General features: G+C 61.0%; 54 protein-coding genes (2 of these 54 running past the window's edge). 26 read left to right on the top strand and 28 right to left on the bottom strand.

All coding sequences use genetic code 11. The annotated features are described in order from the left end of the window. The 5 genes from IHQ71_RS15145 to IHQ71_RS15125 form a co-directional block, all read left to right on the top strand. Positions 1–132: the 3' portion of a mandelate racemase/muconate lactonizing enzyme family protein gene (locus IHQ71_RS15145; RefSeq protein WP_258157293.1), read on the top strand. Its footprint begins 1,005 nt before the window's first position; 132 of the gene's 1,137 nt are visible here — the last part of the coding sequence; the start codon falls outside the window, past its left edge; it ends in the stop codon at positions 130–132. A gap of 1 nt (position 133) precedes the next feature. After that, entirely contained in the window at positions 134–1,015 is an 882-nt protein-coding gene (locus IHQ71_RS15140; protein ID WP_308737842.1) for an amidohydrolase family protein, read from the top strand. A 51-nt stretch (positions 1,016–1,066) separates the two neighbouring features. Continuing rightward, on the top strand, positions 1,067–2,041 hold the full coding sequence (locus IHQ71_RS15135) for a TRAP transporter substrate-binding protein (protein ID WP_258157292.1): 975 nt from the start codon (positions 1,067–1,069) through the stop codon (positions 2,039–2,041). 87 nt (positions 2,042–2,128) lie between these two features. After that, positions 2,129–2,650 (top strand): TRAP transporter small permease, encoded by a 522-nt coding sequence (locus IHQ71_RS15130; protein ID WP_258157291.1) that lies wholly within the window; start codon positions 2,129–2,131, stop codon positions 2,648–2,650. Beyond that, positions 2,651–3,931, top strand: a complete 1,281-nt coding sequence (locus IHQ71_RS15125; RefSeq protein WP_258157290.1) for a TRAP transporter large permease — start codon at positions 2,651–2,653, stop codon at positions 3,929–3,931. A 41-nt stretch (positions 3,932–3,972) separates the two neighbouring features. Here IHQ71_RS15125 and IHQ71_RS15120 read toward each other — a convergent pair whose 3' ends face one another. Beyond that, positions 3,973–4,677 (bottom strand): SDR family oxidoreductase, encoded by a 705-nt coding sequence (locus IHQ71_RS15120; RefSeq protein WP_258157289.1) that lies wholly within the window; start codon positions 4,675–4,677, stop codon positions 3,973–3,975. 94 nt (positions 4,678–4,771) lie between these two features. Between IHQ71_RS15120 and IHQ71_RS15115 the strand changes: the two genes are divergently transcribed. Continuing rightward, positions 4,772–5,560 (top strand): pyrroline-5-carboxylate reductase, encoded by a 789-nt coding sequence (locus IHQ71_RS15115; RefSeq protein WP_258157288.1) that lies wholly within the window; start codon positions 4,772–4,774, stop codon positions 5,558–5,560. Positions 5,561–5,616: 56 nt separating this feature from the next. Further along, positions 5,617–6,063 carry a thiol-disulfide oxidoreductase DCC family protein gene (locus IHQ71_RS15110; RefSeq protein WP_258157287.1) on the top strand — a complete coding sequence of 149 codons (447 nt, stop codon included), beginning with the start codon at positions 5,617–5,619 and terminating at the stop codon, positions 6,061–6,063. A gap of 56 nt (positions 6,064–6,119) precedes the next feature. On the opposite strand, the gene hppD is transcribed toward IHQ71_RS15110, so the two are convergent. Continuing rightward, entirely contained in the window at positions 6,120–7,235 is a 1,116-nt protein-coding gene (hppD, locus tag IHQ71_RS15105) for a 4-hydroxyphenylpyruvate dioxygenase (protein WP_258157286.1), read from the bottom strand. A 126-nt stretch (positions 7,236–7,361) separates the two neighbouring features. Between hppD and IHQ71_RS15100 the strand changes: the two genes are divergently transcribed. Then, on the top strand, positions 7,362–7,835 hold the full coding sequence (locus IHQ71_RS15100; protein WP_258157285.1) for an Lrp/AsnC family transcriptional regulator: 474 nt from the start codon (positions 7,362–7,364) through the stop codon (positions 7,833–7,835). Here the strand turns inward: IHQ71_RS15100 and IHQ71_RS15095 are convergent. Next, the gene (locus IHQ71_RS15095) at positions 7,832–8,284 is read right to left on the bottom strand and encodes a MarR family winged helix-turn-helix transcriptional regulator (RefSeq protein WP_258157284.1); all 453 of its coding nucleotides are present in this window, start codon (positions 8,282–8,284) and stop codon (positions 7,832–7,834) included. The genes IHQ71_RS15100 and IHQ71_RS15095 overlap by 4 nt on opposite strands. A 76-nt stretch (positions 8,285–8,360) precedes the next feature. On the opposite strand from IHQ71_RS15095, the gene hmgA reads away from it, so the two are divergent. The 5 genes from hmgA to IHQ71_RS15070 all read left to right on the top strand — a co-directional run bounded on the left by hmgA (position 8,361) and on the right by IHQ71_RS15070 (position 13,545). Then, positions 8,361–9,722 (top strand): homogentisate 1,2-dioxygenase, encoded by a 1,362-nt coding sequence (gene hmgA, locus IHQ71_RS15090; protein ID WP_258157283.1) that lies wholly within the window; start codon positions 8,361–8,363, stop codon positions 9,720–9,722. Between the two features lie 43 nt (positions 9,723–9,765). Then, positions 9,766–10,791, top strand: coding sequence for a fumarylacetoacetate hydrolase family protein (locus IHQ71_RS15085; protein WP_258157282.1), 1,026 nt, complete (start codon positions 9,766–9,768; stop codon positions 10,789–10,791). Continuing rightward, entirely contained in the window at positions 10,788–11,429 is a 642-nt protein-coding gene (gene maiA, locus IHQ71_RS15080) for a maleylacetoacetate isomerase (protein WP_258157281.1), read from the top strand. The genes IHQ71_RS15085 and maiA overlap by 4 nt, the downstream gene beginning before the upstream one ends. 69 nt (positions 11,430–11,498) lie before the next feature. Beyond that, positions 11,499–13,277 (top strand): malto-oligosyltrehalose trehalohydrolase, encoded by a 1,779-nt coding sequence (treZ, locus tag IHQ71_RS15075; protein ID WP_258157280.1) that lies wholly within the window; start codon positions 11,499–11,501, stop codon positions 13,275–13,277. 70 nt (positions 13,278–13,347) lie between these two features. Beyond that, positions 13,348–13,545, top strand: coding sequence for a hypothetical protein (locus IHQ71_RS15070; RefSeq protein WP_258162846.1), 198 nt, complete (start codon positions 13,348–13,350; stop codon positions 13,543–13,545). A 1-nt stretch (position 13,546) separates the two neighbouring features. Here the strand turns inward: IHQ71_RS15070 and IHQ71_RS15065 are convergent, their stop codons facing one another. The 4 genes from IHQ71_RS15065 to IHQ71_RS15050 form a co-directional block, all read right to left on the bottom strand. Further along, the gene (locus tag IHQ71_RS15065) at positions 13,547–14,107 is read right to left on the bottom strand and encodes a cysteine hydrolase family protein (protein WP_374990028.1); all 561 of its coding nucleotides are present in this window, start codon (positions 14,105–14,107) and stop codon (positions 13,547–13,549) included. Between the two features lie 57 nt (positions 14,108–14,164). Next, the gene (locus IHQ71_RS15060; RefSeq protein ID WP_258157278.1) at positions 14,165–15,775 is read right to left on the bottom strand and encodes an ABC-F family ATP-binding cassette domain-containing protein; all 1,611 of its coding nucleotides are present in this window, start codon (positions 15,773–15,775) and stop codon (positions 14,165–14,167) included. 144 nt (positions 15,776–15,919) lie between these two features. Next, on the bottom strand, positions 15,920–18,568 hold the full coding sequence (gene treY / locus IHQ71_RS15055; protein ID WP_258157277.1) for a malto-oligosyltrehalose synthase: 2,649 nt from the start codon (positions 18,566–18,568) through the stop codon (positions 15,920–15,922). Further along, the gene (locus IHQ71_RS15050; protein WP_258157276.1) at positions 18,561–19,373 is read right to left on the bottom strand and encodes an endonuclease/exonuclease/phosphatase family protein; all 813 of its coding nucleotides are present in this window, start codon (positions 19,371–19,373) and stop codon (positions 18,561–18,563) included. The genes treY and IHQ71_RS15050 overlap by 8 nt, the downstream gene beginning before the upstream one ends. A 64-nt stretch (positions 19,374–19,437) precedes the next feature. Here IHQ71_RS15050 and IHQ71_RS15045 point away from each other — a divergent pair, with 64 nt between their 5' ends. Further along, a complete protein-coding gene (locus IHQ71_RS15045; protein WP_258157275.1) occupies positions 19,438–20,370 on the top strand; it encodes a lysylphosphatidylglycerol synthase domain-containing protein in 933 nt (310 codons plus the stop codon). On the opposite strand, the gene IHQ71_RS15040 is transcribed toward IHQ71_RS15045, so the two are convergent. From IHQ71_RS15040 to IHQ71_RS15030, 3 genes are all read right to left on the bottom strand, one after another. Further along, positions 20,350–21,813 (bottom strand): phospholipase D-like domain-containing protein, encoded by a 1,464-nt coding sequence (locus IHQ71_RS15040; RefSeq protein ID WP_258157274.1) that lies wholly within the window; start codon positions 21,811–21,813, stop codon positions 20,350–20,352. The genes IHQ71_RS15045 and IHQ71_RS15040 overlap by 21 nt on opposite strands. 136 nt (positions 21,814–21,949) lie before the next feature. Next, complete coding sequence (gene glgX, locus IHQ71_RS15035; RefSeq protein WP_258157273.1) at positions 21,950–24,022, bottom strand: glycogen debranching protein GlgX; 2,073 nt, start codon at positions 24,020–24,022, stop codon at positions 21,950–21,952. Positions 24,023–24,118: 96 nt separating this feature from the next. Continuing rightward, positions 24,119–25,024, bottom strand: coding sequence for a LysR family transcriptional regulator (locus tag IHQ71_RS15030; RefSeq protein ID WP_258157272.1), 906 nt, complete (start codon positions 25,022–25,024; stop codon positions 24,119–24,121). A gap of 98 nt (positions 25,025–25,122) precedes the next feature. Here IHQ71_RS15030 and IHQ71_RS15025 point away from each other — a divergent pair, with 98 nt between their 5' ends. Together IHQ71_RS15025 and IHQ71_RS15020 are read left to right on the top strand one after the other, a co-directional pair. Continuing rightward, positions 25,123–26,307 (top strand): acyl-CoA dehydrogenase, encoded by a 1,185-nt coding sequence (locus IHQ71_RS15025; RefSeq protein ID WP_258157271.1) that lies wholly within the window; start codon positions 25,123–25,125, stop codon positions 26,305–26,307. Beyond that, a complete protein-coding gene (locus tag IHQ71_RS15020; RefSeq protein WP_374989859.1) occupies positions 26,307–27,452 on the top strand; it encodes a CaiB/BaiF CoA transferase family protein in 1,146 nt (381 codons plus the stop codon). Before IHQ71_RS15025 ends, IHQ71_RS15020 begins: the two co-directional genes overlap by 1 nt. Before the next feature lie 417 nt (positions 27,453–27,869). On the opposite strand, the gene IHQ71_RS15015 is transcribed toward IHQ71_RS15020, so the two are convergent. Continuing rightward, positions 27,870–28,445: a hypothetical protein gene (locus tag IHQ71_RS15015; RefSeq protein WP_258157270.1), complete on the bottom strand. Its 576-nt coding sequence runs from the start codon at positions 28,443–28,445 to the stop codon at positions 27,870–27,872. Positions 28,446–28,590: 145 nt separating this feature from the next. Next, entirely contained in the window at positions 28,591–28,989 is a 399-nt protein-coding gene (locus IHQ71_RS15010; protein WP_258157269.1) for a RidA family protein, read from the bottom strand. Positions 28,990–29,136: 147 nt separating this feature from the next. On the opposite strand from IHQ71_RS15010, the gene IHQ71_RS15005 reads away from it, so the two are divergent. Then, positions 29,137–29,745: a TetR/AcrR family transcriptional regulator gene (locus tag IHQ71_RS15005; RefSeq protein ID WP_374990027.1), complete on the top strand. Its 609-nt coding sequence runs from the start codon at positions 29,137–29,139 to the stop codon at positions 29,743–29,745. A gap of 2 nt (positions 29,746–29,747) precedes the next feature. Here IHQ71_RS15005 and IHQ71_RS15000 read toward each other — a convergent pair whose 3' ends face one another. The 6 genes from IHQ71_RS15000 to IHQ71_RS14975 form a co-directional block, all read right to left on the bottom strand. Further along, positions 29,748–30,533: a carnitinyl-CoA dehydratase gene (locus IHQ71_RS15000; protein WP_258157268.1), complete on the bottom strand. Its 786-nt coding sequence runs from the start codon at positions 30,531–30,533 to the stop codon at positions 29,748–29,750. A gap of 11 nt (positions 30,534–30,544) precedes the next feature. After that, positions 30,545–30,850 (bottom strand): hypothetical protein, encoded by a 306-nt coding sequence (locus tag IHQ71_RS14995; RefSeq protein WP_258157267.1) that lies wholly within the window; start codon positions 30,848–30,850, stop codon positions 30,545–30,547. A gap of 16 nt (positions 30,851–30,866) precedes the next feature. After that, positions 30,867–32,936, bottom strand: a complete 2,070-nt coding sequence (locus tag IHQ71_RS14990; RefSeq protein ID WP_258157266.1) for an acetate--CoA ligase family protein — start codon at positions 32,934–32,936, stop codon at positions 30,867–30,869. A gap of 4 nt (positions 32,937–32,940) precedes the next feature. Beyond that, entirely contained in the window at positions 32,941–34,101 is a 1,161-nt protein-coding gene (locus tag IHQ71_RS14985) for an acyl-CoA dehydrogenase family protein (protein ID WP_258157265.1), read from the bottom strand. 207 nt (positions 34,102–34,308) lie between these two features. Then, complete coding sequence (locus IHQ71_RS14980) at positions 34,309–35,799, bottom strand: carnitine 3-dehydrogenase (RefSeq protein WP_258157264.1); 1,491 nt, start codon at positions 35,797–35,799, stop codon at positions 34,309–34,311. A gap of 14 nt (positions 35,800–35,813) precedes the next feature. Then, the gene (locus IHQ71_RS14975) at positions 35,814–36,716 is read right to left on the bottom strand and encodes a 3-keto-5-aminohexanoate cleavage protein (protein WP_258157263.1); all 903 of its coding nucleotides are present in this window, start codon (positions 36,714–36,716) and stop codon (positions 35,814–35,816) included. 111 nt (positions 36,717–36,827) lie between these two features. On the opposite strand from IHQ71_RS14975, the gene IHQ71_RS14970 reads away from it, so the two are divergent. Further along, positions 36,828–37,781, top strand: a complete 954-nt coding sequence (locus IHQ71_RS14970) for a GlxA family transcriptional regulator (protein WP_258157262.1) — start codon at positions 36,828–36,830, stop codon at positions 37,779–37,781. A gap of 72 nt (positions 37,782–37,853) precedes the next feature. Here IHQ71_RS14970 and IHQ71_RS14965 read toward each other — a convergent pair whose 3' ends face one another. Together IHQ71_RS14965 and IHQ71_RS14960 are read right to left on the bottom strand one after the other, a co-directional pair. After that, positions 37,854–39,044, bottom strand: coding sequence for a LysR substrate-binding domain-containing protein (locus IHQ71_RS14965; protein ID WP_258157261.1), 1,191 nt, complete (start codon positions 39,042–39,044; stop codon positions 37,854–37,856). Between the two features lie 25 nt (positions 39,045–39,069). After that, positions 39,070–39,990 (bottom strand): methylenetetrahydrofolate reductase, encoded by a 921-nt coding sequence (locus IHQ71_RS14960; protein WP_258157260.1) that lies wholly within the window; start codon positions 39,988–39,990, stop codon positions 39,070–39,072. A 349-nt stretch (positions 39,991–40,339) separates the two neighbouring features. Between IHQ71_RS14960 and IHQ71_RS14955 the strand changes: the two genes are divergently transcribed. The 7 genes from IHQ71_RS14955 to IHQ71_RS14925 all read left to right on the top strand — a co-directional run bounded on the left by IHQ71_RS14955 (position 40,340) and on the right by IHQ71_RS14925 (position 47,112). Then, positions 40,340–41,299 carry a VOC family protein gene (locus IHQ71_RS14955; protein WP_258157259.1) on the top strand — a complete coding sequence of 320 codons (960 nt, stop codon included), beginning with the start codon at positions 40,340–40,342 and terminating at the stop codon, positions 41,297–41,299. A 4-nt stretch (positions 41,300–41,303) separates the two neighbouring features. Beyond that, on the top strand, positions 41,304–42,032 hold the full coding sequence (locus IHQ71_RS14950) for a PIG-L deacetylase family protein (RefSeq protein WP_258157258.1): 729 nt from the start codon (positions 41,304–41,306) through the stop codon (positions 42,030–42,032). Then, positions 42,032–42,703, top strand: a complete 672-nt coding sequence (locus tag IHQ71_RS14945; RefSeq protein WP_258157257.1) for a 4-carboxy-4-hydroxy-2-oxoadipate aldolase/oxaloacetate decarboxylase — start codon at positions 42,032–42,034, stop codon at positions 42,701–42,703. Before IHQ71_RS14950 ends, IHQ71_RS14945 begins: the two co-directional genes overlap by 1 nt. Continuing rightward, positions 42,696–43,763 carry a 4-oxalomesaconate tautomerase gene (locus tag IHQ71_RS14940; protein WP_258157256.1) on the top strand — a complete coding sequence of 356 codons (1,068 nt, stop codon included), beginning with the start codon at positions 42,696–42,698 and terminating at the stop codon, positions 43,761–43,763. Before IHQ71_RS14945 ends, IHQ71_RS14940 begins: the two co-directional genes overlap by 8 nt. 8 nt (positions 43,764–43,771) lie before the next feature. Further along, positions 43,772–44,629, top strand: a complete 858-nt coding sequence (locus IHQ71_RS14935) for an NAD(P)-dependent oxidoreductase (protein ID WP_258157255.1) — start codon at positions 43,772–43,774, stop codon at positions 44,627–44,629. Positions 44,630–44,809: 180 nt separating this feature from the next. After that, complete coding sequence (locus tag IHQ71_RS14930) at positions 44,810–45,544, top strand: GntR family transcriptional regulator (RefSeq protein WP_258157254.1); 735 nt, start codon at positions 44,810–44,812, stop codon at positions 45,542–45,544. A gap of 152 nt (positions 45,545–45,696) precedes the next feature. Next, positions 45,697–47,112: an aminomethyltransferase family protein gene (locus IHQ71_RS14925; RefSeq protein WP_258157253.1), complete on the top strand. Its 1,416-nt coding sequence runs from the start codon at positions 45,697–45,699 to the stop codon at positions 47,110–47,112. 76 nt (positions 47,113–47,188) lie between these two features. Here IHQ71_RS14925 and IHQ71_RS14920 read toward each other — a convergent pair whose 3' ends face one another. The 8 genes from IHQ71_RS14920 to IHQ71_RS14885 form a co-directional block, all read right to left on the bottom strand. Next, positions 47,189–47,827, bottom strand: a complete 639-nt coding sequence (locus tag IHQ71_RS14920; RefSeq protein ID WP_258157252.1) for a DUF1062 domain-containing protein — start codon at positions 47,825–47,827, stop codon at positions 47,189–47,191. 342 nt (positions 47,828–48,169) lie between these two features. After that, the gene (locus IHQ71_RS14915; RefSeq protein ID WP_258157251.1) at positions 48,170–48,868 is read right to left on the bottom strand and encodes an ABC transporter ATP-binding protein; all 699 of its coding nucleotides are present in this window, start codon (positions 48,866–48,868) and stop codon (positions 48,170–48,172) included. Continuing rightward, entirely contained in the window at positions 48,868–49,614 is a 747-nt protein-coding gene (locus IHQ71_RS14910; RefSeq protein ID WP_258157250.1) for an ABC transporter ATP-binding protein, read from the bottom strand. Before IHQ71_RS14910 ends, IHQ71_RS14915 begins: the two co-directional genes overlap by 1 nt. Next, positions 49,611–50,645 (bottom strand): branched-chain amino acid ABC transporter permease, encoded by a 1,035-nt coding sequence (locus IHQ71_RS14905; RefSeq protein WP_258157249.1) that lies wholly within the window; start codon positions 50,643–50,645, stop codon positions 49,611–49,613. Before IHQ71_RS14905 ends, IHQ71_RS14910 begins: the two co-directional genes overlap by 4 nt. Next, positions 50,642–51,502: a branched-chain amino acid ABC transporter permease gene (locus IHQ71_RS14900; protein ID WP_258157248.1), complete on the bottom strand. Its 861-nt coding sequence runs from the start codon at positions 51,500–51,502 to the stop codon at positions 50,642–50,644. The genes IHQ71_RS14905 and IHQ71_RS14900 overlap by 4 nt, the downstream gene beginning before the upstream one ends. A 65-nt stretch (positions 51,503–51,567) precedes the next feature. Beyond that, positions 51,568–52,731, bottom strand: coding sequence for an ABC transporter substrate-binding protein (locus tag IHQ71_RS14895; protein WP_258157247.1), 1,164 nt, complete (start codon positions 52,729–52,731; stop codon positions 51,568–51,570). Positions 52,732–53,205: 474 nt separating this feature from the next. Then, on the bottom strand, positions 53,206–54,639 hold the full coding sequence (locus IHQ71_RS14890; RefSeq protein ID WP_258157246.1) for an MFS transporter: 1,434 nt from the start codon (positions 54,637–54,639) through the stop codon (positions 53,206–53,208). Positions 54,640–54,730: 91 nt separating this feature from the next. Next, positions 54,731–55,204 carry an Lrp/AsnC family transcriptional regulator gene (locus tag IHQ71_RS14885; RefSeq protein WP_258157245.1) on the bottom strand — a complete coding sequence of 158 codons (474 nt, stop codon included), beginning with the start codon at positions 55,202–55,204 and terminating at the stop codon, positions 54,731–54,733. 213 nt (positions 55,205–55,417) lie between these two features. Between IHQ71_RS14885 and putA the strand changes: the two genes are divergently transcribed. Next, positions 55,418–57,006: the beginning of a trifunctional transcriptional regulator/proline dehydrogenase/L-glutamate gamma-semialdehyde dehydrogenase gene (putA, locus tag IHQ71_RS14880; RefSeq protein ID WP_258157244.1), read on the top strand. The gene runs 2,095 nt beyond the window's last position; only the first 1,589 of its 3,684 coding nucleotides appear in the window; the start codon lies at positions 55,418–55,420; its stop codon lies off the right edge, out of view.

Genomic DNA, 57,006 nt, shown 5'->3' with positions numbered 1-57,006 from the left:
CCCTTCCGGCAGGCGGTGGTCAAATCGCCGATCGAGCATACGAACGGGGTGGTCCAAATTCCCAATGGGCCGGGGCTTGGCATTGAGATCAACCGCGATGCGCTCGCCGAATTCCGCATGAAGGACGATTGAGATGATCGTCCGAACCGTCACCGGCCATCCTCCCAAGACAAAGCTGCCGCGCGGTGCGGTCGATGCGCAGATGCATATGTATCTGCCCGGTTTTCCTGCCCAACCCGGTGGCCCGGACCTGCCGGCCGGCGCCTTACCGGATGCCGGGCAATATCGGAGCGTCATGTGCTGGCTGGGTATAGATCGGGTCATCGTCACCCAGGGCAACGCGCATCAGCGCGACAATTCCAATCTTGTGGCCTGCCTTGGCGAAATGGGCGATGTCGGGCGCGGCGTGGGCGTCATCGACAGCACGACAAGCGATGCGGAGCTGGACCGGCTCTCCCATCGCGGTGTGGTCGGTGCGCGTATCATGGATCTGCCCGGAGGTGCAGTTGGCCTGAGCGAACTTGAGGCGATCGATGCCAAGGCTGCGGCGCGTGGCTGGATGATTGCCGTGCAGTTCGACGGCACGAAAATACTAGAGCATGAAGCGCGGCTGCGAGGGATCAAGTCCCGCTGGGTGTTCGACCATCACGGCAAGTTCTTTGGGGGTGTGGCGCCGGACGGTCCCGAAGTCGCGGCGGTCAAGCGGTTGATCGACACCGGCAACTGCTGGTTCAAGTTCGCCGGCGCTTACGAATCCTCGAAATCGGGCGGTCTGACCTACGAGGATGTCGGCGCCGTCTCGCGAGCAATCGCCTCGCACGCACGCGAGCGGATCGTCTGGGGCACCAACTGGCCCCACAATCTGGCGCGCATAACGGCGGACTATCCCGACGATGCCGCGCTGACGGACACGATACTCGATTGGCTGCTGGATGATCGCGCGCGCCATCTGGCGCTGGTCGAAAATCCCGAGAAGCTGTTTGGACTACCCCCGTTCGGGGGCGTGGAAGACTGAGTGCATGCTCCGGGGCGGGAGACCCCGGCAAATTTCAACAAGGAGGAGACTATGAGAATTCTACCCGCATTTTCCCTGGCATTCGGTTTAACGCTCGCCGCCGGCGCCGTCTCGGCCCAGGAGATCACCCTTCGCTCGGCCGATATCCATCCGGATGGCTATCCGACGGTCGAAGCGGTCAAATTCATGGGCCAGCTCGTTTCCGAGCGCACCAATGGCCGCATCAAGATCGAAGTCATGAACAATGCCGTTCTCGGCAATGAGAAGGACACGATCGAGCAGACGCGCTTCGGCGTCATCGACATGAACCGCGTCAACGCCGCGCCGTTCAACAACCTCGTGGCGGAAACCACGGTTCTCGGCCTGCCGTTCCTGTTCCGCTCGACCGAGCATATGCATCATACGGTCGATGGGCCGATCGGCGGTGAAGTGCTGGCAGCCTTCGAACCGCATGGCCTTATCGGCCTCACCTTCTATGACTCCGGCGCGCGGTCCTTCTACACGACCAAGAAGCCGGTCGAGAAACTGGCCGACCTCAAGGGCATGAAGATCCGCGTCCAGCAGTCCGACCTCTGGATCGCCATGATGGAAGCCTTCGGCGCCAACCCGACGCCGATGCCGATGGGCGAAGTCTATTCGTCGCTGGAGACCGGCGTGGTCGATGGCGCGGAGAACAACTGGCCATCCTATGAATCGGCCCGCCACTACGAGATCGCGAAGAACTACACTCTGACCCAGCATTCGCTGAACCCGGAAATCCTGGTTATCTCCAAGATCTCCTGGGACAAGCTCTCGCCCGACGACCAGAAGATCCTGAGGCAGGCCGCCAAGGAATCGACGATCAAGATGCGCGAGCTCTGGGTCGCCCGTGAAAAGGCATCCGAGGAAAAGGTCCGCGCTGCCGGTAACAAGATCATCGAGGTCGACAAGAAGGAATTCTCCGACGCGATGAAGCCGGTCTATGACAAGTTCGTCACCGATCCCAAGCAGAAGGACCTGCTGGCACGCGTGCAGGCGGTACAATAAAAATCTGACATGAGAGCCGGTCCACTGGGACCGGCTCTTTTCGCTCCCGCGCAACTCGCGGGCAGGACGTCTGGAGGAATTTTCGACATGCGGCAATTCATGCTGGCCATACGGCCCGGGCTGACATGGCTCAGCCTAGTCTCGCTCTATATCGCCGGGATCGGCATGGTGTTGATGACCGTGGTCATCGGCTGGCAGGTTTTCGCCCGCTATGTGCTCAACAACACGCCAAGCTGGTCCGAGCCGCTGTCGCTCTTCCTCATGCTCTGGTTCATCCTGCTCGGCGCGGCCGTCGGGGTGCGCGAAAGCGTCCATCTCGGGCTCGATATCGTCCGCTACGCCATGCCGCCTTCGATCCAGAAGCTGATGGACCTGGTGAGCCTCGGGCTGATCGTGCTCTTCGGCATGGCCATGGCCTTTTACTCGACGCTGCTCGCGGCCGGAACCTGGTCGGCGACCATTCCCGTGCTCGGCTGGCCGGGCGGGGTGGATTTCATTCCGATGATCGCAGGTGGTGTGATGATCACGATTTTTGCGTTCGAGCGCTTCGTCGATGTGGCGCTCGATGAACAGATTGCAGCTGACGTGATCGTGCAGGAAGTGGCGTAAATGGCTTATCTTATTCTCTTCGGTGCCTTCACCCTTCTGATGCTGATCGGCATGCCGATCGCGTTTTGCCTCGGCATCGCCTCGGTCGCCACGGTGCTCTATATGGGCCTGCCGCCGATCGTCGTCTTCCAGCAGATGAATTCCGGCATGAATGTCTTCGCCATGATGGCGATCCCGTTCTTCATCTTCGCGGGCGACCTGATGGTGCGCGGCGGCATTGCCGAGCGGCTGATACGCTTTGCGGCCGGCCTTGTCGGCCACATGCGCGGCGGCCTTGGCCAGGTCAATGTCGTGGCATCGACGCTGTTCGGCGGCATTTCCGGCTCTGCCGTCGCCGATGCCTCGGCCGTCGGCGGCTTGATGATCCCCCAGATGGCGGCGCGCGGATATGACCGCAGCTATGCGGTCAACGTCACGGTCAATGCGGCGATCATCGCGCTGATGATCCCGCCATCGCACAACATGATCCTTTATTCGATCGCGGCGGGCGGCACGGTGTCGGTGGCGGATCTGTTCACGGCCGGTATCGTTCCCGGCCTGCTGCTGGCGGCGGCCTTGATGGTAACCGCCTATATCGTCGCGCGCCGGCGCGGTTATCCGTCGGAGCCGTTTCCGGGCTTCAGCAAGCTCGGCTATTATCTTCTGGTTTCCGTGCCCGGGTTGCTGCTGATCGCGATCATCTTCGGCGGCGTCCGCTCCGGAGTCTTCACCGCGACCGAAAGCTCATGTATCGCGGTGCTCTACGCGCTGGTGGTGGCGCTCTTCGTCTATCGCGAACTGAACTGGAGCGGCTTTGTCGAGGCGGTGCTACAGGCAGTGCGCACGACGGCGATGGTGCTGCTCGTCATCGGCACGGCGGCCTCCTTCGGCTGGCTTATGGCCTTCCTGCAAGTGCAGCAATATATTGTCGCCGCCATCGGCTCGGTCTCGGAAAATCCGATCATCGTGCTGCTGATGATCAACGTGATCCTGCTGCTGCTCGGCACTTTCATGGATATGGCGCCGATGGTGATCATCGCGACCCCGGTCCTGCTCCCGGTGGTCAAGGCGTTCGGCATCGATCCCGTCCATTTCGGCGTGATCATGATCCTGAATGCCGGTATCGGTCTCAACACGCCGCCGGTCGGCACCGTGCTCTTCGTCGGCTGCGCGGTCGGCAAGATCACGATTCGCGAGGCGATGAAGACGATCTGGCCATTCTTCGGCGCCAGCGTCGCGGTGCTGCTGCTGGTGACCTACATCCCGGCGCTGTCGCTCTGGCTGCCGGCTGCGTTCAAGTAAGAGAAAATTGCGGGGCGCCGGTGGCGCCCCGATTGCTTTCGTCACACGTGGCGAGTGAGGCCGCCATCGACCTTGATGTTCTGACCGGTGATGTAGCCCGCGCCATCTGAGGCGAGGAAGGCGATCGTCGCTGCGATCTCCTCGCTGGTGCCGTAGCGTCCCATCGGCACGCTATCGCGCCTTGCATCGGTCGCTGGCAGGCTATCGATCCAGCCGGGCAGCACGTTGTTGATCCGCACATTGTGCTTGGCATAGGTGTCGGCGAAAATCTTGGTGTAGGAGGCGAGGCCGGCGCGGAATACGGCCGAGGTCGGGAACATCTCCGAGGGTTCGAACACCCAGGCCGTCGAGATATTGATGATCGAACCGGATTTCTGCGCCTGCATGATGGGTGCCACCAACCGTACCGGCCGGATCACATTCATCAGGTAGACTTCCATTCCCTTGTGCCAGTCCTCGTCTGATATCTCAATGATCTGGGCGCGCGGACCATGGCCGGCGCTGTTGACGAGGACGTCGATGCGACCCCATTTTTCCATCGTGGCATCGACCAGACGCTTCAGGTCATCATTCGACTGGTTGGAGCCGGTCACGCCGAGGCCGCCGAGTTCCTTGGCGAGCGCCTCGCCCTTGCCGGATGACGACAGGATGGCGACCTGATAGCCGTCGGCTGCGAGCCTCTTGGCCGCTGCTGCCCCCATGCCGCTGCCTCCAGCGGTGACGATTGCGACTTTGCCTGACGACATGAGCATTTCCTTTCATTGCATGATTGATTCATCCGGCCGATATTGGCATGCCGGAGCCATCAGGCGGAAGCTGGTAAAGCATAAAGGACATGACATGGTGGATTTGACAGGCAAGCGTCTCGGCTTCGTGGGCACAGGCGATATTGTCGAGGCTGTGATAACTGGCATCTGCAAGACCGACCTCGGCAATATGCCGATCGTCGTTTCGCCGCGCAATGCGACGATTGCCGGGCGTCTGGCCGAAAAGCATGGCAATGTCAGCATCGGCGCCGATAATCAGGATGTGCTGGATCGATCCGATATCGTCGTGCTCGCGGTGTTGCCGCAGATCATCGAGGAAGTGACGAAGGCGCTGAAGTTTCGGCCGGATCATCACGTCATCAGCTTCGCCGCCGCGACGTCGCTTGAGAACCTGAAAGAATGGATCGGCCAGCCGGTGTCGCTCAGCCAGGCGATCCCGCTGCCTTTCGTGGCAGGGCTGAATGGCGCTACGGCCGTCCATCCGCGGGATGAGATCTCGGCTGCGATCTTCTCGCGGCTGGGCAAGGCGGTCGAGGTGGACAACAAGCACGAGTATGATGCGCTTGCCGCTGCCGGTGCCGTCATGGGCACCTATTTCGGCATGCTTGATACGCTGACCGTTTGGCTGGAACGTCAAGGACTGCCCTATGAGAAGGGCGGCGCCTATCTCGGCCAGCTTTTCGCAGGTCTCGGGCAGGCTGCGGGCGACACGGGCGGCAAGCGGTTCGGCGAATTGCGAGACGGATATTCCACCAAGGGCGGGTTGAATGAACAGGTGCATCGCGATTTCGCCCGCGAAGGCGGCAATGTCGCACTGGAGAAGGCGCTCGATGCGGTGTTCAAGCGCATAGCCGGTGGGTGAGGGCGCTGGCACCACGACGGCCGGACACCTATATGTTAGGCATGCGAGGCAGTTCGATGGAAGACTATAGCTACCGCCGAGATCCTGAAGTGCCGTCGTTTCAGGACGACAGACCGATTATCATCTTCGACGGGCAATGCGTATTCTGTTCGGGCTGGGTGAAGTTCGCGCTGAAGCGGGACAAGCGCAAGGCTTATCGTTTCATGACCGCGCAATCCGCTATGGGTGCCGCACTCTATCGCCACTACGGGCTTGATGATCGTGACTATGAAACGAATATGCTGCTCATGAACGGGCGGCCCTATTTCCGTTCGGAAGGCTCGATCCTCATGGTGGCAGGGCTCGGTTTTCCCTGGTCGTTGCTGAAAATTTTCGGCCTCGTGCCGCGCGGTTTGCTGGACCGCTTCTATGAGTTCATCGCCCGAAACCGTTTCCGCCTGGCTGGCCGGATGGAGACTTGCTACGTGCCGACGCCGGAAGATCGCGCCCGCTTCATCGCCTGAATTATCCGGAGCGGGCCTGGCTGGCAGGCGCCGCTCCGGTTTCCCCGCTGGTTATCCTATTCCGCCGCTTCGGCCGGCTTGATCACGCCGCGCCGGATCTGATCTTCCTCGATAGACTCGAAGAGCGCGCGGAAATTGCCCTCGCCAAAGCCTTCGTCGCCCTTGCGCTGGATGAACTCGAAGAAGATCGGGCCGATCACGGTCTTGGAGAAAATCTGCAGCAGGATCTTGGTCGTGCCGCCATTCACCACGCCCTCGCCATCGATGAGGATGCCGTGCTGCTTCATGCGATCGATCGGCTCGTCATGGCCGTTCACCCGGCCGCGCGACCGTTCGTAATAGGTATCCGGCGGGCCGGGCATGAATTTCAGGCCATTGGCGGCAAGGCGATCGGTGGCGTCGTAGATGCCATCGCTGCCGACGGCGATGTGCTGGATGCCTTCGCCCTTGTACTTCTTGAGGAATTCCTCGATCTGGCTGGTCTCATCCTTCGACTCGTTGAGCGGGATGCGGATCTTGCCGCAGGGCGAGGTGATCGCCCGGCTCGTCAGGCCGGTGATGCGGCCGTCGATGTCGAAGAAATGGATCTGCTTGAAGCCGAACAGGTCACGGTAAAAATCCCACCATTTGTCCATGTTGCCCCGGAATACGTTGTGGGTAAGGTGGTCGAGGTAGTAGAAGCCGACGCCGGCCGGCCGGGGATCGGCTTCGCCGACCCAATTGAATTCGGTCTCATAAGCCGAGCCCTTCGCGCCATAGCGCTCGACGAAATAGAGCAACGAGCCGCCGATGCCTGATATGGCGGGAACGTCCAAAGCCTTGTCATCGCCGGTGTAAGGCGTGGCGCCCTTCGAGACGGCGTGCTCGAACGCGTATTTTGCATCGACCACGCGCCAGGCCATCGACGGCGCACATGGACCATGGGCATCGACAAAGCGCATGGCATGGCTGCCGGGCTCGGCATTCAGCACATAATTGATGTCGCCCTGGCGCCAGACGGTGATGTTCTTGGTCTTGTGCCTGGCGACGGCGGAATAGCCCATACGGGTGAAAAGCTCGCTCAGCTTTTCCGGCTCGGGATGAGCAAATTCGACGAATTCGAAGCCGTCGGTACCGGCCGGGTTGTCGGCTGAAATCTCTGCCGGCGGTGCGTCGTGCGGAAAGGGGCCCATCGTTTTCTCCTCGTCTCAAATGGTAATGCGCATGATGCCACGTCAGCGGCGCAATGTGCTTGCATTCGGACGTCATTGGCGCCAATCTATGCGTGAAACGTGCATGGATTGGAGGATTTTTGCGTGATGACGCAACTCGATGGATTCGATCTCAAGATTCTTCACGCACTGCAGGCTGACGGCAGGCTCACGAATATCGAACTCTCGGAGCGGATTGCGCTGTCTGCATCGCAGTGCTCGCGCCGGCGGGCGCGGCTGGAAGCGGAAGGTGTGATCAGCGGCTACCGGGCGAGCCTCGATCCGGCGAAGATCGGGCTCGGCCTGCTGGTGGTGATCTCGGTGACGCTCGCCACCCACAACAGGGATAATGCGCGGCGGTTCGCCCAGTTGGTGAATTCATTGCCCGAAGTGCTCGAGGCCTTCGCGCTCACTGGCGAGATGGACTACCACCTCAAGATCGCGGCGCGGGACCTGAATGGCCTCTCGGAATTCGTCAACGACGTACTACTGCCCCACGAATCGGTTCAGCATGTGAAGACTTCGATCGTGCTCAATACGCTGAAGCGTGACGGCGCGCTGCCGCTGCCCGAAATCCGTTAACCCGGCAGCTTGCCCTGGCGGATGGCCGACTCTACGGAATCCAATCCGTCTTCGAATGATTTCAATCCCTTGCGGCCAAGTATTGCAGTAAGTTGAGACTGATAGGCACGGGCGTGTTCGGCGAGATCCTCATAGGCCTTGCGACCGTGTGGAGTGAGTTCGATATGCTCGACGCGGCGGTCGTTCTCAGCTTCCGTCCGCTTGATCCAGCGGCGCTCCTCGAGCGCACTGATCGCGCGGCTGACCTTGGTCTTGTGCATGCTGGAATGCGCGCCGATCGCCGTTGCCGTCATGCGGCCAACGGCGCCGAGGGCCGCGAGCGTCCGCCATTCCGGGCGCGTCATGTCGTAGCGCGATTTATAGATGCGTGAAAAACTCAGGCTGACGGCCTCGGCTGCACGGTTTAGCCGATAGGGCAGGAAGTGTTCAAGTTCGAATTGATCGGCCATAGCGCCTTGATAGTTACATTTTCAACAGTTACCGATGTAACCAATATCACGCAATCCTGCAATGGGAGGAACCGTCATGGACGTCGGCACCGAGGGATATTCCGCCATAACCGCACAGACCAGCAACCAGCCCGCCTATATGCCGGGCTTCGGCAACGACTTCGAGACCGAGTCGCTGCAGGGTGCGCTGCCGCAGGGCCAGAACAGTCCGCAGAAATGCAATTACGGCCTCTATGCCGAGCAGCTTTCGGGCTCGCCGTTCACCGCGCCGCGTGGGACCAACGAGCGCTCGTGGCTCTATCGCATCCGGCCGAGCGTTCGGCATACACGGCGCTTTTCGAATGCCAGCTATCCCCAGTGGAAATCCGCGCCATGTCTGGATGATCACTCACTTCCGCTCGGTCAATTGCGCTGGGGCCCAACCCCCATGCCGTCAGAGCCGACGAACTTTCTCCAGGGCATGCGCACGATGACGGCCGCCGGCGACGTCATGACCCAGGTCGGCATGGCCGCACACGTCTATGTCCTCAACGACGACATGGTGGACGACTATTTCTTCGATGCCGATGGTGAGCTGTTGATCGTGCCGCAGGTCGGGGCGATCCGGGTTTTCACCGAGATGGGCATCATGGATGTCGAGCCGCTGGAAATCTGCCTCGTGCCGCGCGGCATGATGTTCAAGGTCAGCCGGCTCGGCGAAGGCGACGGCTGGCGCGGCTATATCTGCGAGAATTATGGCGCCAAGTTCACCATGCCGGATCGCGGTCCGATCGGCGCCAATTGTCTTGCCAATCCGCGCGACTTCAAGACGCCGGTCGCCGCCTACGAGGACAAGGAAACGCCGTGCCGCGTGCATGTGAAATGGTGCGGCAAGTTCTATGTCACCGAGATCGGCCACTCGCCGCTCGATGTCGTCGCCTGGCACGGCAACTACACGCCGTTCAAATACGATCTCAGGACATTTTCGCCCGTCGGCGCGATCCTGTTCGACCATCCGGATCCCTCGATTTTCACGGTCCTGACCGCGCCGACCGAAGAGGCGGGGACGGCGAATGTCGATTTCGTCATCTTCCCGCCGCGATGGCTGGTGGCGGAACATACGTTCCGACCGCCCTGGTACCATCGCAACATCATGAGCGAATTCATGGGCCTGATCCATGGCCAGTACGACGCCAAGGAAGAAGGGTTCGTGCCGGGCGGTGTCAGCCTGCACAACATGATGCTGCCGCATGGACCGGACGCGTCAGGATTCGAGAAGGCATCGAATTCCGAACTCAAGCCGGTCAAGCTCGATCATACGATGGCTTTCATGTTCGAGACCCGCTACCCTCAGCAATTGACCCGGTATGCGGCCGAACTGGAGACGCTGCAGGACGACTATCTCGAGTGCTGGGATGGGCTCGAAAGGAAATTCGACGGGACGCCCGGCATCAAGTAGGCTTGTATCCGGGAGAAGAATCAAAACGGGAGGCAGACGGCTCATGAAATTGGCGACACTGAAGGATTCCACGCGCGACGGCCGGCTGGTGGTCGTGTCCAAGGATCTGACGCTCTGCTCGGAAGTCGGGCATATCGCGCGCACGCTGCAGGCGGCACTCGACGACTGGGCCCATGTCGGTCCACGTCTGGAGCGAGTCGCCGAGGGGCTGGAGATTGGTTCGCAGCCATCGATGCGCTTTCATGAGCATGATGCATCGTCGCCTTTGCCGCGCGCCTATCAATGGGCGGATGGTTCGGCCTATGTCAATCACGTCGAGCTGGTTCGAAAGGCGCGCGATGGCGAGATGCCGGAGAGCTTCTGGACCGATCCGCTGATGTACCAGGGAGGCTCCGACAGCTTCATCGGCCCGCGCGACCCCATCGTCGCGGCCGACGAGGGCTACGGCATCGACATGGAAGGCGAGGTGGCGGTGATCGTCGATGACGTGCCGATGGGTGCCACGCCGGAACAGGCGCGCGACGCGATCCGGCTGGTCATGCTGGTCAATGATGTGTCGCTTAGGCATTTGGTGCCGAATGAACTCGCCAAGGGTTTTGGTTTTTTCCAATCGAAGCCCGCCTCCGCCTTCTCGCCTGCGGCGGTCACGCCCGACGAACTGGGTGACGCCTGGAAAGACGGCAAGCTGCATCTGCCGCTGCTGGTCAGCTGCAACGGCAAGGCATTCGGCAAGGCCAATGCCGGCGTGGACATGATCTTCGATTTCGGCCAGCTCATTGCGCATGCCGCGAAGACCCGCAGCCTTTCGGCCGGATCGATCATCGGCTCGGGCACAGTGTCCAACAAGCGCGACGGCGGCCACGGCAAATCGATCGCCGATGGCGGCGACGGATATTCCTGCATCGCTGAAATCCGCACCATCGAGAAGATCGAAACCGGGGCGGCAAAGACGCCGTTCCTGAAATTCGGCGACACCGTCCGCATCGAGATGAAGGACCGCACGGGCCACTCGATATTCGGTGCGATCGAGCAGACGGTCACCGAAGCGGGCGGGTCCGCTGCCGCATGAGCGAGGTCGTCCTCCACGACTACTGGCGGTCGTCCGCCAGTTATCGGGTGCGCATCGCTCTCAATGCGGTCGGGCTGAAACATGAGTCCGTGCCGGTCGATATCCTGAAGGGCGAGCATAGGCAGGGCGCCTATCTCGATCTCAACCCGCAGGGTCTTCTCCCGACGCTGGAGCTTGATGGGCAGAAAATGACCCAATCGCTGGCGATCATCGAGTATCTCGCCGAGATGCATCCAGAGGCGCATATCCTGCCTGCCGATCCGCTCGGCCGGCATCGTGTCCGCGCGCTGTCCTATGCTATCGCGATGGACATCCATCCGATCTGCAACAGCCACGTGGCCGCGCATGTCGTCGAGCTGACCGGCCGGGACGAGGCGCGGCCGGAATGGATGCGGCGGTTCATCGGGCAGGGGCTAAAGGCTTTCGAGGCGATGCTCGATGATCCCGCGACAGGTGCGTTCTGCCATGCAGATTCACCTGGAATGGCCGATTTCTGCCTCGTGCCGCAGGTCTACAACGCCGAACGCTGGGGGGCGGATGTGTCGGGCTGCAAACGGTTGCTTGAAATCGCCGAGCGCTGCCGGGCGCTTCCCGCCTTTGCCGCAGCGCATCCCGATGCCGTGCGGCCCGCGGATTAACCGAAGAAAATTTGGAACGTTCACGCGGTTTCTCTCGTTCGATCAGGTGATCAGCAGCGAGGGCGAGCGTTGGCATTCTACAGCTTTGGACCGGTCCTCGGCGATCATTCCACGACATTCCGGCTTTGGGCGCCGAAGCAGGGTCGCATCGACATCCTGATTGAAGGTCGCAGCCCTGAGCCGATGCGCCGCGACGAAAACGGCTGGCACATCCTTGATCTCGCCGATGCCGGCGCGGGAACACGATACTGTTTTGTCCTCGAGGACGAAACCGAGGTGCCCGATCCTGCCTCGCGCTATCAGCCGAACGATATCCACGGCCCATCCGTGGTCATCGATGCCAAGGCATATCAATGGAAAAGCCCCGATTGGGCGGGCCGTCCATGGGCCGAGACGGTGATCTACGAACTGCATATGGGGACGTTCACCGAGGCGGGCACATTCGGGGCGGCGATCGAAAAGCTCGATCATCTCAACGAACTTGGCATCACCGCAATCCAGATCATGCCGCTCGCGGATTTTCGTGGGAGCCGGAATTGGGGCTATGATGGCGTGCTGCCCTATGCGCCGGATTCGAGCTACGGCCATCCCGAAGACCTGCGCGCATTGATCGACGAAGCGCATCTGCGGTCGATGTCGGTGTTTCTCGATGTCGTCTATAATCACCTCGGCCCGGACGGAAACTATCTTCCGCTCTATGCGCCGATTTTCACTGAACGGCACCGCAGCCCATGGGGCGCTGGCATCAATTTCGATGGGGATGGTTCGCGCGCCGTACGGGATTTCTTCATCGAGAATGCGCTCTACTGGCTCCATGAATTCAGATTTGACGGCCTGCGCTTCGATGCGGTCCACGCCATCACGGACGATAGCGACGAACACATCATGCATGAGATATCGCGCCGTATCCGGGAGGAAACCAACGGCCGGCATATCCATCTGATCCTCGAGAACGAGGAGAACGAGGCATCCCTGCTCGAGCGTGCCCCGCAAGGAAAGCCGAAGCATTTCACCGCCCAATGGAACGATGACATGCATCACGTGCTGCACGTGGCGGCCACTGGCGAACACATCGGCTATTATGCGGACTATGCCGGTGACTTGAAAAAGCTGGCGCTGGCGCTGGCCGAGGGCTTCGTCTACCAGGGCGAAGTGATGCCCTTCCGTGGGACGCCACGCGGCGCCGCGAGCGCGCATCTGCCGCCGACGGCTTTCATCGCCTTCATCCAGAACCATGACCAGATCGGCAATCGGGCCTATGGCGACCGGTTATCCGCTTCGATCGACTCCATCCGGCTGCGGGCGCTTGCGGCGATCTATCTGCTTGCTCCGCAGATCCCCATGCTTTTCATGGGCGAGGAATGGGGGGCGCTGGAGCCCTTTCCCTTCTTCTGCGACTTCGATGACGAACTCAATGCCGCCGTGCGCGAAGGTCGGAAGAGCGAGCTTGCGCGCATGCCGGGTTTTGCGGGCGATGCCGACGATGCCCCCGATCCGACCCAACTGGAGACATTCCTGTCGGCAAAGCTTCGCTGGGAAAAGCGCGACACGCCTGCAGGCACCGCACGGCTGGCATTCTACAAATCCCTGCTTGAGCTTCGCTGTATCCATGTTCAGCCCTTGCTGGACACGCTCGGAACTCGCCCTGCGGCATATGAGGTCGGCGAGGGCGTCGTCCGTGTCACCTGGTTTGCCGAGGGTGAGCGCAGGCTGACGCTGATGGCAAATTTCGGCGATAGAGACGTGCAAATGGATGTGCCGCCGAAGGCCAACGTCTTCTACCCCCGAGGTGACGTTTCCGTATCGTGGATGTCGCCTTGGACGATGATCTGGTTCACCGAGCCCTGACGCGTGCGGCATGGAACCATCCGGATTTGCCGTCATTTCTTTTATGACCGAAAGGAGACAAATCATGGCAATCAACAGTCCCAAGAACGGCGCCCCCGGAACCACCGAACAGTCACCGCGGTGGGAAGGACCTGAAAGCACCAGACCGCGCGGCTATCTGCCCGCCAAGGATGATCCGGAGCATGACCGCGACGCGGCCGGCGAAAATCTCCGCGATCCTCGCAAGCGCAATGTCTCGGATGCGTTCAAGACCAGGGAAGATCAATAGTTCATCCGCCGGCCGGCATGGTCGCCTGAGACAGAAACTCGTCCGTCGTCACGACGGACAACTGCACGGAAAACCGGTTTCGCAGGAGCGTGAGCGACGCTTCGTGGGTTTCGTCCGCGCTGCCGCAGACGGCGTCTTCCAGCAGAATGACATCGTAGCCATGGTCGATCGCTCCCAGCACCGTGGCGAGCACGCAGACATCCGTTTCTCCCCCGCTGATGACGAGTTGGGTCACGTGCTCTGCGGTCAGTCGCTGATGAAGATGTCCGCCGTGCCAAGGCGAATAGGTGAACTTGTCGAAGATGCGGGCAGGCGGCACGAATTGCTTGAGGGGGGCTATCAGATCTATGAGTTCCGGCGGCAAGTATTCACCTGTCATCATCCGCCATTTCTTGTAGTAATCCTGCCATTTGCCGGGCAGATCGCTGGCGTGGTTTGGTGGCACGAATCTCGTGAATATGGTGGAATTGGCAAAACGTCCGGCGATTTCCGAGACCTGCGGTGAGACCCGATCCATCCATTCGACGTGCCAAGGTGTCTTCTCAGCGAAGAGACGTTGCATGTCGATGCAAATATGACGCCAGTTCTGCAATTGCGCGGCCCTCCATTTCGTGCGTGATTAACCCGGCGGGGCGGTCGGGAGTTCCTCGTTTGGAATTTCAAGTCTGCGGGTCATGCCGACCGCATCCAGGAAGACCTCGTCATGGCTGACAATCAGCAGGGCACCGTCATAGGCCTGCAAACCCGCCTCGACGGCCGCGATGGAATCGATATCGAGATGGTTGGTCGGTTCGTCGAGAATGAGCAGGGAGGGTGGCTTCGCGCCACCAAGTACGCAGGCAAGGCCGGCACGCAGCAATTGCCCGCCGCTCAACGTCGAGACCTGCTGGAGTGCCGCATCGGCCCGGAACATGAAGCGGGCCAGCGCGGCGCGGCAGGCATTTTCGCAGGAATGCGGATTGATCCGCAGAAAATTGTCGCGGATCGATGTCTTCGGATCGAGGATGCTCACCTGCTGGTCGAGCATGGCAAAAGGCGTTGCGGCGCGAACTGTTCCCGACCAGGGTCGAAGAGCACCCGTGATCAGAGCGAGCAGTGTGGATTTGCCTGATCCGTTGGGGCCGGTCACGGCTATGCGATCCGGCCCCCTGATGTCGAAAGACAGGTTCTCGATTATGGGTTGGCCAGGATCAAAGCCGCCGGTTACCCCATCGAGGCGCAATACGAGTCTTCCGGCCGGTAGACCCGTCGATGGCAGCGTGACCGACAATTCCCGAAGCCTTTCGATCCTCTCGCGGGCGGCGGCGAGATCAGTCTCTGCCTCGCTGCGAAGCCGTTCCGTCAGTCGGGCATTGCCGCCGCTGGTGTTCTCGCTATGCTCCTTGCGCGCGCCAATCAGAATTCGCGGCATGTCGCCCTTGGCGGCGGCCCGCTTGCCGGTTGAGTCCTTGCGGGCCTTGCGCTCGGCCGTCGCCTGCGCGCCGCGCGCCACCTCGGTCAGCCGTTTTTCGGCATCGGCGAGGTCGTGTTCGGCGGCGGCCAGTTCGAGTGCCTTGCGGGCGCGGTATTGCGTCCAGTTGCCGCCATAACGCGTGGCGCCCAGCGTTGTGAGTTCAACGATAACATCGACGGTTTCGAGCAGTTCACGGTCGTGGCTGACAACGACCGCGCCGCCCTTCCAGCCTGCAAGCAGGTCGATCACCGCGGCACGTCCTTCGCGGTCGAGATTGTTGGTGGGCTCGTCGAGCAGCAGGAAGTCCGGCTCCTTGAACACCAGCGCGGCGAGCGCTGCACGTGTGCGCTGTCCGCCCGACAGTGCAGCGAGCGGGGTAGCGGTATCCGCATTCAGTCCGGCGCGAGCCAATGCCGCGGCCATCCGGGCTTCGAGCGTCCAGTCGGCCGATGCTAGTTCCTCGGTTGTCGCTTCGCCGGCTTCCGCTCGCTGGAGTGTGGCAAGGGGCGTTTCCGCGCCGAAGAGGGTGGCGATGGTCTCGTCAGGCGTGATCTGGACACGCTGATCGAGCGTGCCGATGCTGCCGCTGACGGAGACCGTTCCGGTCGCCGGAACAAGTTCGTCCGTGATCAGCCTGAGCACCACAGATTTGCCGACGCCATTGCGGCCGATGAGCGCCGTGCGCTCCGGCCCGAAGCTCAGGTCGAGATTGGTGAAAAGAGGGCGACCCTCAGGCGTGGACCACGAAAGATTGGAAAGCGTAATGGATGCAGGCATGGATTCGATATTCCCGATTGGCAAGGCAAGGCGGCGTTGCGTTCGGGTTGAATTCCATGGGGCACCATCCTGTTGGTGTGGTCGATGGCCGCTATTTAGTCGATCCGGCCGGGCCGTTCAAGGTTCGACGTGCGATGTCCTCGTTCAGTGGTGCGGCGTCATCAGGAGCGCAAACGGCCGCCGGCTGAAAATCCGGGCTATGGGAACGTCGCAGCCGAAGGTCTCATCACCGTCTCCGAAGGCATCGCTGACATGGGAGACGCCGGCCGGGATCGTCAGTGATGTATCATCCCAGTAATCCCGGGAGAGATGTTTGCCACCGGCCACGGCATCGAGGATCAGGCGCGGCACGGCAATGATTGCTGATATACCGGCATGGCGTCGTTCGAATGCAAGGATCTTGTCGCTTCTCAGACCCCCAACGTCGATTGGAATATACTCACCAAAGGTGAAGAGCTCACGGTGACGTATCCTCAGTTTGAGTGTTTGGGCTATCAGCCATGACTTCAGCGCCACGGGGTCATTGATTGAAGGTTTCCCTTCGGGTGGAGCCAGAGCTACAAAATTCGGAATGCGACGGTTGTCGGGATCGACGAGACTGAAATCGAAGCCCTCGCAACCCTGATAGATATCCGGCACGCCGGGAACGGTCAGCTTGAGCAGCGTCTGCGCGAGGCTGTTGACGATGCCGGTCGCGACATAGGGCGCAAGCACCGTACGGAAATCATCGAGGAATGCCCGGTTTTCCGGTGAAAACAGATGTCCGGCATAGGCTTTCACTGCTGCCTCGTAAGGCTCGTTGACGTCTGACCAGTCCGTCCGGAGCTTCGCCTCGCGAAAAGCCTTTTCGAGATAGGGCAGGAACCGGTCACGGATTTCGGTCAAGTAGGCTTCGTCATTGGGATCGAAATTCAGTGGCAAGACGCCGGCAAGCGCCTGGTAGATCAGCCATTCGTCGGCGGGTCCGGGTGCCGGGCCATCGGGCAACAGAGTGACCAAGCGCTGATGTAAACCGCGCCATCGCCTGACAGCAGCGACCCAGTTCTCGGGTGCCTCGCTCAGCGTGTAGAGTCTGGCGCGGGCATCCTCGCCGCGCTTGGTATCATGGGTCGATGTCGTCGTCAGCGCGAAGGGTTGTGTGTGCAGCCGTTCCTGCATGCTGGCGTGGAAGCGGGTCACGTCGCCTTCGCGGCCGATCGGATCGCCGCCGACCTCGTTGAGCGCGATGAGCCTGTTGTAGCGGTAGAAGAATGTGTCCTCGAGCGACTTGGCGAGCACCGGTCCGGTGAGTTGCTGTAGGCGGGTGCGGAAGCGGATGGCATCGGTACGAGCAGCCTCGCTCACCTTGCCAGACGATATGTCATGGAGGAAAGACAAGGCGTCGCAAAGATGGGGATTTCGGGCTTCCAATGTCTCGAACACTTCGTCCAGCAGGTGCCTGTCCGTCTCGCTCAACCCCGTGTCGGTTCCATAGGTGCGATAGACGCGGAAGCCCGTCACCAGTTCGCGCACAGCCTCCGAGAGTTTGCCATCCGTTGTGAGGTTCTCTCTCCTGTCGGCTGTGGCGATCCTGGTGGCCCAGTTCTCCAGGGCACTGGTTTCACCCCGGAAATTGACATCCGCCAGCAAGCGCTTGACCTTTTGCAGTTCCTGCTCCTGCTCCGAGAAGCCGGGCGCCACTTCGGCCCATGCCTTGTCCAGCGTCTGGCTCTCGTGGTCCGTGAACACGCCTGCGAGCGCGGCGATGAATTCGTAGCCGGTGGTGCCCGCGACGGGCCAGTCGGGCGGCAGCGTCTCATCGCCTTCGAGAATTTTCTCGATGACGATGTAAATGTCCGGTCCGACCTTGTCGCGAAGGTGCTGGAGATAGGCGGCCGGGTCGGCTAGTCCATCGACATGGTCGATCCGCAATCCTTGGACGCGGCCCTGTCGCACCAGATCAAGCGTGAGTTGGTGGGCCGCGTCGAACACGGTGGCATCTTCCACGCGTAGCCCGACTAGGCCGGTGACCTCGAAGAACCGACGATAGCTCAGACCATTTGCCGCCTCTCGCCAGTGGATAAGCTTCCAGGGCTGGAGGTTCAGCAACCAGCAAATGTCCGCGGCATTGCCGACCGGGGCATGGTCCGTGCCATGAGTTATCAGGATTTCCCGGAAGGCGTCATGGAATGCAATCTCGTCTCCTGAATCCGCCTTCCCGGAAATGGCTTCAACCGCATCTCGGATGTCTTGCGACCTGAAGACCGACGCATAAGTTGCCGGATCTAATGGATAATACGTGCCACGATAATTGAACGACACGGTCCCGGCGGATTTGTCGATGGTGATGCTGCCCTGGCCATTGGCAATCTCGTCCTCGATCGGCCCGGTGAGGACCGGCATGGTCAATTGCTGATCCCAATCGGTGTCGAAAAAGGTCGCATAGGGGCTCGCACGGCCCCATTTCACCACGCTGGCCCACCAGCGGTTTTCGAGCGACGCCGCCATATGGTTCGGCACGATGTCGAGGATCAGGCCCAGACCTGCGCCAAGCAGGGCATCCGAGAGGCGCACGAAGCCCTTCATGCCGCCGATCTCCGGATCCATTTCATTCGGATCGATCACGTCGTAACCATGGGTCGAACCGGCGGCGGCGGAAAAGATCGGTGATGCATAGAGGTGGCTTACGCCCAGGCTCTTGATATGCGGGATGAGACCGACCGCCCGGTCGAATGTCATGCCGTTGCGGAACTGCAGCCTGTAGGTCGATATGGGCATGGCGGACGGGGCGTCGTCGGGACCGTTTCTAACCATGGGCGGTCATTGTTTCGGCGTTTTCCGGCTCGGATCTGGTCGTCGCTGCGCGTTCCACCGCCCGCAGTTCCACGGTGGCGAGCAGCGGCAGATGATCCGATGCTTGCCGCGCAAGCGGTGTGTCAACAACCTCATAACCGATGATCCGCGCCAGGGCGTTGGCGAAGATATGATCGAGCCGTAAGACTGGAAAGCGCGCGGGGAAGGTCGGCCGGGCAGGGATTGTCAGCACCCGCTTGGACAAGCCTTCCGCGAGGATCGTATAGGTCCGCGAGCGTGGACCCGCATTGAAATCGCCGGCAAGCAGTGAGGGTGATATTCGGCATGCCTCACTCCCGAGCCATTCGTCGGCGGCCAGCGTCCTGGCTTGAAGCATCCGTTCGCGCCGCCATAGGCCGAAATGCGTGTTGATGATCTGAACCTTCGCGCCGTGATAATCGACTTCCACCCAGATCGCGCCGCGCGGTTCGCCGACAGAGGGCAGAGCTGCGGCCCGGACCACGCGCGAAGGCAAGGCGGTGAGGATGGCATCGCCGTATTTTTCCTCATCCACATGCAACGCAGGATGGAAATGGGCGTCCATGCGCAAATGTTCGGCAATCATGTGCGCCTGATCGATGCCGCCGGTGCGGATGCGGCCGACATCCAGTTCCTGGAGTGCAATGACCTGTGGATCGGCCGAAGCGATCACTTCGGCGATGCGGGCGGGATCGTGCCGCCGGTCGCGGCCACGGCAGCTATGAACATTGTAGGTCAGCACGCGAAGCAGGCCGCCCCCTGGAATTTCGTTTGGCGCTATTTGCATGGCGAAGGAACCCGCGACTGGGCCATTCGTTCCCCATCCAGGCAGCCATTGGCAGGACTAGCGCATGTTTCTCCGATACTTGTTCAGGATCATCATTGTCGTCGCCGTGGCCGGCGCCGTCTATCTGCTCTACAATACCCTGCAGCAATATAGCTTCGACGACATAAGCCGGGCACTGCGATCGATTCCCGCGTCGAACCTGATGCTCGGCCTGGCATTTGCTGCCGGATCTTATTTCTGCCTAGCCTGCAATGATGCGCTTGCCGTGCGCTATGCCGGCAAGCCGCTACCGTTCCACCAGACGTCGCTTGCCTCGTTCACCGGCCTGTCGATCGGCCACAATGTCGGAGTGGCGGCACTCAGCAGCGGGGCGATACGCTATCGCTTCTATTCGCGCTGGGGGCTGACCACGGAGCAGGTTGCCAAGGTCATTGTGTTCTGCGGCGTGACGGTGGCACTGGGATTGGCGACGCTTGGCGCGGCAGCGATCTTTCTGCGGCCTGACGACGTCGCCCAGATGGCGGGGCTGAGCGACCAGGCAATTTCGGTCGCAGCACTCTGCTGCTTCACGTTTCCGGCTCTCTATCTCCTTCTCTCCGCGTTTCTGCGTACACCTTTGCATATCCGCAATTGGCGCTTCCAGATGCCGTCGCTGCCGATCGCGGCAGGCCAGATGGTTGTCGGTACTGTGAATTTCGCGCTTGTCGCGGCGAGCTTGCACCAAATGCTCACCGCGTTCGGAGAAGCTGCCTATCTCCAGGTGGCGGCGGCTTCGATCACGGCGAATATCGCGGCGATCGTCAGTCACATTCCGGGTGGACTTGGTGTGCTCGAAGCAACGATCGTACATATCCTGCCGGGCGCGGAATCGATCGCTGCGGTCATCGCCTTCCGGGTGATCTATTATTTCATCCCGCTCGCAATCGGCCTCCCGCTGCTGGTTGGCAGCGAGTTTGTGCTAAAATCCGATCCTGAATTAAACGAAAATGCCAAATAGCCTTGTGGCCGCCGCATCGAGGCCCTTTCTCACTCTCTGAAACAGCCGGAAAGGCTTTGCAGGATCGACGAGGTCAGTACCCCAAATCGGCTCTATCCCGCCCTTGTCCACCTGTACCTGCATGTCGCGCAGACCGCGGGGACGGGTGTTGAGTTCGTCGATCGTCCTGGTCAGCGAATGCGTCCGTGCGATCGCCTCCGCGACAGCCTCTTCGCTCGCATCGAGATGTTCGGCCATCAAACAGTTGCGAAGGCTGGTGATCGACGCGCTACACCCCTCGGCCGTGGATTCAATAGCGATATCCGCCTCGGTGTCCATTCCCTCGGAGCGGTTGTTGAGGTTGGATGAACCGAGGCGGACAAACCTGTCATCGATGATCAACAGCTTGGAGTGAATGAGCACGTCCTGCTCGGTTCCATCCGCCTTGGGCACGACGGGATACATGACCCGCAGCCGGCCGTGGATGTCGGCGCGCTTCAGCCGGCGGATCAATCGATCACGATTACCGCCCATGATGACTTTTTCGAGAAAGCCGTGCGAGGCGCGGGTGAGCACGACAACGACATCCGGACCGTTGGGGTCCCTAAGGCGTTCGCTCATGCAATCGGCTATCCCGAAGAAGGCGAAATACTGGGTTTCCATATAGATGTGCCGCCGCGCCGAGCGAAGTGCGTCGATGGTCAGTTGCATCGCCTGCTTCTTGCTTCTGCGTTTGGTGCGGCCGGGCTCTGTCAGCGACAGTGCGACCTGGCATCCTGCAAGGGCTGGCTCAATATTGGAGGGCCAGAGATCATCGTCCCCGGTAACCCTCTCATGCTTTTCGCCCGTAGCGCGTTCCCAACGCTTGCGTGCGAGATCGCCGATGGAGACTGCCGACGGTCCAGTGACGACGGACTGGAGATCATGCACGGGATCATATGCCTCGCCGTCCGGCGAGACCCTGAGCGGATTGTCAACGTCATGAGCGGGCGTGTCCCAGCGTCTGGCTGTGAGATCGATACCGCCGAGAAATGAAATGGTATCGTCCACGACCACGATCTTCTGGTGGTGCGATCCGCGAAGCGGGTGCTTTGCATCGAAACGCAGATGAATACGCGGGTGATTGGACCATGTGTTCTCGCTGAAGAGGCGCAGCGACTTGCCCGAATAGATCGGCCCCATCGCCCAGACGAGAATGCGGATTTCCAGTTCTTCATTCTCATCGACGAGCGATCGGAGAAACGCGCCCAGCGTCACATCCGGTCGCTCGGGATCAAGGTAGATGTCGGGATTGAAATCCCAGCCGATGATCCAGATCGTACTTTTCGCTTTTGGCAGAATTTCCTGGAGGCTGCGGTAATATTCAGCCGCATCTATGATGAAGCCGACCTTCTCGGCCGGGTCCGAGCGCCAGGCATTGCTCTCGAGATTGATGATGCTGGAATGACCTTCGGCTTGCTGCATGAATTCCCTGTCGCGTTTCAATTGCCGACGCGTATCTCGCGGCCCTGGTGCGGAAACTGCCGGGAGTGGTCCGGAGTTCCACACGGTGTTGAGAAAGAGAATGATTGCAGACGGACGATTGACTGCCACGCGCTGTTCATCGGTAGAACAGCATGAGGCTGCGCGCTGTGGCCAGCACAGGCTTCTTGGCCTTGACCGGTCCCTCGGACAGCGGCGTGTCGCATGTGGCGAGCGCGAAATTCCAGTCGTCCTCGCCAAAATCCGGCAGGGTGAAGGAGACGTCCTCGGCGCGTGGATTGAAGATGATCAGGACTTCCGACCATAGTTCGGCCTCGTCTCTCAGATCGGGACGCTGCAAATGTAGACTGAGCGTAGGCTCGTCGTGCCAATGCTCGGGCAACTGCTCGCCGCCCTCTGATGTGAACCAGTTGACGATCATGCCATCGCGCCAGTTCTCGCGACGGAGCAATGGCTGTGCAGTACGAAGCGCGATCACCCGCCTGGTAAATTCCAGAAGCTCCTGATTGGCGCCGGATAGGCCTTCCCAATCCAACCATGTCAGTTCGTTGTCCTGGCAATAGGTGTTGTTGTTGCCGGATTGTCCGTGGCCGAATTCGTCGCCTGCCAGCAGCATGGGCGTGCCATGCGAGAAGAACAGCGTTGCGAGGAAATTCCGCTTCTGGCGTTCGCGGATATCGTTGATGCCCTGGTCGTCGGTCGGGCCTTCAGCGCCATAGTTATGGCTGCGATTGTGGTCGTGGCCGTCGTTGTTGTCCTCGCCGTTCGCTTCATTGTGCTTGCCGTCGTAAGAGACGAGGTCGTTGAGCGTGAAGCCGTCGTGAGCGGTGATGAAATTGACGCTCGACCACGGGCGGCGGCCACGCTGGTCGTAGCAGTCGCCCGAACCGAGAATGCGGGCAGCGAAATCGGGTGCGGTGTGCTCATCACCCTTCCAGTACTCGCGGACGCTGTCGCGGTATTTGTCGTTCCACTCGGCCCAGCCCGGGGGGAAGCCGCCGACCTGGTAGCCGCCCGGTCCAATATCCCAAGGCTCGCCGATCAGTTTTACACGTGCGAGTACCGGATCCTGCAACACCGCATCGAAGAAGCCGCCGCGCTCGTTGAAACCTTCCGGCTCGCGACCGAGGATGGTGCCGAGATCGAAACGGAAGCCATCGACCTCCATCTCCTCGACCCAATAGCGAAGCGAATCCATCACCATCTGCAGCACGCGGGGATGGGAGGTGTTGACCGTGTTTCCGGTGCCGGTGTCGTTGACATAGTAGCGATGATTGTCGGCAAGCGTGCGATAGTAGGAAAAATTGTCGAGACCCTTGAAGCTCAAGGTCGGGCCGAGTTCGTTGCCCTCGGCGGTGTGATTGTAGACGACGTCGAGGATCACCTCGATGCCGGCGTCGTGATAGGCGCGCACCGTGGAGAGAAAACCATACTGGCCCGACGGGCCGAAATAGCGTGATGCGGGCGCGAAGAAGCCGAACGTGTTGTAGCCCCAGTAATTGGTCAGTCCCTTGTCGGCGAGGTGGAAGTCGTCGAAGAATTCATGCATCGGCATCAGTTCGACCGATGTGATGCCGAGGCTCTTGATATAGTCCACCGCCGCTTCGTGGCCGAGGCCATCGAATGTGCCGCGCAGATCCTCGGGGATCAGTGGATTGCGCTTGGTGAAGCCTTTCACATGGGTCTCATAGACCACGGTCCGGGACCACGGGATGGATGGTCGCAGGATTTCCTTGGCCGTGCGGGGCGCTATGACCCGGCACTTCGGCATGAAGCGGGCGTTGTCGCTGTCGTCGAAGGTGAGGTCTTTCTCCTCGGCGTTGAGGTCGTAGCCGAAATGCGTATCCGAGTTCTCGAGCTTGCCGTAAAAGCTGCGGGCATAGGGGTCGGCCAGCAGTTTATTCGGGTTGAAGCGATGACCATTCTCGGGGTCGAAGGGGCCATGCGCACGGAGTCCGTAGAGCGTCCCTTTGGTCAGACCGGGGATGAAACCGTGGAAAAGCTCGTGGGTATTTTCCGGAAGCGTCAACCGTTGGAGTTCGATTGTGCCCGAGGGATCGAAGATACAAACCTCGATGCGCTCGGCATGAGCGGAAAAAACACTGAAATTGACACCTCCGTCCACCAAAGTGGCCCCGAGCGGCGTCGGCTCGCCTGCGTGAATGGAGAACTGAGATACTTTTGCGTCCATGCTTAACTCTAACCCGATATTTATGCTGCACCACAGCATAACGCAGGGAGCTGGATCTGGTTCCGCTCGATGGCTTATGTCGGAAGTCGGTGAGGATTACGGCTGTTTGAACCGGGCAATCTGATCCTCCAGCCAGCCGGCGAACCTGACCGCTGGCGGAAAATCCAGCTTGTGACGCGGCCGGACGAGGTAATAGGCACTCTCGCTCTCGATCGCCCAATCGAAGGCGCGTACCAGTTTTCCTGTCGCCAACTCGCTCTCTATGAGGAAAATTGGCATCAATGCGACGCCAAGCCCCGCGATGCAAGCTTGGGTCACGTTCGAGAATTGTTCGAACACCATGCCTTCGCGGTGCTGCTCTGATATGTCGAGCGTCGAGAACCAATGCCGCCAGGCGCCGGGGCGAGATACCATTTCGAGAAGCGGCATGCCCAGCAGATCGGCAGCGGCGGCAATGGGGTGTCCCTCCCGAAAGTCCGGGCTGCAAACCGGCACCACCGTCTCGCCCATCAGGAATTTGCAATCGGCGTCCGGCCAGTCCCGTCGGCCGACATGGACGGCCACATCGATATTCTCAGCGCGAAAATCGAACTGCCCGATACGGGTCGCGAAACTGATGGTGATCTCGGGATTCTTCTGCACGAAATCCGGGATGCGGGGCATCAGCCAACGAGTGCCAAATGTGGGGAGGATCGCGAGCCGCAGCCGAGTTTCCTCCGAGCCGGACATCGCCACCAGCGACAGGGAACGGATTTTTGCAAGGACCTCCGAAACACCCTCGGCATAGGCCTTGCCTTTCTCCGTCAGCCGCGCGCCGCGTCCGGTCCGTTCAAGCAGCGTCACGCCAAGCTGCTCCTCGAGCAGCGAAACGTGACGGCTTATCGCCCCCTGCGTGAGGTGCAACATGGATGCGGCCGCGCTGAAACTGCCGGTGCGGGCCACGGCATCGAAGGCGGCGAGCGCTGATGTGGAGGGGAGGAGACGTCGCTGGGTTGGCTTCATGGACTATGAGTAAAGCTCATAACGTGATTAGTAAACATGGTTTGTACTCCGGGCGATCCTGATGCATGTTGCGGACGATAAAAACTCAGGAGCAAACCATGGCCGCGGCATCCTTCGTCTGGGACGACCCCTTTCTTATCGAAGATCAGTTGAGCGACGACGAGCGCATGATCCGAGATTCGGCGGCCGCCTTCGCCAAGGCCGAACTCCTGCCGCGCGTGGAGGACGCCTATCTCGAGGAGAAGACCGATCCCGCCATGTTCAAGCTGATGGGGCAGGCGGGACTGCTTGGCGTGACGCTACCGGAGGAATTCGGCGCGGCCAATGCCAACTACGTCGCCTACGGCCTCGTTGCGCGAGAAGTGGAGCGCGTCGATTCCGGCTATCGATCGATGATGAGCGTGCAGTCCTCGCTGGTCATCCATCCCATCCATGCCTATGGCTCGCCGGAACAACACAAGAAGTACCTGCCGGGCCTCGTTTCGGGCGACCTGATCGGCTGCTTCGGCCTGACCGAGCCGGATGCCGGCTCCGATCCCGGCGGCATGAAGACACGCGCCGAGAAGATTACGGGTGGCTACCGCCTGCGTGGTTCCAAGATGTGGATTTCCAATTCGCCGATCGCCGACGTCTTTGTCGTCTGGGCGAAATCCGAGGCGCATGACAACGAGATCCGAGGCTTCATTCTGGAAAAGGGCATGAAGGGCCTGTCGGCGCCGAAGATCGGCGGCAAGCTATCGCTGCGTGCTTCGATCACCGGCGAAATCGTCATGGAAGGCGTCGAAGTCGGCGAGGATGCCCTGCTTCCGAACGTCTCGGGCCTAAAGGGTCCCTTCGGTTGCCTCAACCGCGCCCGTTACGGCATTTCCTGGGGTGTCATGGGCGCGGCGGAGGATTGCTGGCATCGTGCTCGCCAATACGGCCTCGACCGCAAGCAGTTCAACAAGCCGTTGGCCGGCACCCAGCTTTACCAGAAGAAGCTGGCCGATATGCAGACCGAGATCGCGCTCGGGCTGCAGGGCTCGCTCCGCGTCGGCCGGCTGATGGACGAGCACCGCTTTGCGCCCGAGATGATCTCGCTCGTCAAGCGCAACAATTGCGGCAAGGCGCTCGATATCGCGCGTCAGGCCCGCGACATGCATGGCGGCAACGGCATCCAGATCGGCTACCACGTGATGCGGCATTCGCAGAACCTCGAAACGGTCAACACCTATGAGGGCACGCATGACGTCCATGCGCTGATCCTCGGTCGCGCGCAGACCGGCATCCAGGCGTTCTTCTGATGGACGCGCCGCTCAAGGGCATCAAGGTGCTGGAATTGGCCCGCATCCTCGCGGGTCCGTGGTGCGGCCAGACATTGGCCGATCTCGGTGCGGACGTGATCAAGGTCGAGAGCCCCGAGGGCGACGATACCCGCCGCTGGGGTCCGCCCTATATCGAGCGCGAAGGCGAGAAGACCGCCGCATATTTCCACGCCGCCAATCGCGGCAAGCGCTCTGTCACCGCCGATTTCACGACCGACGAGGGCAGGGCACTGGTGCTTGATCTCGCCCGCGAGGCCGACGTGCTGATCGAGAACTTCAAGGTCGGTGGCTTGAAGAAATACGGCCTCGACTATGAGAGCCTGAAGGCAGTCAATCCGCGCCTGATCTATTGCTCGATCACCGGCTTCGGCCAGGACGGGCCCTATGCGCCGCGCGCCGGCTACGATTTCATGATCCAGGGCATGAGCGGCATCATGGACCTGACCGGCGAGCCGGAGCGCGAGCCGCAGAAGATCGGTGTTGCCTTCGCCGATATCTTCACTGGCGTCTATTCCGTGGTCGCCATCCAGGCCGCGCTGATCGCACGGCAGAAATCGGGTCAGGGCCAGCATATCGACATGGCGCTCTTGGACTGCATGACCGGCGTGCTGGCCAACCAGGCGATGAACTTCCTCGCCTCAGGCAATGTGCCGAAGCGGCTGGGCAATGCACATCCGAATATCTCGCCCTACCAGACTTTTGCCGTCGCCGACGGTCATCTGATCGTCGCCTGCGGCAATGACAGCCAGTTCGGCCGGCTAGCTGAAATTCTCGGACTGCCAGAGATGGCTGCGGACGATCGCTTCAAGACCAATCCGGCGCGCGTGGCCAACCGGGCACTGGTGACCGAGACGATGGAAGCGAAGACCAGGATGTGGCAGCGCGACGACTTGCTTGCTGCGCTGGAAAAGGCCGGCGTGCCGGCCGGGCCGATCAATTCGGTTGCCGATGTGTTCGAGGATCCGCAGTTCGTGCATCGCGGCATGAAGATCACGGCTGATGGCGTGCCGGGGATACGGACGCCGATCACGTTTTCGGAAACGCCGTTGTCATTGGCCAAGCCTTCCCCGAAGCTCGGGGAGCATGAGGGTGCGAGGTTCGGCGAGGGGCCTTTCGTTACCTGAGATCCGAATTTCATCCGTTTGCTGACTTGCCAGAATTTGGTCTCGTCGTGAGCTTGCCGGGGCGTATCGGAGACCGAGAGCCTTGGCAACGAGGCTAGTTGGCTCTCCATTCGCACCTTGGGTCGCCCTATAGATAAAGCGAAGTGAATCGCCCCAGCAATGCCGCACGGGATCGCCCGGCCCGCGCATACATCCAAAGATCGGCAACGGTATCCAATTAAGAGGCAATGCCTTGGCGGTGGCCAATTGGATGGTTTCGCCGGTTTTCGATGTTATGACTATGCTTTGCGTTACGGTCGGCAGTAGGAAGCCCCCTTGTTCCACTTTCTCGCCGAAATGCACCTTGACCGTCGGTTGCCGCAGATTATTCGGCTCATCGTAGATGCACATGGCACGGACAACGTTATTTCGCTGTTTCTAGCCGAGCTTGAAGGGCTGCGCCTCGTATACGGGTGTTACCCTTACCTCCTCGTTCTTTGCGCTATTAAGCCTTTTGCAAAGCTCTCCGGCACCGACACGGGTAGCAGTAATGGGCCTGTCTTCTTTGCTGCCAAAACGCGAGTAGACGGCCGCGATGTCATATCGGCTGACCAGCCAGTGAGGCACGGGGTTGGTATCTGCCGTTAGCTCGATCAACAACTTGTCGTCGAGCGCGAAGGTTACTGATTTTCCGGAGTTATAGGCGAGTATCTCTCTTTCAAGCCGGGAAAACTCCATGTGGCTTGCAGTGGCCAGAACAATGTTGCCGCCGAAATATAAAATGGGCAACGCTATCCATGCCTTGTTTACTTTGCCGGCCGCCGCCTCGATCACGATGCCGATGAAGGCAAGGTTGACCGTTAGGATCCGCCAAAACATTGCCATCAGCATCATAAGTGCTGCATCGAGGAAGGGGACATTTTGCAAGGCATAGACAACTGCTGCGAAAACGAAAAGCCAGAAAGATTTCGGCAGTGTCCTGCGATGATTGCGATGAACGAGATGTTCGATCATTGCATCGGCTAGCCGGCTCGTTTTTCTCTCACTTCCAAATAGCGTCTCTATTGTAGACCGCATCTCTGCGTGCTCCGATTGCGCACCTCATCGGAGACACCTAACAGTAAATTATTAATGCGGACGCAAGCTGTCCGTTGCAAAATCAAGCTGCCGCTGGAATGCGCGCGATGACCTTGATCTCGAAATCGAAGCCCGCCAGCCAGTTCACGCCAAGCGCCGTCCAGTTGGGATAAGGCTTCGTGTTGAAAACTTCCTGCTTCACAGCCATCAGGGTTGCGAACTGGTTTTCCGGGTCGGTGTGGAAGCTGGTCACATCGACGATATCGTCGAAACCGCCTCCAGCGGCTTTCAGCGTAGCCTCCAGGTTGCTGAAGGCCAGACGGACCTGGCTTTCGAAATCGGGCTCGGGCGTTCCATCTTCGCGGCTGCCCACTTGTCCGGACACGAACAGGAGATCGCCGGATCGGATGGCGGCGGAATAGCCGTGCGCTTCATAGAGGCTATGCCGGTTTGCGGGGAAGATTGCTTCTCGTTGGGTCATGGTGTTCTCACTTTGATTGAATTGATTGCCTTGGAGCAGCACTTCACAAATACCGCTCCATTTGATATACGGTGCGTATCTGAAATAGTTTTGGCATCTCGCCATGTCAAGTTCAAATACGTTCCGTATCTGAAAAATGAGGATTTGATGGTCAAACCACGTAGCGAAACGATGCGGGAAAACCGTGCCAAGCTCATTGGGGCTGGACGGCAGGCGTTTGCGGAAAGTGGCTACGCAGCGGCATCCATGGACGAGCTGACGGCCCGTGTCGGCCTGACGCGAGGTGCGCTTTACAAGAATTTTGGCGACAAGCGCGGGCTTCTGGCGGCGGTTGTCGATCAGATCGATACGGAAATGGCGTCGCGCGCCCAGGACATCGGCGCACGGGCGGCTGATGAATGGCAGGCCCTGTTGGCAGAAGGCGCTGCCTATATCGAGATGGCGCTTGATCCGGAAGTTCAACGAATCGTGCTTCTCGACGGGCCGGCCGTACTGGGAGACCCGTCGCTATGGCCGAGCCAGAACAGTTGTCTTCAAGTGACAAGAAGCGCTCTTGAGCGCCTCATGGCGAAAGGCATAATCAAGCCGCTTGACGCGGAAGCGGCTGCGCGACTGGTCAGTGGTGCGGCGCTCAATGCTGCTCTCTGGGTCGCAGCGAGCGAAGATCCGCAAGCCGTGCTGCCAAAAGCGGTCGAAGCCTTTCGTGCCTTGGCTGAAGGATTGTTGTTACTGGGGCGTTCGAACGAACAGCTCTGAGTTCACTTCCCCTTCCACACCGGATCTCGCTTTTCCGCAAATGCCCTTGCACCCTCGAGATTGTCCTCGCTGCCATAGAGCACATCGACCGTCTTCAACTGCCGGCGGGTGATTTTGTTCATGGTGTCCTGGAACTTGTTGCCCTCGGCCTCGCGCACGACTTCCTTGATCGCGGCGTAGACCAGCGGCGGGCCGCTTTCGAGCAGGCGGGCGAGTTCCCAGGCGCGGTCCATCAGCTTGTCGGCGGGCAGGATTTCGTTGACGAAGCCCCAGCGATGCGCCTCGGTCGCGTCGAGCCAACGGCCGGTGAACAGCATGTCCATTGCGATGTGGTAGGGGATGCGCTTCGGCAGCTTGATCGAGGCGGCGTCGGCCACCGTGCCGGACCGGATCTCCGGCAGCGCGAAGGTCGCGTGTTCGGCGGCGAGGATCATGTCCGTGGACAGCGCGATCTCAAGCCCGCCGCCGCAGCAGATGCCGTTGATCGCCCCGATAACAGGCTTGTTGAGGTCGCGCAGTTCCTGCATGCCGCCGAAGCCACCGACGCCGTAGTCGCCATCGACCGCATCTCCCGCGGCAGCCGCCTTCAGGTCCCAGCCGGGGCAGAAGAATTTCGGGCCGGCGCCGGTGATGATGGCGACGCGCAGGCTCTCGTCATCGCGGAAATCGGCGAAGATCTTGCCCATGATGCGCGATGTGATCAGGTCGATGGCATTGGCCTTCGGCCGGTCGATGGTGACTTCGAGAATACCGCCCTCGCGGCGTGTCTTGATCGGTTCGTCGGTCATGTTGGTCTCCCTTACAGTCTCACGTGTTCTATGCTGCCTTCATCGCCGAAGGTGCCGACGAACTCGATTACGTCCTCGATCGGCTCATTTTCGTGCCATGTCGTGACAATGAACCGGTCTTCATTTCCGTCATCGCCAACAATCAACTGATCGAGCAAGTCGTGCAGGGCCTCGCATCCTTCACCATGCACTGCGACCAGCGAGATTTTGCGAACGATCCAAGTCTCCACAAGGTCTTGCAAGGCCCTCAGGTCGCGGACCGGGCTATGGAGGATGATCTTGGTAACGGCTACGGTGGTGTTACCTGTGTCATCCATGGTGTTGCTTCGTTTCCTATCTTCTGATCCGCACCAACGCATCCGCAGCGACGACGCCCTGGCCTTCAGGCAGCACCATCAGCGGATTGATGTCCAGCTCCTCGATATCCGCCGCGTTGGCGATGACGAAATCGGCAGCGGCGGAAACCGCGTCGATGAGTGCCGCCATGTCACCCTTGGCCTGGCCGCGATAACCTATCAGCAGCTTGGTGATTTTCAGCCCGCCGATGGCCCTTTCGATATCCGCCTTGGTCGTCGGCAAGGTGATAACAGCGGAATCGTCCATCAGTTCGACCAGGATACCGCCGGCGCCGATGGTGAGAACGGGACCCGTGACGGGATCGCGGAGCGCGCCGATGATCAGTTCGGCCACCGGCTTGGCGGCCATCTGCTCGACGAGGAAACCTTTGGCGACACCGGCCATGGCCTTCGCAGCTTCGATGACGTCGGCCTCGGACTTGAGGTTGAGCTTGACGGCGCCGGCCTCGGTCTTGTGAGCCACGCCGGAGCCTTTAAGTGCGACGGGAAAACCGATCTCGGCGGCAGCCTTCGCGGCTTCCTCTGATGTCGCCGTCAGCTTGCCCTTGGGAACCGGCAGGCCGAACGGCATCAGCGCCTGCTTGGATTCGTATTCGCTGAGCGTCGCATCTTCACCTTCGGAGGCGTCGGCCTTCAGAAGTGGCGCGGGGGCGGGTGCCGACCATGCCTTATGGATTGCATGCGCCGTCTCGGCCGCGACCAATGCCTCGTCGATGCCCATAAACGGCGTGACGTCATTGGCGACCAGCGTGAAGGCAACATCCTCAGGCAGGTTCTCGCCCATTGAGGCGACGACACCAGCATTGGCGCCTGTGGCCTTCTTTGCCGCGATGATGGCATTGACCGTCGTCATCCAGTCGGCTGGGTCGCAGCGATCCGAGCGCGGGAAATCTAGGATGATAAGGTTTAGCGCATAGTCGCCCTGCATCATCGTCGTAAACGCGGTGGTCTGCTTCTCGCCATTGCCCCAAACGAAGGTGTGGTAGTCGAGCGGGTTCGAAAGCGTCACCATCTGGCCGAGCGTTTCGCGGAGCACCTGAAGCTGTTCGGGTTTCAAGTCGCGGAAATCCACCTTGCGGCCGACGGCGCTGTCGGCGATCAGCGAGGCTTCGCCGCCGGAGCAGCTCATCGAGGAAATCTCGTTGGTCTCCAACGGTCCCGAAACATGCAAAAGCTTCAGTGTTTCAAGCAGTTCCGGCAGCGAGTTGACGCGGCCGATGCCGAGACGTTCGAGCACTGCGCCGGAGACCTTGTCATTGCCGGCAAGCGATGCGGTGTGGGAGACGGTGGCCTTCTGCGCGGCTTCCGACTTGCCCATCTTGAGCGCGACGACCGGTTTTTTCAACTCGCGGGCGCGGCGGCCGAGCAGTTCCAGCGTCTCGATGTCGTCGAAGCCTTCGATATGCAGGCCGACAGCGGTGACGCGCGGGTCTTCGAGGGCGGCGACGGCGAGCGCGGAAAGGCCGGTCTGGGCCTGGTTGCCGGCGGTCATGAGATAGGCGAGCGGCAGGCCACGCATCTGCATGGAGACGTTGCAGGCGATGTTGGATGACTGGGTGAGGACAGCAACGCCGCGCTCGGTGCGGATCATGCCGTGCTGGTCGGGCCAGAGCAGCGCACCATCCAGCATGTTGATGAAGCCGTAGCAATTGGGGCCGACCACGGCCATGTCGCCGGCGGCCTCGACCAGCTGCGCCTGCAGGTCATGGCCATCGGCGAGTTCCGCGACCGCTTCGGAAAAGCCCGAGGCGTAGCAGATCGCGCCGCCCGCGCCGCGCTCGGAGAGCTGGCGCATGATCTCGATCGTCAGCGTGCGATTGACACCGACGAAGGCGGCATCGGGTGCATGAGGCAGGTCGGCGACGGAGCGGTAGCATTTGTAGCCGTGCACCTCGTCCTTGGTCGGGTGGACCGGCCAGATGTCACCGGTATAGCCCATCTTCCTGCATTGTTCGACGACGCGACCGGCTTCCTTGCCGCCGAAAGTGGCGATGGATTTCGGTCGGATCAGTCGGGAGAGGGCGCCTTCTGCGAGCTGCTTCACCATGCCATTACGCTCCGAACGGACGCAGCAGGTCGCGGCTGATGATGTGGCGCTGGATTTCCGATGTGCCGTCCCAGATGCGCTCGACGCGGGCATCGCGCCAGAAGCGGGCGAGCGGCAGGTCGTCCATCAGGCCCATGCCGCCGAAAATCTGGATCGCCTCGTCGGTGACGCGCGCCAGCATTTCGGATGCATAGAGCTTGGCCGAAGCGATCTCGCGGTTGGCGGGGAGCTTCTGGTCGAGGCGCCAGGCGCCAGCGAGCGTCAGCCAGTCGGCGGCGTCGATCTCGGTGATCATGTCGGCGAGCTTGAAGGAAACGCCCTGATTGGCGCCGATCGGCTTGCCGAACTGCTTGCGCTCGGCGGCGTAGGGCACGGCCATGTCGAAGACGCGGCGAGCGCGGCCGACGCAATTGGCGGCGACCGTCAGGCGCGTGCCATAGAGCCAGTCGTTGGCGAGGTCGAAACCCTTGTGCGGTTCGCCGAGGATCTGGGCCGAGGAGAGGCGGCAGTCGTCGAAGTTCAGGATGCAATTCTTGTAGCCGCGATGGGAGACCGAATTGTAGCCATCGCGGATTTCAAACCCGGGCGTGCCGCGATCGACTAGGAAGCAGGTGATCAGCTTCTTCGGCCCGCGTGGCGTCTCTTCCTCGCCGGTGGCGATGAAGACGATGACGAAATCCGCAATGTTGGCATGGCTGATGAAGTGCTTGGTGCCGTTGACGATCCAGTCCGAACCGTCCTGCTTGGCGAAGCATTTCATGCCGCGCACGTCGGAGCCGGCACCCGGCTCGGTCATGGCGAGCGCATCGAACTTCTCGCCCTTGGTGGCGGGGATCAGGTAGCGCTCGCGCTGGTCTTCGTTGCAGCCCATCAGGATGCCGGAGGGGCGGCCGAAGAAGACGGTCAGCGCCATCGAGGCGCGGCCGAGTTCGCGCTCGACCAGCGTGAAGGTGAGGTGATCGAGGCCTGCGCCCCCGACATCCTCCGGCATGTTGCAGCCGAAGAAGCCGAGATCCTTGACCTTCTTGGCGATCTCCTGGCCCACTTCCTTGGGCACGAAGCCCTGACGTTCGACCTCGTCTTCCAGCGGGTAGAGCTCGGTTTCCACGAAGCTCCGTACCGTGTTGACGATCATGTCCTGTTCTTCGGTCAATCCGAAATTCATGATTTCCTCCTGAGGTTATGGAGGTTCGCCATCCGGCGCACCTCCCTCTGCCCTGCCGGGCATCTCCCCCTCAAGGGGGGAGATTGGATCCCATTTAACCCCTCAATTCGCAGCCACGTCGATAAGTGGCGGGCGGGTCCATCCAGCCGATCTCCCCCCTTGAGGGGGAGATGCCCGGCAGGGCAGAGGGGGGTATTCTTGCTCGACCTAAGCCTTCTTCTGCCCCACAACCCGGCCGGCACTCGCCGGAAGCGGCAGGCTGGCGTGTGCCGCGATCATCGGCTGAAGCTTTTCCAGGACCGACGTAAGCGGCGGAACCGACTTGCCCTCCTTCGAGGACACATGCAGCATCAGGTGTTCGCAGGTCGCCAGCAGTGCATCGTCGGAAGCGCGATGGAGCCACATGAAGGTGTGGATCTTCTTGCCATCGGTCGGCAGGATCTGGGCCTTGACGTAAAGCGCGTCGCCGAGCTTGGCTTCGTCGAGCCACTGGTTGTGGGCCTCGACCGTGTAGTAGCTGTGGCCGGCGGCGACGTAATCGAGATCGGCGCCGACCATCCGGAGCAGCGAGTCGGCAGCATCGGCAAAGCACTGGTTGTAGCGGAACTCGGTCATGTGGCCGTTGTAATCGACCCAGGACGGATGGACCTTGATCTCAAGCAGCTTGATCGGCTCGGCACTCGGCTTGGCCTCGGGCTTCGGCGCGCTCTTCCAGAGATGCGCTTCGAATTCGGTGAGCAGCTTGCCGGCGCCCCAGCCTTGCCCGCCATTCGAGGTCTTGAGGGTCTGCATGATGCCGACGAGGTTCTCGTCGCGGATGCGCTCGAGCTCGCGGAAGCCATAGGCGCCGGACTGGGCGTCCGACTGGTTGGCGATCTTCTCGACCAGTGCATCGTCGAGATCGACGACGTCCATCAGCTTGGTCCACGGCCAGGAGAGGCAGGGGCCGAACTGGGCGATGAAGTGGCGCATGCCGGCTTCGCCACCGGCGATGCGGTAGGTCTCGAACATGCCCATCTGCGCCCAGCGCATGCCGAAGGAATAACGGATCACGTCGTCGAGCGTCTCGGTGTCGCAGATATCGTCCTTGATCAGCCACAGGCCTTCGCGCCAGACTGCCTCGAGCAGGCGGTCGCCGACGAAGGCTTCGATTTCCTTCTTGAGAATGACGCCCTTCATGCCGATCGGCGCCAGCCTGGCCTTGGCCAATTCGAGTGTTTCGGGCGAGGTCTTCTCGCCGCCGACCAGCTCGGCGAGCGGCAGCAGGTAGACCGGGTTATAGGGGTGTGCGACGAACATGCGCTCGGGATGCTTCATGTCGCGCTGAAGTTCGGTCGGCATGATGCCCGAGGTCGAGGAGCCGATCAGCGCCTTGGGGTCGGCGGCTGCATCGATCTGGGTCAGCACGTTGCGCTTGAGATCGACGCGCTCAGGCACGCTTTCCTGAATCCAATCAGCACCTTCGACGGCTTCCTCGATGGTCTTGACGAAGGTCAGCTTGCCCTTCTTGGGCAACGGTGCCGTGGTCAGCAGGCCGTAGGCGCGCTCGGCATTGGCCATCACTTCGCCGACGATGCGCTCGGCTTCGGGATGCGGATCGAACATCCTGGTGTCGATGCCGGCGAGCACGAAACGCGCCGCCCAGGCTCCACCGATCACGCCACCGCCGATGCAGGCTGCCTTGTTGATTTTGGTCATTGCCACTTCTCCGATCAGCGCTTCGTCAGCTTCAGCTTCTTGCGGACCTCATCTGGTCCGATGATCCGGGCGCCCATGCCTTCGACGACCTGCACGGCCTTTTCGACGAGCTGTGCATTGGTGCCGAGCTGGCCCTTGCCGACATAGAGATTGTCTTCGAGGCCGACGCGGACATTGCCGCCGCCGAGGATGGCGAGTGCCGGATAGGCCATGGCATTGCGGCCGATCGAGAAGGCGGAATAGGTCCAGTTGGCTGGCACGTTGTTGACCATGGCCATATAGGTGTTGAGGTCGTCAGGGGCGCCCCAGGGCACGCCCATGCAGAGCTGGACCAGCACCGGATCCTCGATCAGGCCTTCCTCGACCAGTTGCTTGGCGAACCAGAGATGGCCAGTGTCGAAGGCCTCGATTTCCGGGCGGACGCCGAGGTCGGTCATCTTCTTGGCCATGGCGCGCAGCATCGATGGCGTATTGGTCATCACATAGTCGCCGAGGGAGAAGTTCATTGTGCCGCAATCGAGCGTGCAGATCTCGGGCAGGCATTCTGCAACGTGGGAAACGCGCTCGGTGGCGCCGGCCATGTCGGTGCCGATTGCTTTCAGCGGTAGGGGCTGCTCGACATCGCCGAATATCAGGTCGCCACCCATGCCGGCGGTCAGGTTCAGCACCACGTCGGTGTCGGCCTGGCGGATGCGGTCGGTGAGTTCCCTGTAGAGCGCATTGAGGCGCGAGGGCGCGCCGGTCTCGGGATCGCGCACGTGACAATGGACGATTGCCGCGCCGGCCTTGGCGGCATCGATCGCGGAAGCCGCAATGTCCTTGGGCGAGCGCGGCACATGCGGCGACTTGCCGGCAGTGTCGCCCGAGCCGGTCACGGCACAGGTGATGAAGACGTCGCGGTTCATATTGAGCGGCATTTGGATAGACCCTCCCTCGGGAAATGTTGGCGCAGTGTCTGCCAACGTCCGCCTACGTGCTTTGCATTATCGGCAACATCCTATACATTATCGGAAATATTGGATGAGAGCATGTTTGACCCGACCGACGGTCCAGTCCAGATCGATATATTGGCATTTCCCGAAACGACGGTGATCCTTCTCGCTTCGGTGATCGAACCCTTGCGCGCGGCAAACCGTATCGCGGGCCGCACGCTTTATGGCTGGCGATTGCTCAGTCTCGATGGCGAGCCGGTGGAAACCACGGCCGGAATTCATGTTCCCGTCGATGGGGCTTTCAAGCTTGGAAACGAGAGGAATCCTCTATTTGTCGTGTCGAGTTACAACTGGCGGCGCAGCAACACGACTGCCGTGAAAATGGCGCTGTCACGAACCGCCCGACACCGCTCGATGATCGTAGGCGTCGAATCGGGCACTTGGCTGATGGCGGAAGCAAGCCTGCTCGACAATCACAAGGTCACGGTGCACTGGGAGGACCAGGACGATTTTTCGACCCGTTATCCCGAGATCGATGTGGTCAAGGAACGCTTCGTCATCGATCGGCGCAGAATGACGTCGGGCGGCGCGCTGCCGACGCTTGATATGATGCTGGAGGTCATCCGCCGTCGACAGGGCTATTCCATGGCTCTCGAAGTCTCGCGCTCGTTCCTCTATGAGCGGGGTGGCGGTGGCGACGAAATCCGGCCATCGGCGCCCAGCAGCGTCGGTATGCTCGACCGACGGCTTTATCAGGCGGTGAAGCTGATGGAAGACACCGTGGACCGACCCCTTGTATTGCAAAGCCTCGCGGCCCGAACTGGCATCAGCGCCCGGCATCTACAGACGCTGTTCCAGAAATCCTTCGGCGTATCGCCGCATGTGCATTACCTGGCGCTCAGATTGAACGCGGCCCGCCGGCGCGTCATCGAGACGGATGCGTCCTTCGCCGACATCGCGGCGGGCACCGGTTTCAACTCGGCGTCGGCATTTTCACGGGCCTACCGCGCGCAGTTCCAGGAGAGCCCATCGGAGACGCGGGCACGTTAGCAGTGCTGAATTTCTGAATCGTGCTAGGCGCTTAAGACGATTGCCTGAGTGATCGATTCAGCAGTGCTTGCTTCATTCCGAGAGGTCAGCAGACGCCTCGCGAAGTGTGGTGAGAAATTCCGATTGCAGCCGCGTCGGCAGGAAGTGACGGCGGAACGTGAGGCCTACGGAACGCCGTGATGTTGGTAGCGGATAGTCGAGAGCTGCAAGAAAGCCAGCCTCGAGATCGTATCGCATCTGGTGCAGTGACAGCAGTGCAAGATGGTCCGATTTCAGCAACACGCCGCGTATCGCATTCAGAGATCCGGACTCGACGCTTCGCCGTGCCGGGCGATCGTTGGGAAAGCCAGCCGCCATCGTATCGAATGTCTGCCGCGAAGGGGTGCCGTGCCGCGCGACGACCCAGGAGAATTCCGCGAGATCACTTGGCGTTATCGCTTTCTTTCCAGTCAGCGGATGGCCCGCGCGCCCCACCACCTTCAGTTCATAGTCGAACAGGCGTTCCTGCTGGAGGGTCTTGGACGAAAAACCATCACGCAGCGCGCCCACCAGCATATCGATGCGGCCGCGTTCGAGATCGCCGATCAGCGCGTCATAGCTGCCTTCCAGTATCTCGAACTGCGCCTGCGGATAACGGCCCGCCAGCAGCGCCACGGCGTCGGGCACGAGGAAAGTGCGGGTGAGGGGCAGCGTGCCGATCGAGACCCGGCCTTCATACCTGTCGCGGCTCTCCATCAACTGAATGCGCGCGCTTTCGAATTCCGCCAGCGCAAGGCTGAACTGCCGCGCGGCAACTGCGCCCGCCGGGGTCAGGTCGATGGCGCGGCCCTTACCCTCGAAGAGCGGCGTGCCGACCACCACTTCTGCCTCGCGGGCGGCCCGCTGCACGGCAGGCTCCGATTGATCGAGCGACCGCGCCGCTGCGCTGAAACTGCCATGCACGGCAAAAGCCGCCACGGATCTCACATGCGGCCAAGCCAACCGGCTTTCCACCCGATCGGCTGCCGATTTCGATGTGCCGGCTGCCTGCCTGAGAAAATCGAAGATACGCCGGAAGCGGTCGAGGACTATTCTGCCTTCGCCGGTCATTTCCATGCCGGCACGATCAATCAGGGTCGCATCCAGCGATTGTTCGAGGCTTCGGAGCGCCTGGGACGCCGCAGGCTGGGTAACGGCCAAAGCCTCCGCTGCGGCGGTCAGTGAACCACCGTCGGCGAAGGCAATGAACAACCTTAAATGGCGCAGATTGGGCAGATGGACCACGGGGTTTCCTGAGAGCGACACACTCTCAGGCTACCGCAGCCATGGCTTCGATGGAACCGTGTTTGCGCATCCATTCGGTTGCAGCGTTGATACCGCCGAGCGGGAAGACGTGCAATTGCTCGATCAGGCTGTGCGGATTGGCGGCCTTATGTTCCGAGAGACCTGCGACGACCTCGGTCGGCTCATAGGGCACGAGCAGCTTGCTGAGGTCCATGGCGCGCTTCTGCAGCACCTTCAGCGATGGGCCGACGCCGCATGAAATGGCGAACTTGATCAGTGTCTGCAGCTTGGTCGGACCGGCAATGCCGACATGGATCGGGATGGTCACGCCAGCGGCCTGGATGCGGTCTGCCCAGGCAGTCACGGATTTCGCATCGAAGGCGAACTGTGTGGCGATTGCCATCTTCGCATCGGTGCGCGTGGAGAAATCCTGCTTCCAGAGCAGCGCCTGATCGACAAGGCGGTTCGAGCCGTCGCGATCGATATCCTTGTTGCCTTCGGGGTGGCCGGCGATGTGCAGTCGCGTGAAGCCCATTTTGTCGAACAGGCCGGTCTCGATCATCTGGATCGAGCTATCGAATTCGCCGGCCGGCGTTGTCACGCCGCCGCCGAGCAGGAGCGCCTGCTTGACGTCAGCTTCGCCCTGGTAGCGCTTCAGCCAATCCTCGAGAACGTGGCGGCTGGAAATGCTCCGTGCCGGAATATGCGGCATGACGGCGAAGCCTTCGGCATGCAGGCGCCCGGCAGTCGCAACCATGTCTTCGATGGGCGTGCCGTCGATATGGGCGATATAGACGCGGGTGCCTTGGGGGAGGATGGCGCGGAAGTTGTCGATCTTGGCTGATGTACGCGGCATCACCTCGATCGACCAGCCGTCGATCATGTCGGACAGCAATGGCTCAGGCGTTTCCGCCCCGGATTTATCGGCGAAATTCAACCAGGCCACGACATACCTCCATTAGTGACATGCGAATAATGCATACATTCTGGAGGTGATTTCAATGTCTCGATTGCCAGTATGCGACATTTTTGCCTCAAATCACAAATTCTGTGGCGTCTGGGGAATACATTTTTGTCGCGACCATAGTAGGCCTTGGCAGCCTCCAATCTGGAGGAAAGCTAAGTAGATTTCGTTCGTCTGTAACCTGAGCTTATGCTCCGTCAGGAGAACGAAATTGCCGACCGGACGCGTATTGCCATAGGTTGGCGCAAAGACGCAGGCCAAGCTGCGCCATCGCGGGAGGCGACTATGACGGGATTAGCAACGTGTGGGTCGGGGTTCCGGGAGCACCGGCATGGCTGAGCCCTGCTTCGATGTCGCGCATCTCGGCCATGTCGAGCTTTATACCGATCGCTTCGAGGATAGCCTCGATTTCTTCACCCGCGTCTATGGCCTGACGGCGAGCCTGATCGAGGATGGCGTCGCCTATCTCAGGGCCTTCGACGACTACGAATTCCATACGCTGAAACTGACGCGCCATCATACGACTGGCGTCGGCCATGTCGCATACCGGACGTCGTCGCCAGAGGCGCTCGCCCGGCGCGTCAGGGTGATCGAGGAGATGGGCTGCGGCATGGGCTGGGTGGATGGCGATGCCGGGCATGGCCGCGCCTATCGCTTCACCGATCCAGATGGGCATATTTTCGAGCTCTATTACGACACACACGTCTATGAAGCTCCGCCGGAGGAGCGGCCGAAGCTGAAGAACATCGCCCAGCGCTATCACGGGCGGGGAGCGAGCCCGCGCAGACTCGACCATCTCAACCTGCTGGCATTGGACGTCAGCGCGATCCGCGACTTCATCACCAAGGCGCTCGGCAGCCGGGTGACGGAGCAGATTCAACTCGACAATGGCCGGCTCGGTGGATGCTGGTTCACGGTCAACAACAAGACCTACGATATCGCCTATTCCGAGGACCATACCGGCACGCCGGGGCGGTTCCATCACGTGACCTATGCGGTGGACCAGCGCGAGGACATTCTGCGCGCCGCCGATATCTTTCTTGAGAATGGCGTGCATATCGAGACAGGGCCGCACAAGCACGCCATCCAGGGCACGTTCTTCCTCTATGTCTGGGAGCCCGCCGGCAATCGCGTCGAACTCGCCAATGCCGGGGCGCGGCTCATCCTCAGGCCTGACTGGCCGACCGTCACCTGGACCGAAACCGAGCGGAAGAGAGGGCAGGCGTGGGGCCTCAAGACGATCGAAACATTCCATACCCATGGCACGCCGCCAGTCGCAAGCAAGGATTGAAACCATGGCAAAATCGGCATTGGTGATCAGCGCGCATTCGGCGGATTTCGTCTGGCGCTGCGCCGGCGCGATCGCGTTGCATGCGGAGAAGGGCTACGAGGTCACCGTGGTCTGCCTATCCTATGGCGAACGCGGCGAGAGCGCCAAGCTGTGGAAGAACTCGGGCATGACGCTCGACCTGGTGAAATCCTCGCGCCGAAAGGAGGCCGAGAATGCGGCCAAGGCGCTCGGCGTCCATGACATCCAGTTCCTCGATCTCGGCGATTATCCGCTCGAAGTCGACCGCGAGGCGAAATACCGGCTGGTCGATGTCATCCGCAAGGTGCAGCCCGATTTCATGCTCTCGCATTCGAAGTGGGATCCCTACAATACCGACCATATGTATGCGACGCAGGTGGCGCTCGAAGCACGGATGATCGCCCAGGCCTGGGGGCATAATCCCGGTGAGAAGATCCTCGGCGCGCCGCAACTCTATCTCTTCGAACCGCACCAGACCGAGCAGATGGAATGGAAACCGGATGTCTTCCTCGACATCTCCAGCGTCTGGGGGAAGAAATGGGCCGCCATCCAGTGCATGGAGGGGCAGGAGCACCTCTGGCATTATTACAAGAACGTTGCGGAAAACCGCGGCAATCACTTCATGCGCAATTCCGGTGGCCAATCTGGCGGACGCAAATCGACCCATGCCGAGGGATTTCAGTCCGTATTCCCGCGCCCGGTGGATGAACTCTGATGGGTGTCGTGGTCCAGAATGTCCTGCGCGCGGACCAGACCATCGTGGATCGCCTTGCTGGCTGCGGCGTGGCGACGGTGCATGAGGCGCAGGGCCGCAAGGGGCTGCTCGCCAGCTACATGCGACCGATCTATCCCGGCGCGAGGATCGCAGCGAGCGCGGTAACCATCTCGGCTCCGCCGGGCGACAACTGGATGGTTCATGTGGCGATCGAGCAATTGAAGGATGGCGATATCCTGCTGCTCGCGCCGACCAGCCCCTGCGAGGACGGCTATTTCGGCGACCTGCTCGCGACCTCCGCCATGGCACGCGGCTGCCGGGGTCTGGTGATCGATGCCGGTGTCCGTGACGTGGCGGATCTGACGGCGATGAAGTTTCCGGTCTGGTCGAAGGCGATTTTCGCCCAAGGCACGGTCAAGGAGACGCTCGGCTCCGTCAATGTGCCCGTGGTCTGCGCCGGCGCATTGGTCAATCCGGGCGATGTGATCGTCGCCGATGACGACGGCGTATGCGTGGTACGGCGCGAGGAAGCGGCTGATGTGGCCGACAAAGCCGAGGCGCGTGTGGCGGCTGAAGAAGGCAAGCGCAAGCGGTTGGCGGCTGGCGAGCTCGGCCTCGACATCTACGACATGCGCGGACGCCTCGCCGAGAAGGGGCTGAAATATGTCTGACGGCGAGTTGGTCGGTCCTGACGAGGGCGTGCCCTGCATGTGGATGCGGGGCGGCACGTCGAAGGGCGGCTACTTCCTCGCTAGCGACCTACCCGCCGATCGCGATGCTTTCCTCCTCCGCGTCATGGGCTCGCCCGACCCGCGCCAAATCGATGGCATGGGCGGCGGCGATCCGCTGACTTCGAAGGTCGCTGTGATCAAGCGCTCGGAGCGGCCAGATGTCGATGTGGATTACCTCTTCCTGCAGGTCTTCATCGATGAGCCCATCGTCACCGACGCGCAGAATTGCGGCAATATCCTTGCCGGTGTCGGTCCCTTCGCCATCGAACGTGATTTGATCAAGGCGAAGGCCGGCGAGACGGAGGTGCGGATATTCATGGAGAATACCGGGCAGGTGGCCAGGGCTCGTGTCTCGACGCCGGGTGGCCGGGTGACCTATTCGGGCGTCGCGCGCATCGACGGCGTGCCAGGCACATCGGCACCCGTGCCGATCACCTTCGCCGACACAGCCGGCTCGAGTTGCGGCGCGCTGCTGCCGACGGGCAATGCCGTCGATGTGATCGACGGCGTGGAATGCACTCTGATCGACAACGGTATGCCTTGTGTGGTGATGCGGGCTGCCGATCTCGGGATCGAAGGCACGGAGACGCCGGAGGCGCTGGAGGCGAACGCCGGATTGCGCGAAAAACTCGAGGCGATCCGCCTAAAGGCCGGGCCGACGATGAATCTCGGCGATGTCACCAAAAAGAGCGTTCCGAAGATGACGATGGTCTCGGCCGCCCGCGCCAGTGGCGCGATCTCGACCCGCACCTTCATTCCGCACAAATGCCACGACGCCATCGGTGTGCTGGGCGCGGTTAGCGTCGCGACCGCCTGCCTATTGGCGGAGGGGCCGGCACGAGACCTCGCGAAAATTCCCGAAGGAGGCGAAAAGTTGATCTCGGTCGAACATCCCACGGGAGAAATGAGCGTGATCGTGACGGTAAAGGACGGCGGGGTCACGAATGCGGCCGTGCTGCGGACAGCGCGCAAGCTGTTCGACGGCCGCGTCTTCGGTTGAGGTGAGGGATGAAGATCGGTTTCCTCGGTTATGGCGAAGCGGCCCGGGCGTTCCATGAAAGCCTGGCGCGGTCGGGACTGGTGTTCATCGCCTATGACATTCTCCTAGACCGTGATGACGAGGCGGTGGCTGATGCTATCCACAATCGCGGCGGTGCGGTGGCAGGCACGATCGCGGCACTAGCCGAAGCTGAGTGGATCTTCAGCGCCGTCACCGCCGATCAGAGCCTGCTGGCGGTCGAACCGCTACTGCCGCATCTCAGGCAGGGGCAGGTACTGATCGATATCAACTCGGTCTCGCCCGATCGCAAGCGGCAGACCGCTGCCGCCGTGGAGGCAGTTGGTGCGACCTATCTCGACATGGCCGTGATGGCGCCGGTCCATCCGCGTAAGCATCAGACGCCCGTCTTGATCGCGGGGAATGCGGCGGAGAGGTTGCTGCCGGAGTTCGAAGCGCTCGGCTTTTCCGTTTCGATCGCGGGTTTGGCGCCTGGCGCGGCAACTGCGATCAAGATGGTGCGATCGCTGTTCGTCAAAGGGCTGGAGGCGATCACGGTGGAAACGCTGCTGGCCGCGCAGGCCGCCGGGTGTTTCGAGGAGATTCTCAAATCGCTCTCCTGCTCCTTTCCCGGTCTCGACTGGCCGAAATTCGCCGAATACCAGTTCGAGCGGACCACGATCCATGGCAAGCGTCGCGCGGCCGAGATGCAGGAAAGCGCCGCCACCCTCGATGCCCTGGGACTCAACGGCAATCTCGCTCGCGAGATCGCGCAGGTGCAGGATAGGACGGGTGCATCTGGTGTTTCGAAGAGCGGCACACTTGAGGAAACCGTGGCGCGTGTGCTTGCAGATCGGTTGGACGAGTAGCGCTATAATGTATACATCCTGGCTTGGAGTGCGTTTGTGGGACGTGGCTCGGCATTTTCTTGATATTGTGAGAGTCGTGCATACAATCCTACGGCAAGTGCAGGGTGGTCGATGCGTGCGTGACCCATTGGTCCGGAGTTGATATCCTGGTGCTGCATGGGGACTCGCCTGGAGGTGTTGGTGAAACAGAGTGAAACCGCGACGCATGGCCGAAGGGCCGTGATCGAGTTGCGCGAGAAAATCCTGAGCGGCGAGTTGCAAGGCGGAACCCGGCTCTTCGAGGTGCCGCTGGCCGAGCTTCTCGACATTTCCCGCACGCCAGTTCGTGAGGCGCTTTCGCGGCTCACCGAAGAGGGGCTGCTCGATCGTTTGCCGAGTGGTGGTTTCGTGGTGCGACGCTTCGGTTTTTCCGACGTGATCGATGCCATAGAGCTACGTGGCGTGATGGAGGGCATGGCTGCGCGGCTGGCGGCCGAACGCGGTGTCGAGACGGAAGCGATTGAGAAGATTAGCGAAACTGTCAGATTGCTGGATGACTGTTTTGGCGAAAAGCTCGATGAGGTGGATTTCGACGCCTATTCGGAACTCAACGAACGCTTCCATCACCAGCTTGCGGCGCTCTCCGGCAGCGAGATGATCCGGCGCGAGGTCGAGCGGGCGAGTTCGCTGCCTTTCGCTTCACCCTCGGCCTTTCTTCCCGACAGGGCGGATATTGCCAGTTTCCGGCGTTCGCTGCGCGGCGCGCAGGAGCAGCATAGGCTGATGGTCGCGGCTATAGCGGCCCGCGAGGGCAGCCGCGCCGAGGCGATCGCCCGTGAACATGCGCGCACCGCGCGGCGCAATCTTGAATATATTCTGGCCGAGGATCCCGGGATGATTTCCAAGGTTCGCGGGCTGGCATTCATCCGGCACTGACGCCGCGACGGCGAAGCTTTCAACGGGCGGCATTGGCCGCCCTTTCTTTTTTGTCGTTCGAAGCTGGCCGGCAGGCGAATTTTGGCTTGCAATCCTTCAGCAATCGGCGTTCAATGTATACATATTGAAATGCCCAGAGGGAGGAAACTCAGATGGCAATGTCAAGCTTGACGGATGTCTTGAACAAGAATTCCAGCGCCGTGGAGATGCTGCGCAATTCCAAGACCGGCATGTATGTATACCCTGTCGTCGCGGGGGAGTTCACCAACTGGCGCGATGAACAGGCGGCCTGGCGGAATTCGGCGGTGCTTTTTGATCAATCGCACCACATGGACGAACTCACGGTAGAAGGGCCTGATGCGGAGAAATTTCTTGCTTATCACGGCATCAATTCCTTCTCGAATTTCGACCTGAACCGCGCCAAGCATTTCGTGCCGGTGACGCCGAACGGGCATGTGATCGGTGACCAGATCGTGTTTCGCGAGCGGCAGGACAAATTTGTTCTCGTCGGCCGGGCGCCGACGTCGAACTGGCTGATGTTCTGCGCCGCCTATGGCAAATGGAATGTGCGGCTCAAATACGATCCGCGCTCGCCGTCGCGGCCCGAGGGCGAGCGGGTCATCCGCACCCATTACCGCTACCAGATCCAGGGTCCGGACGCGCCGAAGATCTTCGAGAAGATGAATGGCGGGCCGATCCCCGACATCAAGTTCTTCCATGTCGATCAGATCAATGTCGGCTCCAAGAAGGTGAAGGCGCTGCGCCACGGCATGTCCGGTGCACCGGGCCTTGAAATCTGGGGACCGTACGAGGACAAGAGCTATATCCTGTCCTGCATCCTTGAAGCGGCGAAGGCCGCAGGCGTCGACATCGTCCGTTGCGGCAGCCGCGCCTATTCGACCAACACGCTGGAATCGGGCTGGATCCCATCGCCGCTGCCGGGCATTTATACCGGCGACGGCATGGTCGCGGCCTATCGCGACTGGCTCGGCGCCGACAGCTATGAGGCGATGGGCGCGATCGGCGGCAGCTTTGTCTCCGACAATATCGAGGACTACTACGTCAATCCGTTCGAGCTCGGCTACGATTTCTATGTCGGCTGGAAGAAGGATGATTTCATCGGCAAGGCCGCGCTCGAGAAGATGAAGGGCCAGACGCATCGCAAGAAGGTGACCTTCGAGTGGAATGCCGAGGACGTGGTCGATGTCATAGCCTCGGCCTTCCGGCCGGGCGAGGATCACTACAAGTGGATCGATTTCCCGCAGCCGAACTACGCCTCGACCAGCGCCGACCTGATCCTCAAGGGCGGCAAGAAGGTGGGCATGTCGATGTTCAACGGCTATTCCTACAATGAGCGCTGCATGCTGTCGCTCGGTGTCGTTGATGCCGATATCGAGGTCGGCGATGTGCTGACGCTGGTCTGGGGCGAACCCAATGGCGGCTCCGGCAAGACCTCGACGGAACGCCACAAGCAGAAGGAAATCCGCGTCCGGGTGTCACCAACGCCTTACGCTGCGGAAGCTCGCGAGCATTACGCCGATAGCTGGCGAACCAAGAAGGCCTCGTAGCGCCTTCTCGGACTTGCGATCAGCGAAGGAGCGGCGCCCTATGGGGTAGGGCGTCGTTTCCATTTTCGCGACACTTTTATGAGGCTTTTGACCGGCCGGCGGCGCGTTCGCCGATCGATAGACGCTCGGCCGCGTCCGGCAGATCGAGTACGATACGCGATCCGTCCCTGGCTGGCCGTTTCAGTGCCTGTTTTCGATCCGGTTCGATCCTCAAGGCCGAGGCCTCATGCAATGCCTGAAGTCGGCTGCGCGAAAGTCCGAGTTCGTTGGCCAGCATACGGTCCAGTCTTGGACTGGCGGTGAACGGCACCGAGAGACCGATGTGAAGAACGTCCCATCCTTCGATGTCGCGTGCCACCGACTTGCCGATACCGCAATCCGCGAACACATCGATGCGTTTTACAAGACGGCCGAGCGTGCCGACATCGAACGCATGGCCGCGAATCCAGTTCGGATCGTTGCCTTGCAGTGCTTCGAGCGTGGCGGGATCGATGTCCCGCACGTTTCTGCGTTCGAAGAGCGTGCGGTTCCAGGTTTTGCCGCAACCGGTGCATTTGTAGATCAGCCATGCGTCGAGCCGCCGGCCATTGGCGTTGAGCCTCAGCTTGTCACTGCATTTGAAGGGTCTTGGCCCGCCGCATCCGCTGCAGGCGATCCATGGTTGCGGGGTATTGGTCGGAATGATGGTCCATTTTACGTTGAGGATATTGGACATGCCGTCTTGGTCTTCCCTTGGGAAGTTCACCAGGATGGCGGTAGGGACAGCCCGTTACGGGCACGGCGTGGCGAGGTTTAGGGTGACTGAAGAGCTGGCGGCAGCACGTGCGCTGCGCATGGCACATTTCAACGATGCCAAACCGGTCTCAGACCACCACCCCGCGAACAATCATGAGCCGGAATAGCGGATGCTATCCTGCCCCATGCGGGTGAAACTGGATGAGACCGGTGTTTACGACGGCAAAGCGGAACCTCAGAATGCCAAGCTCTTCATGACGAGGGATAGCAGAGGTTGGCCATCACTTGAAGTGCAGAAAGGCCACAGTGAAACCAGGAGTGATCAGACGCTCAGGTGCTTTTCCAGCGTCTCGGGCGAGGCGAGCAATGCTATCGACGTATCGCGATAGATGATGCCGCCGCGTTCCAGCACGATCACCTCGTCGGTCAGGGGCAACACCTTGCGTGCTTTCTGTTCGACGATGATCGCCGACATGCCTTCACCGGTGACGATGTTGCGCAGCGCCGCCAGCAGTTCATCGACGATGATCGGGGCGAGGCCTTCGAGTGGTTCGTCGAGAAGCAGGATTTTCGGGTTGAGCATCAGCGCCCGTCCGACCGCCAGCATCTGTTGTTCGCCGCCCGAGAGCTGGTTGCCGAGATTGCGGCTGCGCTCCTTGAGGCGCGGGAACATGCCGTAGACGCGTGCCGTATCCCATGGTCCGCGCCGCGCGATGGCCGTGAGGTTTTCCTCGACCGTCAGCGAGCGGAAGATGTTGCGCTCCTGCGGCACCCATCCGATGCCGAGTGCCGCTCGGTTTTCGGCAGGCAGGCGGCTGATGTCGCGGCTGGCGAAATGGATCGTCCCGGAATGCCGCGTGGTGACGCCGACGATCGAATTGAGAAGGGTGGTCTTGCCAGCACCGTTGCGGCCGAGAAGCGCCAGCGAACGGCCTTCTTCGAGCGAGAATTCGACCAGGGCCAGCACCTTGGCGTCGCCATAGCCGGCGACGAGTTTGTCGACGCGAAGCAGTTCCGCCATCACGCGTCCTCCCCGAGATAGATGGCCTTGACCTGCGGGTCTTTGGAGATCTCCTCGACCGTGCCTTCGGCGAAGAGCGCGCCTGCGGCAAGCACCGAGATGCGGTCGGCGAAGGAGAAGACGAGGTCCATGTCGTGCTCGATCAGCACCACGGTCACATCGGCAGGAAGATCGCGAACGAGGGCCAGAACCTCGTGCCGCTCCTCTTCGGGTACGCCTGCTGCCGGCTCGTCGAGCAGCAGCACGCGGGGCTTGGCCGCGATGGCGAGCGCGATCTCCAGCAGGCGCTGCTTGCCATAGGGCAGGAGCGTGGTGGGCGAACCCATGACATCGGCGAGCCTGAACCGTTCGAGGATGGCGGCGGCCTCGTCGATGATCGCGCGTTCGGATGTGAGCGCACGCCAGGCCAGGCGTCCACGGCCCTCGCGTTCGGATATGGCCAGCATCACGGATTCGAGCGGCGTGAAATCGCCGAACAGCTGGTTGATCTGGAAGGTGCGGGTCAATCCACGGCCCACACGCCTGTGGGCGGGCAGGGTGGTGATCTCCTCGCCGCCGAGCAGCAATTGTCCGCTGTCGGCGGTCAACACACCGGTCAGGAGGTTGATGATCGTCGTCTTGCCGGCGCCGTTCGGGCCGATCAGCGCATGGCGCGCGCCTTGGGCGATCTTGAGCGATACGTCGTTGGTCGCGACAAAGCCGCCGAAGCGTTTTGTCAGATTGCGGGTTTCGAGTGCGACGGTCATGTGCCCTTTTCCACAGCCGCTGTCTTGGCCTTTGCCAGCCTACGGCTTTCGGCACCCGGCAGGAAATTCTGCCAACGGCTTATGCGCTCGCGGCCAACCAGCACGATGACGATCAGGATCAGGCCGATCCAGAACATCCAGTATTGCGGCGTGATGATGGAGAGCCAGTCGCGGAGGACCGAGAAGATCACGGCGCCGATCAGGCCGCCATAGAGATAGCCGGCTCCGCCGATCACCAGCACAAGCAGCACATCCGCGGAACGGTGGAAGGCGAGCATGTCGGGCGAGACGAAGCTGTTGATCTGGGCGAGCAGCGCGCCCGCGATCCCGGCATAGATCGCGGAAATCGTATAGACCGCGACGATACGGCGGGTCGGCGAAATTCCGAGCATCTCGGCGCGGCGCGTATTGCGCTTGATCGCCTTCAGCGACAGGCCGAAGGGCGAGTTGACGATGCGACGGGCGACGAAGGTCAGCAGCATCAGCACGACGAGCGCATAGATATAGCCGGTGCGGCCCCAGAGATCGAACTCGAACAGGCCGAGGATGGGTGTGATCGTCATGCCGTTGAGCCCATCCGCGCCGCCGGTTAGCCAGGCGGCCTGGTTGGCGAGTTCGGCCAGCAGCATGGCGACGCCGAAGGTGGTCATCAACCGCGTGAGGTCGGAGCCGCGCAAGACAAGAAAGCTTGTCACGAAGCCGAAGACACCGCTGATCAGGCCGGCTGCGATCAAGCCGGTGACCGGCTCGGTGGCGACATGGATCGAGAACAGCCCCGCCGAATAGGCGCCGAGGCCGAAGAAGGCGGTGTGGCCCAGCGAGACGATGCCGGCATAGCCGAGGATCAGGTCGAGCGAGATGGCAAAAAGCGCCAATATGGCGATTTCGGTGAGGATGAGCGCCTTCGACGGCAGTACGAAGATCGCCGCGAGTGCGACGACCCAGATGGCGATTTCCCAGATCCGCCAGCGGCTTGCGCTGCGGAGTTGCGACAGAGCCTGATCGACTGCGTTGGTCACGTTCTCCGTCATCGGCCGCCTTCCCGCGAGAAGAGGCCGTGCGGCCGGAGAATCAGGACGAGAATCATCACGGCATAGATGATGAAGGCACCGAACTGCGGCAGATAATATTTGCCGGCGACATCGGCAATGCCGAGCAGCAGGGCGGCGATGAATGGCCCTGATATCGACGACGTGCCACCGACGGTGACTACGATCATGAAATAAATCAGGAATTTGAGCGGGAAGTTCGGGTCGAGCCCGAGCAGCTCGGTGCCGAGTGCACCGCCCAGGCCGGCAAGACCGGAGCCGAGCGCGAAGGTCAGCGCGAAGATCAGTGAGACATTGATGCCCAGCCCGCGCGCCACCCGCCCGTCATCGACCGCCGCGCGCAACTGGCTGCCGAAGCGGGTTTTTGTGAGCGCAAGCTGCAGCCCGACCGCCAGTACCGCGCAGATGACGATGATGAACAAACGATAGCGGCCAATGCCGATGCCGAGGAAATCAAACCGGCCCTGAAGCGATGGTGGCAGGTTGATCATCTGCTGCTGGCCGCCCATGAAATAATCCACCGCCGCGATCGCCATGAAGACGAGGCCGATCGAAAACAGCACCTGGTCGAGATGCGATGCCGAATAAAGCCGACGATAGAGCAGGCGCTCGAGAACGGCGCCCGCGAGGGCGGTGACGATGAAGGCCGCCGGCAGGCACCAGTAGAAGGAAATGCCGTAGCGGTTCATGAGAAGGACGGTGACATAACCGCCCGCCATGGCGAAGGCGCCATGGGCGAGATTGATGAAATTCATCAGGCCAAGCGTGATGGAAAGCCCGCAGGCGAGAACGAAAAGAAGCATGCCATAGGCAATGCCGTCGAACAGGATAGTCAGCATGTTTCCTCGGCCTTTGCAGGCGCGTCGGGCGGCAGAGTTCATTGCCGCCCGTGTTTTAACTGGGCTTACTTGACGAAAGGATCCTTGATCTTTTCGTATTTGGCGAACTCGACATTGTAAAGTTCGCCGTCCACTTCCTTGACCTCGCGGATATAGATGTCCTGGATGGGATCGCGGGTCGCGGGATCGATCGACATCGGGCCGCGCGGGCTGACCCAGGATTGGCCCTTCATCGCCTCGATGAGCTTGGTTCCGTCTGTATCTCCGCCGGTCTTTTCGAGGGCGGCATAGGCGAGATGCATGGCGTCATAGCCGCCGACGCACATGAAGTTCGGCCGCATGTTGTTATTGGTCTTGCGGACCTCGGCGACGAAGGCCTTGTTCTCGGGGCTGTCGTGATTGGCCGAGTAGAAATGACCGGTGATGACGCCCTTCGCGGCCGGGCCGATATTCTGCAGCAGGTCGTCATCGGTCACGTCGCCGGTGGCGATCAGCCTGATGCCGGCTTCGGCGAGCCCGCGATCAATGAACTGTTTCATGAACAAAGCGCCGACACCCGATGGCACGAAGACGAAGAGCGCATCCGGTTTCGCATCGCGGACGCGTTGCAGGAACGGCGCGAAATCCGGGTTCTGGAGCGGCACGCGAATGGCCTCGACGATCTCGCCGCCCTTGGCCTTGTACTCGTCGGTGAAGCCCTTCTCGATGTCGTGGCCGGGGCCGTAATCGGTGACCAGGGTGACGACGCGCTTGATGCCGTTTTCCATTGCCCAGGCCGCCACCGGCACTGCGGATTGCGGTCCGGCCATGCTGGTGCGGGCATAATATTCGGACTTGCTGGTGATGATCGACGTCGTGGCCGAGGTGATGATGGCCGGAATCTTTGCCTGGGCGAGGAGGGGCGCGACCGACAGGGCGAGTGGCGTCAAGCCGAAGCCGACGAGCATGTTGGCGCCTTCGCCAGTGATCAGTTCCTGGGCGATACGGCGGGTCTGGTCGGCGGTGCCAGCATCGTCACGCAGCACGACTTCGATGGTCTTGCCGGCGACGGTGTTGCCGTTGAGCGCCATATAGGCGTTGACGCCCGCCTGCACCTGGCGTCCGGTCGAGGCGAAGGGGCCGGTCATCGGCAGGATCAGCCCGATCTTGACGGTTTCAGCGGCGAAGGCCGGGGTACGGATAAGGGCCGCGGTCATGGTGCCGGCGACGAAAAGTCTTCTGGTAATCATATGCATTCCTCCCGATTGATTGAAATCCTGCCGTCACTCTGTTCCGGTGCGGTCTCTATCGGCGTGGAACTCCACCCATGCCGTATCCAGTCTTGTTTGCCGACAATTCCTCCAGAATGACGCAAGCCGATCCGCTACTCTCATCGACGCTATGGTAAAGCCGCTATCCCGGCAATTTCGTTCTTCTCATGGGTCATAAGCGCAGGTTACAGAGGCCAGTTAGCCGGTATGACTTTCGCCACGCGTCGATCCTCACGAATTTCGTCGTCTGTCGACGTTATGTCAAGAAATGTATTCCTGTTGTCAACGAAATGTAGCCAAAAAGCGCGAAAACTGCCGAAACTCGCATAACACGTCTCGAGAAATGTATGCATCGTAAGATGAAGCTGCTTGCGCTTTTCTCCCGAAGCCCGCGCGTGTTGCGCGGGATGTCATCAAAAAACTGGACGGCGAGGCGAGACGCGGTTGCCGCGATCATCTGCCGAGCCGATGGCCGGAGACTTCGGAACCGGCGTCTCGGGACAGGCTCAGGAAGCGCAACGATGCAACGACGCCGAGCAGGCCGATGACGAGGAAGGCCCAGCGGAAATCGGTAATCGACATGCCTTGGGCGCCGCGCGCGGCTTCCGAAATGTTGAGCACGGCGGCGGCAACGGCCACGCCGAGCAGCATGGAAATCTGTTGCAGCATGCTCGACAACGTCGAGGCGGAACTGCGCTGCGCTGGCGTGATGTCGGCGAAGCCGATCGTGTTGAGCGCGGTGAACTGCATCGAGCGGGTCAGGCCGGCGAAGAAGAAGAGGATGAGGATTATCGCTTCCGGCGTCTCTCGCGACAGTGCGGCACAGGCTGCGATCGATGCACAGGCGAGCACGCCGTTGACCACCAGCACCGTGCGGAACCCGTATTGGCGCAGGAGGCGCGTGGTGACGGACTTCATGGCCAGGTTGCCGGCGAAATAGACGAGAAGATAGGTTCCGGTGGCGATCGCATCGAGGCCGAAGCCGACCTGAAGCGAGAGCGGTATCAGGAACGGCATGGCGTTGATCGAAAGCCTGACCGCGGTTCCGGCCGAAAGCGTCGACAGCGCGAAGGTCTGGATGCGGAAGGGCGAGAGATCGAGCAGCGGATTGGCGACGCGCTGGAAATGCCATGTCGCCACAACGCCGAACACGACGCCCCCGGCCAGCAGCAGGCCAATCAAGGGCAGCGCGGCGCTGCCGTGCGTAAAGGCTTCCAGTCCTGCCAGAAGCAGCGTCAACCCGAGCGCCGACAGCAGGAAGCCGGGTATGTCGAGCTTGCCGGCGCCATCGTCGCGCTGGTCGGGCACGAACATCCAGACGAGGACGAGGCCCAGTATGCCGATCGGGACGTTGACGAGGAAGTTCCACTGCCAGGAGAAATAGGTGGTGATGAAACTTCCGAGCACGGGGCCGATGACCGGCGCGATCAATGCAGGCCAGGTAATCAGTGCCACGGCGTTGACCAGTTCCGATTTCGGCGCGTTCTTGAGCACGATGACCCGGCCGATCGGGTTCATCAGGGCGGCGCCGAAACCCTGCACCGCGCGGGCGGCGATGAACTGGCCGAGGCTTTCCGACAGGCCGCAGAACAACGAGGCGAGCGTGAAGATGGCGATCGCCGCCATGAAAATGTTGCGCGCGCCGAAGCGATCGCCCAGCCAGCCCGAAAGCGGGATGAAGGCCGCCATGGTGAGCATATAGACAGTCAGGCCGATGCTCATCGATACCGCCGGGACGCCGAAATCCAGGCCCATCTGGGGGAGCGACGTGATGACGATCGTGCCGTCCAGCATCTGCATGAAGAAGGAGACGGCCACCACAAGGGCCACAATTCGCGAGCGGTTCGCCGAAGAGGTAGCGTCTGAATCGTTGCTGAGAGTGGTCATGCGGCGACACTAAACTCAAAACGCGCGGCGGGGGAATGCCCGATTAGCCAATTGAGCCCGGTCGCGACACTTTGCCGTCAATTGACTTATGTCAAATGCCGCCTTCCTTGACGGATTCCATTGCGACTGATGTGGAGGTGCTGGCGACATGCGGAAGGCTGGAGATTTTCTCGCCCAGCACCTGCCGGTATTTCCTGATATCCGATGTCCGGACCTTGAGCAGATAGTCGATGCGGCCGGCGATCATGTGGCATTCCTCGACCTCCTTGATCTTGCGCACGGCGGCGTTGAACTCGCTGAGCGCCTGCTCCTTGGTGTCCGAGAGCTTGACCTCGGCAAAGGCGATGTGATCCATGCCGAGCCTCCGCTGGTTGATGCGAGCATGGAAGCCTTCGATATAGCCTTCGTCGATGAGTTTCTTGAGCCGTACCTGGCATGGTGTCTTGGAAAGACCGACCACTGACGAGAGATCGGTGATCGACATTCTGCCATCGGTCGCCAAGGCATCGAGAATGCGATGATCGAATTGGTCCAATTCACTTTCGTTCTGGTCTTGTGTAGCCATAACGCCCAATATCTCCTCGATTTATGGAGAAATAGCGCTGCATACTGAGAAATTCAAGTCTGAAATCCTTCGCCTAAACTGGTAGGTTCCCGGCAATCCCGCAAGGCAAGGACCGGTGAAATTCGCGAAGGCGCGGCAGAATTGATTCTGCTAAGCTTCGCCCGCCGGCACGCCGATATGCGGTTGGGATGGGCTTGGTGGAGAACGGCCGAAATGAACCTTCAGACGATCGATAAGAACGAGACCCTCTTTGCCGAGTTCGCACCGCCGATCCGGCCACAGAGCCCGCTCCGGCAAGCGATCACCGCGGCCTACCGGCGCGACGAGGCCGAATGTGTGCTGCCGCTGATCGAGGCCGCGACGCTGTCGCCGCGCCTCAAGGAGGCGTCGCGCGGCACGGCCCGCAAGCTGATCACCGCGCTCCGAGCCAAGCATTCAGGCTCCGGCGTCGAGGGGCTGGTGCACGAATATTCGCTCTCCAGCCAGGAAGGCGTGGCGCTTATGTGCCTGGCCGAAGCGCTGCTACGCATTCCCGACACCGATACGCGCGACGCGCTGATCCGCGACAAGATCTCGGAAGGCGACTGGAAATCGCATATCGGCGGCGGCAAGTCGCTGTTCGTCAACGCCGCGACCTGGGGCCTCGTCGTCACCGGCAAGCTGACCTCCACCGTCAACGACCGCAGCCTGTCCGCGGCACTGACCCGTCTGATCGCGCGCGCCGGGGAACCCGTGATCCGTCGCGGCGTCGATATGGCGATGCGGATGATGGGCGAGCAGTTCGTCACCGGCGAGACGATCGAGGAGGCGCTCAAGCGCTCCAAGGCGCTGGAACAGAGGGGCTTCCGCTATTCCTACGACATGCTGGGCGAGGCGGCGACAACCGGCGCCGATGCCGAGCGTTACTACAAGGACTACGAGAACGCGATCCATGCCATCGGCAAGGCATCTGCCGGTCGGGGCATCTACGAAGGCCCCGGCATTTCGATCAAGCTTTCGGCGCTGCATCCGCGCTATTCGAGGTCGCAGGCGGCCCGCGTGATGGGCGAACTGGTGCCGAAGGTGAAGGCACTGGCGCTGATCGCCAAGAGCTATGACATCGGCCTCAACATCGATGCCGAGGAGGCCGACCGGCTGGAACTCTCGCTGGATATCCTCGAAGAACTCTGCCTGGACCGGTCGCTGGCCGGCTGGAATGGCATGGGCTTCGTGGTGCAGGCCTATGGCAAGCGCTGCCCCTATGTGCTTGATTTCGTCATCGATCTCGCCCGGCGCGCCAATCGACGCATCATGGTGCGACTGGTCAAGGGCGCCTATTGGGACGCCGAGATCAAGCGCGCACAGCTTGACGGGCTCGAAAGCTTCCCAGTCTTCACCCGCAAGATCCATACCGACATTTCCTACATCGCCTGCGCGAAGAAGCTGCTGGCGGCCACCGATTATGTGTTCCCGCAATTCGCCAGCCACAATGCGCAGACGCTGGCCACGATCTATCATCTCGCCGGCGGCGATTTCCAGGTCGGCAATTACGAGTTCCAGTGCCTGCATGGCATGGGCGAGCCGCTCTACGACGAGGTGGTCGGCAAGGAAAATCTCGACCGGCCGTGCCGCATCTATGCCCCCGTCGGTACGCATGAGACGCTGCTGGCCTACTTAGTGCGGCGCCTGCTTGAGAACGGCGCGAACTCCTCCTTCGTCAATCGCATCGCCGACCCGAAGGTCTCGATCGACGAACTGATAACGGATCCGGTCGATGTCGCTTGCGCGCTGCCTGTACCCGGTGCCGGGCATGATCAGATTGC

The sequence above is a fragment of the Rhizobium sp. TH2 genome, from assembly GCF_024707525.1.
GTDB lineage: Bacteria > Pseudomonadota > Alphaproteobacteria > Rhizobiales > Rhizobiaceae > Rhizobium_E.
Note: the sequence above shows the minus strand (reverse complement) of the source record. Positions and strands in the feature narration are given on the sequence as shown.

Coding starts and splice junctions, on each gene's coding strand:
- hmgA (WP_258157283.1), top strand. CDS start 8,361: ATGGACGTCGGCACCGAGGGATATTCCGCCATAACCGCACAGACCAGC.
- IHQ71_RS14890 (WP_258157246.1), bottom strand. CDS start 54,639: ATGACCACTCTCAGCAACGATTCAGACGCTACCTCTTCGGCGAACCGC.
- IHQ71_RS15135 (WP_258157292.1), top strand. CDS start 1,067: ATGAGAATTCTACCCGCATTTTCCCTGGCATTCGGTTTAACGCTCGCC.
- IHQ71_RS14970 (WP_258157262.1), top strand. CDS start 36,828: ATGTTTGACCCGACCGACGGTCCAGTCCAGATCGATATATTGGCATTT.
- IHQ71_RS14900 (WP_258157248.1), bottom strand. CDS start 51,502: ATGCTGACTATCCTGTTCGACGGCATTGCCTATGGCATGCTTCTTTTC.
- IHQ71_RS15005 (WP_374990027.1), top strand. CDS start 29,137: ATGGTCAAACCACGTAGCGAAACGATGCGGGAAAACCGTGCCAAGCTC.
- IHQ71_RS14895 (WP_258157247.1), bottom strand. CDS start 52,731: ATGATTACCAGAAGACTTTTCGTCGCCGGCACCATGACCGCGGCCCTT.
- IHQ71_RS14920 (WP_258157252.1), bottom strand. CDS start 47,827: ATGTCCAATATCCTCAACGTAAAATGGACCATCATTCCGACCAATACC.
- IHQ71_RS14940 (WP_258157256.1), top strand. CDS start 42,696: ATGTCTGACGGCGAGTTGGTCGGTCCTGACGAGGGCGTGCCCTGCATG.
- IHQ71_RS14950 (WP_258157258.1), top strand. CDS start 41,304: ATGGCAAAATCGGCATTGGTGATCAGCGCGCATTCGGCGGATTTCGTC.
- IHQ71_RS15130 (WP_258157291.1), top strand. CDS start 2,129: ATGCGGCAATTCATGCTGGCCATACGGCCCGGGCTGACATGGCTCAGC.
- IHQ71_RS14995 (WP_258157267.1), bottom strand. CDS start 30,850: ATGGATGACACAGGTAACACCACCGTAGCCGTTACCAAGATCATCCTC.
- IHQ71_RS14905 (WP_258157249.1), bottom strand. CDS start 50,645: ATGACGGAGAACGTGACCAACGCAGTCGATCAGGCTCTGTCGCAACTC.
- hppD (WP_258157286.1), bottom strand. CDS start 7,235: ATGGGCCCCTTTCCGCACGACGCACCGCCGGCAGAGATTTCAGCCGAC.
- IHQ71_RS15000 (WP_258157268.1), bottom strand. CDS start 30,533: ATGACCGACGAACCGATCAAGACACGCCGCGAGGGCGGTATTCTCGAA.
- IHQ71_RS15085 (WP_258157282.1), top strand. CDS start 9,766: ATGAAATTGGCGACACTGAAGGATTCCACGCGCGACGGCCGGCTGGTG.
- IHQ71_RS15125 (WP_258157290.1), top strand. CDS start 2,651: ATGGCTTATCTTATTCTCTTCGGTGCCTTCACCCTTCTGATGCTGATC.
- IHQ71_RS14980 (WP_258157264.1), bottom strand. CDS start 35,799: ATGACCAAAATCAACAAGGCAGCCTGCATCGGCGGTGGCGTGATCGGT.
- IHQ71_RS15050 (WP_258157276.1), bottom strand. CDS start 19,373: ATGCAAATAGCGCCAAACGAAATTCCAGGGGGCGGCCTGCTTCGCGTG.
- IHQ71_RS15120 (WP_258157289.1), bottom strand. CDS start 4,677: ATGTCGTCAGGCAAAGTCGCAATCGTCACCGCTGGAGGCAGCGGCATG.
- IHQ71_RS14975 (WP_258157263.1), bottom strand. CDS start 36,716: ATGCCGCTCAATATGAACCGCGACGTCTTCATCACCTGTGCCGTGACC.
- treY (WP_258157277.1), bottom strand. CDS start 18,568: ATGGTTAGAAACGGTCCCGACGACGCCCCGTCCGCCATGCCCATATCG.
- IHQ71_RS15045 (WP_258157275.1), top strand. CDS start 19,438: ATGTTTCTCCGATACTTGTTCAGGATCATCATTGTCGTCGCCGTGGCC.
- IHQ71_RS14985 (WP_258157265.1), bottom strand. CDS start 34,101: ATGAATTTCGGATTGACCGAAGAACAGGACATGATCGTCAACACGGTA.
- IHQ71_RS14915 (WP_258157251.1), bottom strand. CDS start 48,868: ATGGCGGAACTGCTTCGCGTCGACAAACTCGTCGCCGGCTATGGCGAC.
- IHQ71_RS14910 (WP_258157250.1), bottom strand. CDS start 49,614: ATGACCGTCGCACTCGAAACCCGCAATCTGACAAAACGCTTCGGCGGC.
- IHQ71_RS15115 (WP_258157288.1), top strand. CDS start 4,772: ATGGTGGATTTGACAGGCAAGCGTCTCGGCTTCGTGGGCACAGGCGAT.
- IHQ71_RS14990 (WP_258157266.1), bottom strand. CDS start 32,936: ATGGTGAAGCAGCTCGCAGAAGGCGCCCTCTCCCGACTGATCCGACCG.
- IHQ71_RS15030 (WP_258157272.1), bottom strand. CDS start 25,024: ATGAAGCCAACCCAGCGACGTCTCCTCCCCTCCACATCAGCGCTCGCC.
- IHQ71_RS15025 (WP_258157271.1), top strand. CDS start 25,123: ATGGCCGCGGCATCCTTCGTCTGGGACGACCCCTTTCTTATCGAAGAT.
- IHQ71_RS15100 (WP_258157285.1), top strand. CDS start 7,362: ATGACGCAACTCGATGGATTCGATCTCAAGATTCTTCACGCACTGCAG.
- IHQ71_RS14945 (WP_258157257.1), top strand. CDS start 42,032: ATGGGTGTCGTGGTCCAGAATGTCCTGCGCGCGGACCAGACCATCGTG.
- IHQ71_RS15040 (WP_258157274.1), bottom strand. CDS start 21,813: ATGCAGCAAGCCGAAGGTCATTCCAGCATCATCAATCTCGAGAGCAAT.
- IHQ71_RS14935 (WP_258157255.1), top strand. CDS start 43,772: ATGAAGATCGGTTTCCTCGGTTATGGCGAAGCGGCCCGGGCGTTCCAT.
- IHQ71_RS15020 (WP_374989859.1), top strand. CDS start 26,307: ATGGACGCGCCGCTCAAGGGCATCAAGGTGCTGGAATTGGCCCGCATC.
- glgX (WP_258157273.1), bottom strand. CDS start 24,022: ATGGACGCAAAAGTATCTCAGTTCTCCATTCACGCAGGCGAGCCGACG.
- maiA (WP_258157281.1), top strand. CDS start 10,788: ATGAGCGAGGTCGTCCTCCACGACTACTGGCGGTCGTCCGCCAGTTAT.
- IHQ71_RS15060 (WP_258157278.1), bottom strand. CDS start 15,775: ATGCCTGCATCCATTACGCTTTCCAATCTTTCGTGGTCCACGCCTGAG.
- IHQ71_RS14885 (WP_258157245.1), bottom strand. CDS start 55,204: ATGGCTACACAAGACCAGAACGAAAGTGAATTGGACCAATTCGATCAT.
- IHQ71_RS15095 (WP_258157284.1), bottom strand. CDS start 8,284: ATGGCCGATCAATTCGAACTTGAACACTTCCTGCCCTATCGGCTAAAC.
- IHQ71_RS14925 (WP_258157253.1), top strand. CDS start 45,697: ATGGCAATGTCAAGCTTGACGGATGTCTTGAACAAGAATTCCAGCGCC.
- IHQ71_RS15110 (WP_258157287.1), top strand. CDS start 5,617: ATGGAAGACTATAGCTACCGCCGAGATCCTGAAGTGCCGTCGTTTCAG.
- IHQ71_RS15065 (WP_374990028.1), bottom strand. CDS start 14,107: ATGCAACGTCTCTTCGCTGAGAAGACACCTTGGCACGTCGAATGGATG.
- IHQ71_RS15015 (WP_258157270.1), bottom strand. CDS start 28,445: ATGATCGAACATCTCGTTCATCGCAATCATCGCAGGACACTGCCGAAA.
- IHQ71_RS15010 (WP_258157269.1), bottom strand. CDS start 28,989: ATGACCCAACGAGAAGCAATCTTCCCCGCAAACCGGCATAGCCTCTAT.
- IHQ71_RS15140 (WP_308737842.1), top strand. CDS start 134: ATGATCGTCCGAACCGTCACCGGCCATCCTCCCAAGACAAAGCTGCCG.
- IHQ71_RS14955 (WP_258157259.1), top strand. CDS start 40,340: ATGGCTGAGCCCTGCTTCGATGTCGCGCATCTCGGCCATGTCGAGCTT.